The sequence below is a fragment of the Streptomyces sp. NPDC021115 genome, from assembly GCF_044333065.1.
In the GTDB taxonomy this organism is placed as follows: domain Bacteria; phylum Actinomycetota; class Actinomycetes; order Streptomycetales; family Streptomycetaceae; genus Streptomyces.
Genome location: NZ_JBIRQF010000001.1, coordinates 170,300 through 226,761, shown reverse-complemented (window position 1 = coordinate 226,761; position 56,462 = coordinate 170,300). Strand labels below are relative to the sequence as shown.

Sequence of the window (56,462 nt, the reverse complement as noted above, 5' to 3'; positions counted from 1 at the left end):
TCAACATCGACTCGCTCGCCGTGGGGGTCACCGAGCACCCCGACATCTCCCGCATCACTATCGTGGTGAACGTCGAGGAGCTGCCGCTGGAGCAGGTCACCAAGCAGCTCAACAAGCTCGTCAACGTCCTGAAGATCGTCGAGCTGGAGGACGGTTCGGCCATTCAGCGGGAACTCGTTCTCGTGAAGGTCCGCGCCGACAACGAGACCCGCTCCCAGATCGTCGAGATCGTCCAGCTGTTCCGCGCCAAGACCGTGGATGTCTCCCCGGAGGCCGTGACCATCGAGGCCACCGGCAGCAGCGACAAGCTCGAAGCCATGCTCAAGATGCTGGAACCGTACGGCATCAAGGAGCTGGTGCAGTCCGGCACGATCGCCATAGGGCGCGGCGCCCGCTCCATCACCGACCGGAGCCTGCGCGCACTCGACCGGTCCGCCTGACGAGACCCCCGAACCTTCACCCGCCCGCCCGTCATACGGTGGGACGCACAACCCACACGCTAGGAGAATCCCGAAGTGGCCGAGCTGTTCTACGACGACGACGCCGACCTGTCCATCATCCAGGGCCGCAAGGTCGCGATCCTTGGCTACGGCAGCCAGGGTCACGCCCACGCGCTGTCGCTGCGCGACTCCGGCGTCGACGTCCGCGTCGGCCTCCAGGAGGGCTCCAAGTCCAAGGCCAAGGCCGAGGAGCAGGGCCTGCGCGTGGTGAGCGCCGCCGAGGCGGCCGCCGAGGCCGACGTCATCATGATCCTGGTCCCGGACCCGATCCAGGCCAAGGTCTACGAGGAGTCCGTGAAGGACAACCTGAAGGACGGCGACGCGCTGTTCTTCGGCCACGGCCTCAACATCCGGTACGACTTCATCAAGCCGTCGGCCAACGTCGACGTCTGCATGGTCGCGCCCAAGGGCCCGGGCCACCTGGTCCGCCGCCAGTACGAGGAAGGGCGCGGCGTGCCGTGCATCGCGGCCGTCGAGCAGGACGCCACCGGCAACGCCTTCCCGCTGGCCCTCTCGTACGCCAAGGGCATCGGCGGCACCCGCGCCGGTGTCATCAAGACCACCTTCACCGAGGAGACCGAGACCGACCTCTTCGGTGAGCAGGCGGTGCTGTGCGGTGGCACCGCGGCGCTGGTCAAGGCCGGGTTCGAGACCCTGACCGAGGCCGGTTACCAGCCGGAGATCGCGTACTTCGAGTGCCTCCACGAGCTGAAGCTGATCGTGGACCTCATGTACGAGGGCGGCCTGGAGAAGATGCGCTGGTCGATCTCCGAGACCGCCGAGTGGGGCGACTACGTCTCCGGCCCGCGGATCATCAACGACTCCACCAAGGCCGAGATGAAGAAGATCCTCGGCGAGATCCAGGACGGCACCTTCGCCAAGAACTGGATGGCGGAGTACAACGCCGGTCTGCCGAAGTACAACGAGCTGAAGAAGGCGGACCAGGACCACCTCCTGGAGACCACGGGCAAGGAGCTGCGCAAGCTCATGAGCTGGGTCGACGACGAGGCCTGAGCGCCCTGACGGCGCGGCGGGCCGTGCCGCGGGTGTGGCGGGGGTTCCCAGGAACCCCCGCCACACCCGGTTCGCATTTGTCCGCCGCGCACCACCACGTGCGGGTGATCCTGCCGCATTGGCGCATTACACAGGCCCGATCGCTACTACACTTTCCTGCAACAAACGCGTCAGGCTCACAGCGTCGTGCGTCTTCCACGCGGCTGGAACCCTTCACCGCCTGCGGCCGTCGGGACGGCCGTCCGCTGAGGACTAGTGAGGACTGAAGACCACGTGAGCACTGCTTCCCCCGGTAAACCTGTCGTACTCATCGCCGAAGAGCTGTCGCCCGCCACGGTCGACGCCCTGGGCCCGGACTTCGAGATCCGGAGCTGCAACGGCGCGGACCGAGACGAACTGCTTCCCGCCCTTGCCGATGTGGACGCGATCCTCGTCCGCAGCGCGACCAAGGTCGACGCGGAAGCCATCGCCGCGGCGAAGAAGCTGAAGGTGGTCGCCCGCGCGGGCGTCGGCCTGGACAATGTGGACGTCTCCGCCGCCACCAAGGCGGGCGTCATGGTCGTCAACGCGCCGACGTCCAACATCGTCACCGCCGCCGAGCTGGCCTGCGGTCTGCTGGTCGCCACCGCCCGTAACATCCCGCAGGCGAACGCCGCGCTGAAGAACGGCGAGTGGAAGCGCAGCAAGTACACCGGTGTGGAGCTGAGCGAGAAGACCCTCGGCGTCGTCGGCCTCGGCCGCATCGGCGTGCTGGTGGCCCAGCGCATGTCCGCCTTCGGGATGAAGGTCGTCGCGTACGACCCGTATGTGCAGCCCGCGCGCGCCGCGCAGATGGGTGTGAAGCTGCTCTCCCTGGACGAGCTGCTCGAGGTCGCGGACTTCATCACCGTCCACCTGCCGAAGACCCCCGAGACGGTCGGCCTGATCGGCGACGAGGCGCTGCGCAAGGTCAAGCCCGAGGTGCGCATCGTCAACGCCGCCCGTGGCGGGATCGTGGACGAGGCGGCGCTCGCCGCGGCCCTCAAGGAGGGCCGGGTCGCCGGTGCCGGTCTGGACGTGTTCTCCAAGGAGCCGTGCACCGACTCCCCGCTGTTCGAGTTCGACAACGTGGTCGCCACCCCGCACCTGGGCGCCTCCACCGGCGAGGCCCAGGAGAAGGCGGGCATCGCGGTCGCGCGCTCGGTGCGGCTGGCCCTCGCGGGCGAGCTGGTCCCGGACGCGGTGAACGTGCAGGGCGGTGTGATCGCCGAGGACGTACGCCCGGGGCTGCCGCTGGCCGAGAAGCTGGGGCGGATCTTCACCGCGCTCGCGGGCGAGGTCGCCGTCCGGCTCGACGTCGAGGTGTACGGCGAGATCACCCAGCACGACGTCAAGGTGCTGGAGCTGTCCGCACTCAAGGGCGTCTTCGAGGACATCGTCGACGAGACCGTCTCGTATGTGAACGCCCCGCTGTTCGCGCAGGAGCGCGGCGTCGAGGTGCGGCTGACCACCAGCTCGGAGTCCTCGGAGCACCGCAACGTGGTGACCGTGCGCGGCACCCTGTCCGACGGCGCCGAGGTCTCGATCTCCGGCACGCTGGCCGGTCCGAAGAACCTCCAGAAGATCGTCGCGGTCGGGGAGTACGACGTCGACCTGGCGCTCGCCGACCACATGGCCTTCCTCCGCTACACCGACCGTCCCGGCGTCGTCGGCACGCTCGGCCGCATCCTGGGCGAGGCGGGCATCAACATCGCGGGCATGCAGGTCTCGCGTGCCACGGTGGGCGGTGCCGCGCTGGTCGCGCTGACCGTGGACGACACGATTCCGCAGACCGTGCTGAATGAGATCGCCGAGGAGATCGGCGCCACGTCGGCCCGTTCGGTCAACCTGGCCTGAGCCGCCCGGCGCCTCAGCGCTTCCAGGGGCCCGGCCTCCGCTTCCCGCGGGGGCCGGGCCCTTTTCCGTGTCCTGCCGGGCTCTTTTTCATCGTGCGTTGAATAAGCTGGCGGGGAGCGCTACGCTCTCAGATATGTGGAGAAAAACTCTCCACATAGCCCGTGTGTGACCCCCGTCAGGAGACCCGCCGTGTCCGATGACGCTCCCCGCATGCGCGCCGACGCGCGCCGCAACCGCGAGCAGATCCTGCGCGCGGCCCGCGAGGTCTTCGCCGACCAGGGCCCGGACGCCCCGCTCGACGAGATCGCCCGGCGCGCCGGGGTCGGCATCGCCACGCTCTACCGGCGCTTTCCCACCCGCCCCGACCTCTTCCGCGGCGTGGCCGTCGAGGTCTTCACCGCGGTGGACGCGGCCGCGCGGCACGCCACCGACGCCGAGGGCGATCCTGCCGACGCCCTGCGGCGCTTCATGCACGCCGCCCTCGACCTCAAGATCGGGTCGGTGATCCCGGCGCTGCTGGGCCACATCACCGCCGATGAACTCTTCGGCCGGGAGCGCGGCGACACCGCCGACCCCGTCGAGACCGTCGACCGCCTCCTCGCCCGCGCCCGCGCGGTCGGCGCGATCCGCCCCGATGTCGTCTTCGGCGACATCGTCCTGATGATCATCCGGCTGTCGCGGCCGCTGCCCGGCGGCGGCCGCATCCCCGACGACGAGGCGATCGCCCACCGCCAGCTCGATCTGTACGTGGACGGGCTGCGCCCCACCGGCTCCGCGCGGCCCACCACCGCACTCGGCGGCCCCGCCGTGGACGCCGCCGCCTTCACCCGCCTCCGGGAGCGCGTGATCGACGACGCCCGTGCCGACGTCGACTGATCACCGCTCGCCGTCCGTACCGCACCACCAGAAAGGCACCGTCATGTCCGACCCCTCAGCCATACCGCCCGAGGCCAACCCCCGGCGCTGGTTCGCCCTGCTCTTCATCGGCCTCGCCCAGCTGATGATCGTTCTCGACATCACGATCGTGAACATCGCCCTGCCCTCCGCCCAGCGCGACCTGGGCATCTCCGCCGGAGACCGGCAGTGGGTCATCACCGCGTACACCCTGGCCTTCGGCAGCCTGCTGCTGTTCGGCGGCCGGATCGCCGACTACACCGGCCGCAAGCGCGCCTTCCTGATCGGTCTGATCGGCTTCGCCGGGGCCTCCGCGCTCGGCGGCGCCGCCCAGGGGCTCGGGATGCTGCTCGGTGCCCGCGCCCTCCAGGGCGCCTTCGCCGCGCTGCTCGCGCCGTCGGCGCTGTCGCTGCTGGCCGTGAACTTCACCGAGGCGCGCGAGCGCGCCAAGGCGTTCGGGATCTTCGGCGCGATCGCGGCGGGCGGCGGCGCGATCGGCCTGGTCCTCGGCGGGCTGCTGACCGAGTACCTGGACTGGCGCTGGTGCCTGTACGTGAACGTGCCCATCGCCGTGGCCGCGGCGTTCAGCTGGTCCGTCCTGCCCGCCGACCGGCCAGCCGAGGAGCGGGCGCGCTTCGACATCCCCGGGGTGCTGCTGGCCGTCGCCGGGCTGGTGTCGGTGGTCTACGGATGCAGCGAGGCCGAGTCCGAGGGCTGGGACTCCCGGCTGGTGACCGGGCTGCTCATCCTGGGCGTGGTCCTGCTCACCGCCTTCGTCCTGGTGGAGCGCCGCGCCGCCCGGCCGCTGCTGCCGATCCGGGTGGTCGCGGACCGTACCCGGGGCAGTGCGTATCTGGCGGTCGGCATGTCGGTGGTCGGCATGTTCGCGATGTTCCTCTTCCTCACCTACTACATGCAGATCGTCAAGGGGTACTCGGCGCTGGTCACCGGCGTGGCCTTCCTGCCGATGACCGCGGCGGTGCTGGCCGGAGCGGGCGGCGTCGCCGCGCGCGTCATCCCCAAGGTGCCGCCGCGGGTGCTGGTGGTGCCCGGTCTGCTGATCGCGGCCACCGGGGTGGCGCTGCTGGTCCCGCTGGACGTCGACAGTTCGTACGCGGCGGGCGTGCTGCCCTCCGAACTCCTCGTCGGCTTCGGCATGGGCCTGGTGATGGCCCCCTCGATGAACTACGCGACCCACGGAGTGCAGCCGAGGGACGCGGGCATCGCCTCCGCGACGGTGAACACGGCCCAGCAGATCGGCGGTTCCATCGGCACGGCGACGCTCAACACCATCGCCACCAGCGCGACCGCCGACTATCTGCGCGACCACGCCCGCCGCATGACACCGGCCACCGCCAAGGACGGGCTGGTCGAGGGCTTCTCACACGCCTTCGTCTGGTCGTCGGTGATCCTCACGGCCGCGGCGGTGGTGGTGGGCGTCCTGATGAACACCCCACGCCCGGCCCGCGACAAGGCAGCCCACGGCGCCGCGTCGGCTCCCGTGCACCTGGCCTGACGCCGACCGTCAACGCCGGGGCCCACTCGTGTGAGGGGGCCCCGGCGTTCCCGCCCGCTAGGCTGGGCCGCGCGGCAAGAATCTCGTCCATGGGAGTAACCATGACTGCTGAACCGCTTCCGGCCTGGGTGTTTCCGCCCCCGGGTGGCTTCACCGCAGACGACCTTGACCGCATTCCGGATCTCCCGCCGCACACTGAGCTGATCGACGGGAGCCTCGTTTTCGTGAGCCCGCAGAGGCGTTTTCATTCGCTGGTCATGTACTTGCTGGAGACCGGCCTGCGGGCCTCGGTGCCAGAGTCGCTGAGCGTGTGCCGCGAGATGACCATCACCATCAACAAGGGCAACCGTCCCGAGCCCGATATCTCAGTTCTGCGTGCGGAGGCCGTCTCCGCCGAAGCTGACGAGACGGGCTACGACGCCACCGATGCCGTGCTCGCCGTGGAGGTGGTGTCGCCGGAGTCGGAAGACCGCGACCGTGAGCGCAAGCCCCAGCTGTACGCCAAGGCGGGAATCCCGCACTTCTGGCGGATCGAGAAGGGTGACGGTCGTCGTCCGGTGGTCTACGTCTACGAGCTGGACCCAGCGACCGGCTCCTACGTCCCGTCCGGCATCCACCACGACCGGCTGAAGCTCACCGTCCCCTTCGACATCGACATCGACCTCACCGAGATCGACCGGATGTGAGGGGCGGTCCCGGTCAGCCCGCCATCTCGTACGCGTAGTCCGGCGAGAACGAGCCCGCCGCCCCCGCGCAGCCGTCCAGCTCGCCCGGCGGCTTGATCCACAGGTAGGCGTCGATGGCCGGGTCGCCGGTGCCCGCGGTCGGGTTCTCGCCGACCTTGCGGCCGCGCGGGTCGCACCAGGTGTCGCCGGGCGCGGGGCCGTTGCCGTTGCGGCTGGTGTCGACGACGGCGGTGAGGCCCGAGGAGCTGCCGAGCTGGGCGAGCACGGCCTTGGCGAAGGTCACCTCGTCCGTGGTGCGGCGGTAGTTGGAGACATTGCTGTAGATGCCGTCGCCGCTGCTCAGCACGCCCGCCGAGCGCAGCCGGGACGCCTGGACGGCGGGGCTGTTCCACGCGGAGTGACCAGCGTCGAAGTACACCCGGGCCTGGGGCGCGGCGGCGTGGATGGCGGCGGAGGCGCGGGTGAGCGAGGCGTAGCGGCCGCTCAGCTCGGAGGGTGACAGACAGCTGATGAGGGCGATCGAGTCCGGTTCGAGGATGACGACCGAGGGCCCGCTGCCCAGCCCGGCGGCGAAGCCGCGCACCCAGGCGTCGTAGCTCGCCAGGTCGGGGGCGCCGCCCGCGGAGGCGCCGCCGCAGTCGCGGTTGGGGAGCTGGTACGCGACGAGCACCGGCACCTGGCCCTTGGCGGCGGCGGCCGAGGTGACCTTGCGGACGTCCTCGGTGACGGTGCCGGGGGTGTACCGCGAGAACCAGATGCCCTGGGGCTGGGACGCGATCCGCGAGGCGATGCGGGCCCGGCGGGAGTCGTTCGGGTTGGCGGCGACCCACTTGTTGACGAGCGAGTCGGGGTGGTTGAAGAAGGCGGTGGCCGAGGGGAGTTCGCCCGCGGCGGCGCGGGGCGCGTTGCCCGCGCCGACCAGGAAGGTGGTGGCGAGCGCGGCGGCCGCTAACGCTCTGACAATGCGCACGGTGCATCAGTCCTCTCGCGGACCGGGGGACGGGGAGACGGGGACTGTCCCCTGGTTGCCGCCGCGCGGCGGAAGGTTGCCGGCACCAGGCGAATGCGCCGCGTTCAGCCGGAGGCGCGTGGCGATGCGCCGCGTCCTCGGCGGGCCTACCGCAGCCGGGCGGCCTTGAGGGCCATGTGGAGCAGCAGGCGGTCGTCGCCCGCGTCGAGGTCCAGGCCGGTGAGCTGGCGGACCCGGGAGAGGCGGTAGTAGAGCGTCTGCCGGTGGATGCCGAGGAGCTGGGCGGTACGGCTCGCCTGGCCCGCGCAGTCCAGGAACGTCTCGGCGGTGCGGGCCAGTTCCGCGTGGGTGCGCTCCAGGAGGGGGCGTACGGCGGCGTCGGGGGCGGTCAGGGGGAGCGTGGCCAGCAGCCGGTACGGGCCGATGGCCGTCCACTGCGCGATCGGGTCGAGCCGGGCGTCCGCCCGCGCGGCCCGGGCGGCGGCCAGCGCCTCGCGCCAGGCGGCGGGCAGCTCATCGAGTCCGCGCCGCGCCTCGCTGACCCCGGCAGCGCTGTCCCGGCCGCCGCCGCACGGGAGGTCGGCGCCGTGCGGCTCGGCGGGCCTGGGCGCCTCCGCGGCGCCGGGCGTGTGGAGGGGATGGGCGGGCGGCGCGCTGTCGGCGGCCGCCGTGCGGGGGGAGCGCAGGAGCTGTTCGGCGGTGGCCCGGGCGGGGGCCAGGGAGGTGGGGGCGCGCAGCCGGACGAGGGCGGCCAGCGCCGTCTCGTCGGGGATCACACAGGCGGCGGCGATGCCCGGCAGATGGGGAAGGCCCGGGTGGTCCTCGTCCTCGCCGGTGTCCGGCACCCACGGCAGGACCGCGACCAGCGCCAGCGGCCCGTCGGCCGCGCCGCGCAACGCGGTGTGCAGGCCCGAGCAGGCCGCGTCGCGGGTGGCCGGGGGACCGGTGAGCAGTTCGCGCAGCAGCTCGCCCAGTTCCTCACCGGCCCGCGCCTCGGCGGCCAGCAGGGCGCCGATCCGGGCCGTGGTCTCCATCGCCCGGACCAGTCGCGGGTCGGTGGGCGGCCCGGCCGGCCCGCCCAGCTCCAGATCGGAGAGGTGGCCGTCGTCCAGCAGCCAGACATAGCCGTGGACGACGCCGCGGTGCCGCACCGGCAGACAGATGCGGCCCATGAAGACCCCGGCCCCCGGGTCCGGCGGAATCCGCAGCGGGGCCTGCGCCCGGGCGATCCCGAACGCCTCGAACCAGGCACGCACCGCCGCCGTGGAGCGACGCTGGAGAATGGATCGGGTACGGACCGGGTCCAGCGTCGGTTCCTCGGCGTCGTCGCTGTCCTGCGCGCCGAAGGCGATCAGCGCGAAGTCGCGGTTCTCCAGGGTGGCGGGCGCGCCGAGCGTCGCGGTGATCTCGTCCACCAGCTGCTGATAGTCCTCGCGCATGGCGCTCCGGCCTCCTTCCCCGAATGTGGCCTCAGCCTCTCATACAGGTGTCTGAGATCCCGGACACGGATGCGTGACAGCTGTCGATGGCCCCGATTCCGCGCGATCCTTAGGTTTCACGGTGAGTTGTTGGAGCCGTTCACCGGCCGTCATCGTGGAGGTGCCCTGTGCTGGGACCCGTGCTGCTCGCCGCTTCGCGCAGTGCCGCCATCCGTCGGATCGTCTCCGGCGCGCCGGTCACTCGCCCCATGGTGGATCGTTTCGTCGCCGGTGAGCGACTGGCCGAATCCATGGCGGCGGTGCGCGGTCTGACCTCCCGCGGGCTGGAGGTCACCCTGGACCACCTGGGGGAGGACGTTACCGACCGGTCCGAGGCGCTGCGCAGCCGGGACGCCTATCTGGCGCTCACCGAGGCGCTGGCCGGGGAGGGGCTCGGGGCCCGTGCGGAGATGTCGGTGAAACTGTCCGCCTTCGGCCAGGCGCTGCCCGGCGGTCACGACCTCGCGCTCGCCAATGTGACCCCGGTGGTCGAGGCCGCCGCGGAGGCCGGGACGACGGTCACCCTCGACATGGAGGACCACACCACCGTGGACTCCACCCTGGCGATCCTCGGCGAGCTGCGCACCCGGTTCCCGCAGACCGGCGCGGTCGTCCAGTCGTACCTCTTCCGTACCGAGGACGACTGCCGCGCGCTCGCCGGGGAAGGCTCGCGAGTACGGCTGGTGAAGGGCGCGTACAACGAGCCCGCCTCGGTCGCGTACCAGGACAAGCGCGAGGTGGACCGCGCCTTTGTGCGCTGTCTGAAGATCCTGATGTCCGGCGAGGGCTACCCCATGATCGGCTCGCACGATCCGCGCATGGTCGCCATCGCCCAGGACCTGGCGCACCGCCTGGGCCGCAAAAAGGACGAGTACGAGTTCCAGATGCTGTACGGCATCCGCCCGGCCGAGCAGGAGCGGCTGGTCGCGGAAGGTCACCGTATGCGGGTTTACGTCCCGTATGGAACAGACTGGTATGGGTACTTCATGCGGCGGCTCGCCGAGCGCCCCGCGAACCTCGCGTTCTTCCTGCGCTCGCTCGTCGGCCGCGGCTGACAGCCCTCGGCTCACGACCACCACGACGACCCTCACAACAAAGGAGACAACGGCCATCATGGACGCTGTGACCCAGGTCCCCGTGCCGGTGAACGAGCCGGTGCACACCTATGCCCCCGGCAGCGCCGAGCGCACCCGTCTGGAGGCCAAGCTCAAGGAGCTGGCCGACAACCCGATCGACCTGCCGATGACCATCGGCGGCGAGAAGCGCCTGGGTGGGGGGACGCGCTTCGACGTCGTACAGCCGCACAACCACGCGGCCCGCCTCGGCACCTACGGGAACGCCACCAAGGAAGACGCCCAGGACGCGGTCGACGCCGCGCTGGCCGCCGCCCCCGCGTGGCGCGCGCTGAGCTTCGACGACCGCGCCGCGATCATCCTCAAGGCCGCCGACCTGCTCTCCGGCCCGTGGCGCGAGACCATGGCCGCCTCCACCATGCTGGGCCAGTCGAAAACCGCGCAGCAGGCGGAGATCGACACGCCCTGTGAGCTGATCGACTTCTGGCGCTTCAACGTCCACTTCGCCTGCCAGATCCTGGCCGAGCAGCCGCCGGCTAACTCCCCGGGCGTCTGGAACCGCAGCGACCACCGGCCGCTGGAGGGCTTCGTCTACGCGATCACGCCCTTCAACTTCACGGCGATCGCGGGCAACCTCCCCACCGCCCCCGCCCTGATGGGCAACACGGTCGTCTGGAAGCCCTCCCCGACCCAGACCCACGCCGCCGTGCTGCTGATGCAGCTGCTGGAGGAGGCCGGGCTGCCCAAGGGCGTGATCAACCTGGTCACGGGCGACGGCAAGGACGTCTCCGAGGTGGCGCTGACCCACCCGGACCTCGCGGGCATCCACTTCACCGGTTCCACCCGCACCTTCCAGTACCTGTGGAAGACGGTCGGCAACAACATCGAGAACTACAAGACTTACCCGCGGCTGGTCGGCGAGACCGGCGGCAAGGACTTCATCGTCGCCCACCCGTCCGCCGACCCGGCGGTGCTGAAGACGGCGGTGACCCGCGGCGCCTTCGAGTTCCAGGGCCAGAAGTGTTCCGCCGCCTCGCGCGCCTACATCCCGCGCTCGCTGTGGGAGGGCGGCCTCAAGGAGGAGCTGGCCACGGAGGTCGACGGCCTGTCCATGGGTCCCGTCACCGACCTCGGCAACTTCATGGGCGCCGTGATCGACGACCGCTCCTTCGCCAAGAACAAGGCGGCGATCGACCGGGCCAAGTCCGACCCGACGATCGAGGTCGTCGCGGGCGGCACGTACGACGACAGCGAGGGCTACTTCGTCCGCCCGACCGTCCTGGTCTCCACCGACCCGGAGAACGAGATCTTCAAGGACGAGTACTTCGGCCCGATCATCGGGGTGTACGTCTACGAGGACGCCGAGTACGACGCGATGCTGGAGCAGATGGAGTCGGCGTCGGCGTACGGCCTGACCGGCTGCGTCATCGCCCAGGACCGCGCCGCGGCCGCCGCCACCTGCGAGGCGCTGCGCTTCGCGGCCGGCAACTTCTACATCAACGACAAGCCCACCGGTGCCGTGGTCGGCCAGCAGCCCTTCGGCGGCGGCCGCGCGTCCGGCACCAACGACAAGGCGGGCGCGAAGCAGAACCTGATGCGCTGGACCTCCACCCGCTCCATCAAGGAGACGATGGTCCCGCCGACGGACTACCGCTACCCGCACATGGGCTGACCCGCCCCGGCGCCTTCGCGCCTCCAGGGCCCCGCCCCCGACCTGGCTGTGAGCCGGTCGGGGGCGGCGTGCTGTACGGCGTCCTGAAAGGGGGCGCAACGGCGTAAACCTGTGGACGCCCGAGGCGTGCCGGTGCTAGCGTCTTGCATTCAAGTCAGCGTTATTTACCGCAGTTTACGTCGATAACAAGCCATGGTCGGGGTCGGACGGGGGTCGGCCTCGGCCATGTCTCGTCTCAGATAGTAGGACGTCCGACTAATTGTGCAGACACTGACGCTCTGCTCCCTTATTTTTGTGGAAGCCGAACCTCCCGCTCCATCGAGCGACGGCGGACGCGGCCCGGTGCATCCGCGCAGGTGATCCCTGCCGCACCCCGGCCCCCGCCCCCCTTTTGTCGGCAGCCACCTTCTCGGGGATTCCTCCCGGCCGCGCGCCGGGGTTCAGCAGAGGAGACGTGAACCATGGCCGAGCAGACTGTCCGCAGGGTCCGCCGCAAGAACGACGACACCGACCGGAGGAACGCCGCCGCCGCGCTCCAGCGCGCGCTCGACCGCCGCGACAACGGCGGCTCCACCGGTCACTGAGAACGTCGGCCGGTCACGCGGACGCGGGGCGGGTGACCTCGAACCGGTCCACCCGCTCACCGGACTCCGCCAGCGCCGTCACCTTCAGGCGCGGGTCCGTGCCCGGCTCCACCTCCACCGCGAGGAACGAGAAGCCGGTGTAGCGGACCCGTGACCACTCCACGGTGTCCTTGTTCTTCTCGCCGTCCTTCGTCCAGTGGTAGCTCTTCACCTCGTCGAGATCCTTCACATGCCCCTCGTAGCTGTCGGGCACCGGGAACTCGTACAGGTCAGCCCCGGCGCCGCCCGCCGTGACGTACACGATGCCGTCGCGCACGGCGTCCACGCTCCCGCCGACCGGCACCTTCCGGGCCACCTTGCCGCCGCGGATGGCGTCGGTGCGCTCGTAGACGTGGTTGTGGCCGTTGATGACCAGGTCCACCTGGTGCTTCTCGAAGAGCGGCACCCATGCGTCGCGCACCCCGCCGTCCGAGGCGTGCGAGCTGGTCGTGGAGTACGCGCAGTGGTGGAAGAAGACCACCAGGAAGTCGATGTCCTTCCGCTTGCGCAGCTCGCCCAGGCGCCGGTCCAGCCAGCGGGTCTGCTCGCCGCCCGTGTAGCCCTTGTTGGCCGGGATCTCGTAGGAGACGTCGTTGGCGTCCAGCGCGACGACGCCCACGCCCGCGTAGACGAAGGAGTAGACGCCGGGCGCCTTGCGGGGGTCGGGGCCGTTGTCCGGGAGCGACCAGCGGGCCAGCTGGCCGCCGTAGCCGTCGGGGGAGTACCACGCCTCCATGTCGTGGTTCCCGGTCGTCACCATCCACGGCACGCTCGCCGCGACCGAGTCGGTCTGGGCGAGGAAGGAGTCCCAGACCCGGGCGTCGTACAGGTCGGACTTCTTGCCGTGGCCGGTGGTGTCCGCGTAGCAGATGTCCCCGGCGTGCAGATGGAACGACGGGTTCTGACCCAGGATCAACCGGTCGTTGGCGAGCGCGTCATAGCTCACGCCCTGGTCACCGAAGGCCGTGAAGACGAACTTCTCCCGGCCCTTGGGCGCGGTGCGGAAGGTGCCCAGCGAGGAGAAGTGGCGCGGGTCGGCGGGGTCGTAGCCATCGTGGCCGACGCCGTAGTAGTAGGTGACGTCGGGGCTCAGCCCGTCCACCGCGGCGTGCAGGTAGTACTGGTCGACCGCGGGCAGCTTGTCGCCGAGCGACGGGGTGTGCAGATGGCGGACCTCGGCCTCGACCTTCCGGGTCAGCTCCGTCGGCCGGGTCCCGACCCGCAGATACGGCCGCTTCACCGCGAACGGTACCTGCCAGGAGACCCGCATCTGCGTCGTCGGGTCGGCGCCGAGGGCCAGATGGCGGCCGAAGGGGGCCACCAACGAGCCGTCCACCTTCGCCGCCGCGGGGCGGGCGTCCGCCGCGGGAGACGACTTGGCCCCGGTGGTGCCGGCGCACCCCGCGCCGCCCAGCGCCACCGCGGCCGCCCCGGCCGTCGCGGCGCCCCCGCGCAGCACCCGTCGGCGGGGGAAGGCGTCACGCAGGTACTCGTGCTGCTCCGCCATGGTCATCCGGCTCGCTAGCGGCTCCGGAATGCCGAACCGTGGTGTATGCATGATCCGGAATCTCCCCCGCGCGGGCGACACCACGCCGTACTCCGGGTGAACGCGGGCTGTCCGGTGGACGATCTGTCCGTATGGCGGACGACCGGTGTCATGGGATGGGACGAGGAGTAGGGTCCGGGTATGTCTCGCAGCATTCGCCTCGCAGTGATCCCCGGTGACGGTATCGGCCAGGAAGTCGTGGCCCAGGGCCTCAAGGTGCTCGGCGCCGCCCTTCCCCAGGACGTGAAGCTGGAGACCAAGAGTTACGACCTCGGCGCCAAGCGCTGGCACGCCACCGGCGAGACCCTGACCGACGCCGAACTGGAGTCGCTGAAGGAGCACGACGCGATCCTGCTCGGCGCGATCGGCGACCCGTCGGTCCCGTCCGGGGTGCTGGAGCGCGGGCTGCTGCTCAAGCTGCGCTTCGCCTTCGACCACTACGTCAACCTGCGCCCGTCGAAGCTCTTCCCGAACACCGCGACCCCGCTGGCCGGTCGCCCCGACATCGACTTCGTCGTCGTCCGCGAGGGCACCGAGGGCCCGTACGTGGGCAACGGCGGCTCGCTGCGGACCGGCACCCCGGCCGAGGTCGCCACCGAGGTCAGCCTGAACACCGCGTACGGCGTCGAGCGCGTCGTCCGGGACGCGTACGAGCGCGCCAACAGCCGCCCGCGCAAGAAGCTGACCCTCGTGCACAAGAACAACGTGCTGGTGCACGCCGGTCACCTGTGGAAGAACATCTTCGACAAGGTCGGTGCCGAGTACCCCGAGGTCACCACCGACTACCTGCACGTCGACGCCGCGACGATCTTCTTCGTCACCCAGCCCGAGCGGTTCGACGTGATCGTGACCGACAACCTCTTCGGTGACATCCTCACCGACCTCGCCGCCGCCGTCACCGGTGGCATCGGGCTCGCCGCGAGCGGCAACATCAACCCCTCCGGCGCCTTCCCGTCGATGTTCGAGCCGGTCCACGGCTCCGCGCCGGACATCGCGGGCACCGGCAAGGCCGACCCGACCGCGACCATCCTGTCGGTGGCCCTGCTCCTCCAGCACCTCGGCTACGCGGACGAGGCGGCCCGCATCGAGGCCGCCGTCGCCGAGGACCTCGCCGAGCGGGACGCGGCGCGCACCACCGACGAGATCGGCGACGCGCTCGCCGCCCGAGTATCCGGCTGACCCCAGCCTGTGCCAGTGCGCGGCTGGGTGCGACCATCGACCTCGGGCCGCGCACTTCGCACGCATTCTTAAGCTCCGGCCCCACGTCAGCGATAATCGCCCGTGGGGCCGCCGTGTGCAGCGGGAAGCTTGGACGTCCTAGTACCGATCACGGACAAGGACGGTGCGAGCGCGGTCCGCCACAACGGAAGTGAAGGACTACCACGAATGACGACGCCCTCGATCGAGCTCAAGCCCTCCTCACACCCGCTCTCCGACGCGGAGCGGGAGGAGATCCTGGCCAATCCCGGATTCGGCCGCCACTTCACCGACCACATGGTGACCATCAAGTGGACGGAGGGCCGCGGCTGGCACGAGGCCCAGCTCGTGCCGTATGCGCCGCTGTCGCTCGACCCGGCGAACATGACCCTGCACTACGCGCAGACGATCTTCGAAGGGCTCAAGGCGTACCGCCAGCCCGACGGGGGCGTGGCCACCTTCCGCCCCGAGCAGAACGCCGAGCGCTTCCAGGCGTCCGCCCGCCGCATGGCGATGCCCGAGCTGCCGGTCGACCTGTTCCTCGCGGCCTGCGACGCCCTGGTCACCCAGGACCGGGCGTGGGTGCCGGGCAGCGGTGAGGAGTCCCTGTACCTGCGGCCGTTCATGATCGCGACCGAGGTGGGCCTGGGCGTCCGGCCCGCCAACGAGTACATGTTCGTCCTGATCGCCTCCCCGGCCGGCGCCTACTTCCCGCGCGGCGTCCAGCCCGTTTCCGTCTGGCTGTCCGAGGAGTACGTGCGGGCCGCGCCCGGCGGCACCGGCACCGCCAAGGCGGGTGGCAACTACGCCGCCTCGCTGGTCGCCCAGGCGCAGGCCGCCGAGCAGGGCTGCGACCAGGTGGTCTGGCTGGACGCCATCGAGCGCCGCTGGATCGAGGAAATGGGCGGCATGAACCTGTACTTCGTGTACGGGAACCGCATCGTCACCCCGGAGCTGTCGGGGGCGCTGCTGCCCGGCATCACCCGCGCCTCGCTGCTGCGGATCGCGGCCGACCTCGGCTACGAGGTCGCCGAGGGCCGGATCTCGGTCGACGACTGGCGCGAGGGGAACGCGGACGGCAGCCTCACCGAGGTCTTCGCCTGCGGCACCGCGGCCGTGATCACCCCGGTCGGCTCGGTCAAGTCCGCCCGCGCGAGCTGGACCGTGGGCGACGGGCAGCCCGGCGAGGTCACGATGAAGCTGCGCAAGGCGCTGCTGGACATCCAGACCGGCACCGCCCCCGACCCCCACGGCTGGCTCCACCACATCGGCTGAGCCTTTTGAAGGGCGGCCGGCCCGCATTCTGAGACGGAAGGGAGCGCGGGGGCGGAATTGTGCTTGACTGCCCCCGTGCTCTCGTTCGCCAGCATTATTGGCAGCAGGCGCGCCGGTCCGCAGTGATCGCCCCGTACGACCCGGTACGGCGCGGCCACCGTGCCCCAGACCCGCGCGCAGACCTCTCGCACCCGCGAGGGGTCTTTTCGTTTTCCGGACCATCCCACCGGATGCGGAGCGTGCGGGACCATGGAGGGCGCGGAACCGGTTATTCCGGTAGCCCGAGATCCATCCGACAGGAGCCAGACCACCATGAAGGATCGGCCCGACGACAGTTTCCACGTCTTCGACACCACGCTGCGCGACGGCGCGCAGCGCGAGGGCATCAACCTGACGGTCGCGGACAAGCTCACCATCGCCCGTCACCTGGACGACTTCGGGGTGGGCTTCATCGAGGGCGGCTGGCCCGGCGCCAACCCGCGGGACACGGAGTTCTTCGCCCGCGCCCGAGCGGAGATCGACTTCAAGCACGCCCAGCTCGTCGCGTTCGGCGCCACCCGCAAGGCGGGGGTGAAGGCCGAGGACGACGCGCAGGTCAAGGCGCTGCTGGACTCGGGCGCCGAGGTGATCACCCTGGTGGCCAAGTCCCACGACCGCCATGTGGAGCTGGCCCTGCGCACCACGCTGGAGGAGAACCTGGAGATGGTCCGCGACACCGTCGCGTACCTGCGGTCCCAGGGCCGCCGGGTGTTCCTCGACTGCGAGCACTTCTTCGACGGCTACCGCGCCAACGCCGACTACGCCAAGCGGATCGTCTCCACCGCCCATGAGGCGGGAGCCGACGTGGTGATCCTCTGCGACACCAACGGCGGCATGCTCCCCGGCCAGATCGACGCCGTGGTCCGCACCGTCATCGCCGACACCGGCGCCCGCGTGGGCATCCACACCCAGGACGACACCGGCTGCGCCGTCGCCAACTCCCTGGCCGCGGTCGACGCGGGCGCCACCCACGTCCAGTGCACCGCCAACGGCTACGGCGAGCGGGTCGGCAACGCCAACCTGTTCCCGGTCGTCGCCGCCCTGGAGCTGAAGTACGGCCGCCGGGTGCTGCCGCCCGGCGCGCTGGGGGAGATGACCCGGATCTCGCACGCGATCGCCGAGGTCGTCAACCTGACGCCGTCGACCCACCAGCCCTATGTGGGCGTCTCCGCCTTCGCCCACAAGGCCGGGCTGCACGCCTCCGCGATCAAGGTCGACCCGGATCTGTACCAGCACATCGACCCCGAGCTGGTCGGCAACACGATGCGGATGCTGGTCTCCGACATGGCGGGCCGCGCCTCGATCGAGCTGAAGGGCAAGGAGCTGGGCATCGACCTCGGCGACGACCGGGCCCTGGTGGGCCGGGTGGTCGAGCGGGTCAAGGAGCGCGAGCTGGAGGGTTACACCTACGAGGCCGCCGACGCCTCGTTCGAGCTGCTGCTGCGCGCGGAGGCCGAGGGCCGGACCCGCCGCTACTTCCGGGTCGAGTCCTGGCGCGCGATCGTCGAGACCCGCCCGGACGGCACCCACGCCAACGAGGCGACGGTGAAGCTGTGGGCCAAGGGCGAGCGCATCGTCGCCACGGCGGAGGGCAACGGCCCGGTCAACGCGCTGGACAAGGCGCTGCGCGTGGGCCTGGAGCGGATCTACCCGCAGCTCGCCAAGATGGAGCTGGTCGACTACAAGGTCCGCATCCTGGAGGGCAAGCACGGCACGGAGTCCACGACCCGGGTGCTCGTCTCGACCACGGACGGCCAGGGGGAGTGGTCCACGGTCGGCGTCGCCGAGAACGTGATCGACGCCTCCTGGCAGGCGCTGGACGACGCGTACGCCTACGGGCTGCTGCGGGCGGGCGTCGAGCCGCAGGAGTAGCGGACAGCGGACCGGCGCCGGTGGTCCGCGGCTCCGGCAGAGCCCCTGGGGGAGGTTCTGCCGGGGCCGCGGGCGCCGCACGCCCAGCGGGCATACGGGGGCAGGCGTGCCGTATGGAAGCCGGGGATCCCGGGCATCATCCCGCTGCCCGGCCACCGCAGGAGGTCCGCCCACCGCTGGAGGTCCCATGCCCGCGCGCCCGCTCAGACCCTGGTCCCGGCGAGGCTTCCTGGCCGCGGCCGCCACCGGAGCGTTGTCCCCCGGCCTCGCCGCGCCGCCCGCCCATGCCGCCGGGCCGGACTTCGCCGCGCTGCGCCGCCGCTGGACCGACCTCGCGCTCGGCACCGGCTACGACCCCGCCGCCGAGCCGTACGCGGGCCGCCTGACCGAGACCGGCCGCCTGGCGACCCGGTTCCGGGCGAGCATGGCGCCCGCCGCCGCCTCGCTCTGGCCCGACCAGCCCTTCGACCCGCCGGCGGGCATCACCCAGAGCTACACCCGGCTGAACACCATGGCCCAGGCGTACGCCCAGCCCGGCACCGGCCTCACCGGCGACCCCGGGCTCGCCGACGACATCGCCCGCGGCCTCGACCACCTCGACGCCACCGTCTACCACCCCGGCACCACCCGCTACGGCAACTGGTGGGAGTGGCAGATCGGCAGCCCCCGGCTGCTGCTGGACACCCTCGCGATCCTCTACGACCGGCTCGGCGACGAGCGGCGGGCCCGCGCCCTGGCCGCCGTCGACCACTTCGTCCCCGACACCATGCTCGGCGACTACACCGGCACCAGCACCGGCGCCAACCGCGTCGACCTGTGCCGGGTGGTGGCCCTGCGCGGCATCCTCGGCGCGGCGCCCGCCAAGGTCGCGCTCGCCCGGGACGCGCTCTCGCCCGTCTTCCCGTACGTCACGAAGGGCGACGGGCTCTACGCCGACGGATCGTTCATCCAGCACACCTGGGTCGCCTACTCGGGTACCTACGGCTACGTCCTGCTCGACGGCCTCGGCAGGCTCTTCACCCTGCTGGCCGGGTCGGAGTGGGAGGTCACCGACCCGAACCGGAAGATCATCTTCGATAGCGTGGAGCACGCGTACGCCCCGCTGCTGCACGACGGGCTGATGATGGACGGCGTCTCCGGCCGGGCCGTCAGCCGCGGCGTCCTGGTGAACGATCCGCGCGGCATCGTCCAGAGCGATCATCAGCGCGGCCATCTGCTCCTCGCCGCCATCGCCCTGCTCGGCACGGGCGCGGACGAGGCCGCCAGGGAGCGCTGGAACGGGATGGTCAGGGGCTGGATGGCCCGCGACACCGGCAACCCCGTGCTGACCGACCCGCAGTTCGGCGTCGCGGACCTGGCCCGGCTGGCGGCCGTGGCCAAGGGCCCGGGACCGGCGCTGCCCGAGCCCGTGGGCCACCGGCTGTTCCCGGCCATGGACCGGGCCGTGCACCGGCGCCCCGGCTGGACCGCCGCGCTGGCCATGGCCTCGAACCGGATCGCCTACTACGAGAACGGCAACGGCGAGCACCCGCGCGGCTGGCACACCGGCGCCGGAATGCTCACCTGGTGGGCCGGGGGCGACACCGCGAACCAGTACACGGACGCCTTCTGGCCCACCGTCGATCCCTACCGGATGCCCGGAACCACCGCCTCCGCCCGGCCGCTCGCCGACAACGAGGGCGGCGGCTGGGGCGAGCCCAAACCCGCCGCGGCCTGGGTCGGCGGCACCACCGACGGCGAGTTCGCCGCCATCGGCCAGGACCTGCGCGGGCTCGGCTCCACGCTGCGCGCCAAGAAGTCCTGGTTCTGCCTGGCCGACGCCGTCCTCTGCCTCGGCGCGGACATCACCGCCCGCGACGGCGCGCCCGTCGTCACCGTCGTCGACAACCGCAACCTCGGCGCCGACGGCACCCCCACCCTCACCGTCGACGGGCTCCCGCAGCCCGCCGCGCCCGGCCGGACCCGCACCTTCCGCCGGGCGCGCTGGGCCCATCTCGCCGGGCACGGCGGCTATGTCTTCCCCGGCGGCGCCGACCTGCGCACCCGGCGCGAGGCCCGCACCGGCTCCTGGCACGACATCAACACCGGCAGCTCCCCGGACCCCCTCACCCGCCGCTACCTCACCCTCTGGCACGACCACGGCACCGACCCCGACGGCGCGGGATACGCCTACCTCCTGATGCCGGGCGCGACCCCGGCCACCCTCGCCGCCCGCGCCGCTGACCGCCGCTGGCTGACCGTGCTCGCCAACTCACCGGCCCGGCAGGCCGTCGCGATCCCCTCGCTCGGCGTCACGGCGGCGAACTTCTGGGCCCCGGGCACGGCCGGTCCGCTCACGTCGAGCTCCCCGGTCAGCGTGCTGCTGCGCCGTACCGGCCCGCACACCGCGCGCCTCGCGGTCGCCGAGCCGCCCCGCACCGGGGAGCCGTTCGAGCTGCGCTGGGCGCGTCCGGTGCGCGCCGTGACGGCCCACGACAGCACGGTCGAGGTGCTGGCCACCGGCCGCGCCCTGCGGCTGCGCATCACCCCCGGCACGGCCTGCGCCACCCACACGTGCGAGATCGCGCTCTAGTGCGTGACCCCGGTGGCTGCGGGCCATCCGGGTGATCGGACCCCGCCGGTCACGGTGTGTCGCCCACAAGATTGTGGGGTGCCGACAGCACCCCTCACCCTTGCCCGTTCCGGGTAAGGGGAAATCCGCTGTCCAGTTCTGTTCCGCCTGCCCACGAAAACGGGCCCGACGTTGTATGGAATTGACATGCGTTTCCGGGGGTCGGGGAACGTACCGTCGTTCCATGACCAATCTCGAAGGTGCGCCCGAAGCGGCGAGTGACGTTCGCGGGCGCGTCGCCGAGCTGCACGCGATCCGCGAGCAGGCTCGGCGCGGCCCGAGCGAGCGGGCGACCGAGGCCCAGAAGGCCAAGGGCAAGCTGACGGCTCGCGAGCGGATCGATCTCCTGCTGGACGAGGGGTCCTTCAACGAGGTGGAGCCGCTGCGGCGGCACCGCGCGACCGGATTCGGGCTCGAGGCGAAGAAGCCCTACACCGACGGGGTCGTCACCGGCTGGGGGACCGTCCACGGGCGGACGGTGTTCGTTTACGCACACGACTTCCGGATCTTCGGCGGAGCGCTGGGCGAGGCCCACGCCACCAAGATCCACAAAATCATGGACATGGCCATCTCGGCCGGGGCGCCGCTGGTGTCCCTCAACGACGGCGCCGGGGCCCGCATCCAGGAGGGCGTCTCGGCGCTCGCGGGCTACGGCGGCATCTTCCAGCGCAACACCAAGGCGTCCGGCGTCATCCCGCAGATCAGCGTGATGCTCGGCCCGTGCGCCGGTGGCGCCGCCTACTCCCCGGCGCTCACGGACTTCGTGTTCATGGTCCGCGAGACGTCCCAGATGTTCATCACCGGACCCGATGTGGTCCAGGCGGTGACCGGCGAGAAGGTCTCCCAGAACGGCCTGGGCGGCGCGGACGTGCACGCCGAGACCTCCGGCGTGTGCCACTTCGCGTACGACGACGAGGAGACCTGCCTGGAGGAGGTGCGCTACCTCCTCTCGCTGCTGCCGCAGAACAACCGGGAGAACCCGCCGACCGTCGAGTCCGACGACCCGGCCGCCCGGCGCGGCGATTCGCTGCTCGACCTCGTCCCGGCCGACGGCAACCGCCCGTACGACATGCGCAAGGTCATCGAGGAGATCGTCGACGACGGCGAGTACCTGGAGGTCCACGAGCGCTGGGCGACCAACATCATCTGCGCGCTGACCCGGCTCGACGGCCAGGTGGTGGGCATCATCGCCAACCAGCCGCAGTCGCTGGCGGGCGTGCTGGACATCGAGGCCTCGGAAAAGTCCGCGCGCTTCATCCAGATGTGCGACGCGTTCAACATCCCGCTGATCACCTTCCTCGACGTGCCCGGCTTCCTGCCCGGCGTCGACCAGGAGCACGGCGGGATCATCCGGCACGGCGCCAAGATGCTGTACGCGTACTGCAACGCGACCGTGCCGCGGATCTCGGTCATCCTGCGCAAGGCGTACGGCGGCGCGTACATCGTCATGGACTCCCAGTCCATCGGCGCCGACCTGACCTACGCCTGGCCGACCAACGAGATCGCGGTGATGGGCGCCGAGGGCGCCGCCAACGTGATCTTCCGCCGTCAGATCGCCGACGCCGACGACCCCGAGGCCATGCGCGCGCGCATGGTCAAGGAGTACAAGTCCGAGCTGATGCACCCCTACTACGCGGCCGAGCGGGGCCTGGTGGACGACGTCATCGACCCGTCCGAAACCCGTGAGGTCCTGATCCGGTCCCTGGCGATGCTGCGCGACAAGCACGCCGACCTGCCGTCCCGCAAGCACGGCAACCCGCCGCAGTAACGCCCACGAGGGAGACGAAGACACCGTGAGCACGCCCACCGACATCGCCGACACCGCCTCCGCGGCGGCCACCCTGGTCCGGGTCGAGAAGGGCCACGCCGACGCCGAGGAGCTGGCCGCGGTCACCGCCGTGCTGCTGGCCCGCGCGGCCGCCACCGCCGGTCACGCCCGCGACGGCGGCGCCGCCCGCCCGCGCCGCAGCGCCGCCCGCTGGCGGCGGCTGGAGCGCCGCCCGGCGTTCAGCGCCCCGCACAGCTGGCAGGGCTGACGCGCAGCGCCTGGCGCGCAGACGGAAAATCCCCCGCTCTCCGATGGAGGGCGGGGGATTTTCCGCGTCTGATACCGGCTGTTTCCGGCCGTCTCCGGCCGTCTCCGGTCGGTTCCGGCGGGTTGGGGCCCGCCGGAACCGTACGCGGCTAACGCAGCCGGGCCATCAGCGCGTGCTCGACCAGTGTGATCAGCGCGCTCTTGGCCTCGCTGCGGTGGCGCGCGTCGGTGATGATGATCGGCGCGTCGGGGCCGATCTGAAGGGCCTCGCGAACCTCTTCGGGAGTGTAGGGCTGGTGTCCGTCGAAACCGTTCAGGGCGATGACGAAGGGCAGTCCGGAGTTCTCGAAGTAGTCGACGGCGGGGAAGCAGTCGGCGAGTCGTCGGGTGTCGACGAGGACGACGGCGCCGATGGCACCGCGGACCAGGTCGTCCCACATGAACCAGAACCGGTCCTGTCCGGGGGTACCGAACAGGTACAGGATCAGGTCCTGGTCGAGCGTGATGCGGCCGAAGTCCATGGCCACCGTGGTGGTGGTCTTGTCCGGCGCGTGGGTGAGATCGTCGATCCCCGCCGAGGCGGAGGTCATCACGGCTTCGGTACGCAGCGGGTTGATCTCCGAGACCGCGCCGACGAACGTGGTCTTGCCCACGCCGAAGCCGCCCGCCACCACGATTTTCGCGGAGGTGGTGGAGCGGGCTGCACCGCTAGAGCTTGCGAAGTCCACTGAGCACCCTTTCGAGCAGTGTCACGTCAGGCTGGCCGCCGGCGGACTCGTCGCCGCCGGGCTGGTGAATGGCGACGAGCCCGGCCTCGGCCAGGTCGGCTACGAGGATCCGGGCGACGCCGAGGGGGATGGTGAGCAGTGCGGAGATCTCGGCGACCGACTTGATCTCGCGGCACAGTTGGCAGATCCGCTGGTGTTCGGGCAGCTGGCCCTGGAGCTGGGTGGGATCGGCCGTGGTGTGTACCAGTGCCTCGATGGCGAGCTGGTACCGGGGCCGGGTACGGCCCCCGGTCATGGCGTACGGGCGCACCAGAGGGTTATGCGCGCCGCCCGTGGGGGAAGGTTCCGGGGCGAGGCGCTGTGGCGGCTGTACGGGCTGGATGCGGGGTGGCTGCGGTGGTTCGTACATCGGGCTCTCGGGAGGCGCGTAGGAGGGCGCGTAGAGGTCCTGCTGGCCCTGTGGGGTCCAGGGCTGCGGGGGCACCGGCTCCTGGGGCGGCTCGCCGGGGTAGTCCCGGGGCTGTTCGCCCGGGTGGGCGGAGCGGGCCGGGCGGCTGGGCGCGGAGGGGAAGTTGAAGCGCTTCATCGGGGCTTCTCCGCGCGGTTCGGACGGCTGCCCATGGCCGTACGGATATCCGCTAGGGGGCGTTGCCACGTTTCCTCCTCCAACTCCAACGTGCCTGTCGGCCGGTCGCGCCACCGCACCCTATGGCGCGGTGGCGCGAAACGCACTCCATGTTTGCTAGTTGAGAAGACTGCCTTGCAATTCGGCGCGCAGGTCGGGGGTGAGGACGTTGCCCGCGCGATCGACGAGCAGGGCCATCTCGTAGCCGACGAGGCCGATGTCGCACTCCGGGTGGGCGAGTACGGCGAGGGAGGAGCCGTCGGAGATGGACATGATGAAGAGGAAGCCTCGTTCCATTTCGACGACGGTCTGGTTGACCGCGCCGCCTTCGAAGATGCGGGAGGCTCCGGCGGTGAGCGAGGTCAGGCCGGAGGCGACCGCCGCCAGTTGATCGGCTCGGTCACGGGGGAAGCCTTCGGACATCGCCAGAAGGAGTCCGTCGGCGGAGACCACCACGGTGTGGGACACCCCGGGGGTGTTGTCCACGAAGTTGGTGATCAACCAGTTCAGGTTCTGCGCCGCCTGGCTCATCGGGCTCACACTAACGCTCCTGATCGTAGGTGCTGCCGGGGCCGAAGCCCTGTTGGTCATGCTGGTCACGCGGGGTGATCCCGGCTCCCGCGTCGCGTCCCCGCTGGACGCCGCGGCGCAGGTTGCTCAGCCTGCCACGGATGTCCTCCGGGGCCCGGGAGACCTGGGAGCCGCCCTGTCCGGTGGGCTCCGCGGCGCCCTCGACCAGGTTGGCCTTGGGCACCCTACGGGGCAGACCGGAGGAGGTGACCCCGCCGGCCTTCGGCTCGCGGAGCTGTTCGGCGCGGTGCCAGCGCTGGTCGTTCTCCGACTGCCACCGGTTACCGTCCTCCTGCGGGGCCTGCGGCGGCCCTTCCGGCGCCGCGGGCGCCGCCGGCTCCCCGACTGCCGCCTGTGCCCCTGTCTCCTCGGACGGCTGCCACTGCTTGTCGCGCCGCGGGAGCCCCGCGTCGGTCATGGAGTGGACGCCGCTCGGAGAGGGGCCCGGACGGTGGAACTCTACGCGGTCCCGGGAAACTTCGGGACCGCCGGGTCCCGATTCCGTTTGCGTACCGAACTGCGACGCGAAGGGGTTTTCAAAAGATCCGGAATCGCCCCACTCTCCCTGCTGGGAAGGTGAGTTATAGCCCACGTAGGGCTGCTGTTCCGGCTCTGTCCGGGCGGTGAAGTCCGCTTCCGGTTCGGAAAACGCCGAATCCTGGTACACGGGACCGGGCGGCGTCGGACCGGGCTGGGCCAGCAGATCGGGCTCGGCGGCGTCGTGCCGCGGCTCCTGCTCGTGCTGCATGGCCTGGAGCCCGCCGTACTGCCGTCGCAGCTGCTCCTGCCGCTGGAGCTCCTGCTGCTGCCGCAGCTGCTCCTGTCGCTGGAGCTCCTCCTGCTGCCGCAGCTGCTCCTGTCGCTGGAGCTGCTCCTGGGCGTACGACGAGTCGTCGAAGCCCAGCTCGGCGGCGGTACGCGAGGACAGCGCCGCGTCCTCGGCGGTGTACGTGGGCTGCGGCTCCGGCTCCGGGACGATCCGGGAGACCGTGAAGTCGTCCTGGGGCAGCTCCTCGCCGCCACCGCCGTGGGTGATCGGCTCGGGCAGCATCACCAGCGAGGTGGTGCCCGCCTGCTCACCTGCCGGGCGCAGCTGCACCCGGATGCCGTGCCGGTCGGCGAGGCGGCCGACCACGAACAGGCCCATGCGCTGGGAGACCGCGGCGTCCACGGTCGGCGGCTTGGCCAGCTTGTGGTTGATGTCGGCGAAGTCCTCGGCGGTCAGGCCGATGCCCTTGTCGTGGATCTCGACCACGACCCGGCCGTCCGGCAGCCGGGTCGCGGTGACCCGCACCTTGGTGTGCGGCGAGGAGAACGTGGTGGCGTTCTCCAGCAGCTCGGCGAGGAGATGGACGAGGTCGGTGACCGCGGTGCCGTGGATCTCGCTCTCGGATATCCCGGCCAGCTCGATGCGTTCGTACGACTCCACCTCGGACGAGGCGGCGCGCAGCACGTCGATCAGCGGCACCGGCTGGTTCCAGCGCCGGCCCGGTTCCTCGCCCGCGAGGATCAGCAGGTTCTCGCCGTTGCGGCGCATGCGGGTGGCCAGGTGGTCCAGCCGGAACAGATGCTCCAGCTGGTCCGGATCGGCCTCCCGGCTCTCCAGTTCGGAGATCAGGGTGAGCTGTCGCTCGATCAGGCCCTGATTGCGACTGGAAAGGTTCGTGAAGATCGCGTTGACGTTGCCCCGCAGCATCGCCTGCTCGGCCGCGAGACGTATCGCCTCGCGGTGCACCTGGTCGAACGCGCGAGCGACCTCGCCCAGTTCGTCCCGGCTGTTGATCGGGATCGGGGTCACCCGGGTGTTCACCCGGCCCGGGTCCGTGCGGGAGAGCTGGTCGACCACCATGGGCAGTCGCTGCTCGGCGACGTCGAAGGCGGCGTTGCGCAGCTGGAGCATGCTGTGGCTCATCGAGCGGGCCATCCGGCCGGCCACGATGAACGCCACGAGCAGCGCGACGAGCACGATCGCGGCGTTCACGATCGTGTCCTGCTTTGCGTTCGCGGAGATTTGCGATGCCTCGTTCACGGCCTTGTCGACGAGGTTCTGCTCGGCGTCGCGGTAGGCGTCGAACTTGACCGTGGACGCGGCGAACCAGGCGTCAGGGGTGATGCCCTGGTCCGCCAGATCCTCAGGGGCCGACCCACCGGCAATGGCCTGGACCATCCGGTCCATGGAGGGCGGTTCGGTGTACGTCTTCCCCGCGGCCTCGGCCTTCCGCTTGGCCTCGTCGCCCTGCTCCTTCGCCCGCTTCTTGGCCGCGGTGAGGGTGTCCTCCAGGCGGGTCACGTCCTCCGGGGTACCGGCGGCGTTGAACTCGCCGAGGGCGATGCCCTCCAGATAGACATAGCTGCCGAAAGCGGTCAGCTGGGTCTTGCGGTCGGCGGCCGAAGGACCGGGCTTGACCAGCAGATGTGTGCCGATGGAACGCTGAAGCGACTCGGCGCCCTTGGCCAGCGAGACCGCGTAGACGGTGCGGCCGTAGGAGGTGATGTTGCCGGTGCCCAGGCCCAGTTCGTTGGCGAACTCGATCAGCGAGTGCTCGACGCCGACGTAGCCCTCTTCGGTCTTCACCGCGCCCAGCCGGTCGGTGTAGGCGTTCCGCCGCAGCGCCGCCAGCTGGGGTTCGGACGCCTGGAACGCCTTGAGTCGGCGCTTGAGGGTGGCGGTCTGCGGCATGTCGGCGGCCGCCACATCGAATTCCTTCGCCGCGGCGTCGGTCGTCGCGCGGACCTTGCGCACCACGTCCTCGTTGGTGCCGGTCAGCAGCGGTCCCGCGGTGCGGTCGCGCTCGTCGACCAGGGCGTGGGCGTAGGTCTCGGCGGCCCGGACCAGCTTGGCGGTGCGCTCCGCGTCCTGCGCCGCGTTCCAGGTGGCGACCGACGACGACACCTGGAAGCCACCGAAGACCAGTGCCACCAGCACGGGGATGAGCAAAATGGCGTAGAGCCGCGTGCGCACCCCCCAGTTCCGCGGGGTGATCCGGCCACCGGTGGGGGCGGGCGGATCCGACGCATCTGCGGGCGGAGCCGCTGTGCGTGTACGCGGCGGCGGGGTGAAGTTCCCTCGCGCTTCTTGCGCGGGGTCCGACGTGCTTCGCCTCACTCGACCAACAACCTCTCGGCATCGGCACCGATCTCGTGCCGTTCCCAGTTGAGCCAACTACTGCCCAGTTCAGCGAATTCCAGCACGCCCCGCTGGTGCTTTCCAAACACTGAGCAGACCGGTCAGTCTGTTGTCTAGACCAGAGATAAAACGGGCGTTACGGATGAGCCATGTCAAATACCGAACTAATTGAGTGCGCAACGGAGTCGATCACGTGCGCTCCGTATCGACGAGCCACCTTTTTCTCTGTCGAAACGTTATGAAGGCACGAGCGGACCGTGTCATCCGACACAGCCCGCTCGTACCTTTGCCGCCGCACAACCTCCGGCGTTCTGCCCCTACTTGAGCCGAGCCATCAACGCGTGCTCGACCAGTGTGATAAGAGCGCTCTTCGTCTCGCTGCGGTGGCGCGCGTCCGTCGTGATGATCGGGGTGTCCGGGCCGATCTGAAGGGCCTCGCGGACTTCCTCCGGGTTGTAGGGCTGGTGTCCTTCGAAGCCGTTGAGGGCGATGACGAAGGGCAGTCCGGAGTTCTCGAAGTAGTCGACGGCGGGGAAGCAGTCGGCGAGTCGCCGGGTGTCGACGAGGACGATGGCGCCGATGGCGCCGCGGACCAGGTCGTCCCACATGAACCAGAACCGGTCCTGTCCGGGGGTGCCGAACAGGTACAGGATCAGATCGTCGTCGAGTGTGATGCGGCCGAAGTCCATCGCCACGGTCGTCGTGGTCTTGTCCTGCACATGGCTCAGGTCGTCGATCCCCGCCGAGGCGGAGGTCATCACGGCCTCGGTGCGCAGCGGGTCGATCTCCGAGACCGCGCCGACGAACGTGGTCTTGCCCACGCCGAAGCCGCCCGCCACCACGATCTTCGCCGAGGTGGTCGCGCGGGCCGGCGGGGCGTCGCCGCTAGAGCTTGCGAAGTCCACTGAGCACCCTTTCGAGCAATGTCACATCCGGCGTACCGCCCGTTTCCGAGCTGCCCCCCGGCTGGTGGATGGCCACCATGCCGGCCTCCGCCAGGTCGGCCACCAGAATCCGCGCCACCCCGAGGGGTATGTTCAGCAGCGCCGACACCTCCGCGACCGACTTGACCTCCCCGCAGAGATGGCAGATGCGCTGATGCTCGGGGAGCAGGCCCGCCAGATGCGCGGGGTCGGCCGTGGTGCTGACCAGTGCCTCGATGGCGAGCTGGTAGCGCGGCCGGGTCCGGCCTCCGGTCATGGCGTAGGGACGCACCAATGGCTGGTCGCCTTCACCCCCGTACGGCGTGTGGTGATGGCCGCCGTACGGGCCGGTCGAGGCAGGGGGCGGGGTCATGAGTCCTCCGGTCGGACAACAAGGTGACGACATGTGCCGTCGGTCGGTGCCGGTGGGGGGCGCCCGGCCGTACGGCCGGGCTGGCGGGCGGTCGGATGGGTCAGTTCAACAAGCTGCCTTGCAATTCGGCGCGCAGGTCGGGGGTGAGGACGTTGCCCGCGCGATCGACGAGCAGGGCCATCTCGTAGCCGACGAGGCCGATGTCGCACTCCGGGTGGGCGAGTACGGCGAGGGAGGAGCCGTCGGAGATGGACATGATGAAGAGGAAGCCTCGTTCCATTTCGACGACGGTCTGGTTGACCGCGCCGCCTTCGAAGATGCGGGAGGCCCCGGTGGTGAGCGAGGTCAGGCCGGAGGCGACCGCCGCCAGTTGATCGGCTCGGTCACGGGGGAAGCCTTCGGACATCGCCAGAAGGAGTCCGTCGGCGGAGACCACCACGGTGTGGGACACCCCGGGGGTGTTGTCCACGAAGTTGGTGATCAACCAGTTCAGATTCTGCGCCGCCTGGCTCATCGGGCTCAACTAACGCTCCTGCTGGTAAGTCGGGCCTACGCCGCGATCGTGATCGTCGTCGAAGCCGGTTCCGGCCCGACGACCCTGCTGAATCCCCCGGCGGAGGTTGGTCAGCCTCCCGCGCACATCGTCGGGCGCGCGAGACACCTGTGGCCCCACCTGCTCGGGCTGCTGCGACGGCTGCGCGGCACCCTCCACGAGATTGGCGCGGGGTACGCGCCGTGGCAAGCCGGACGCCGTGATACCGCCGGCGGCGGGTTCGCGGATCTGTCCGGCGCGGCGCCAGCGCTCGTCGTTGGCCGACGACTGCCACGCGGATCCGTCACCGCCCAGCCCCTGGAAACCGGCGCCGTTGGTGCCGCCGTTGTGCCGGCTTCCGTTGGTGTCACCGAGGCCGCCCGTGTCGGCGGTCCCGGTTCCGTTGTACTCACCGGTGTTCCAGGACGGCTGCCGCGGCTCGCGGCCGCGGGCGGGCGGAACGGCCGAGGCGGGCTGCCCGGACGCGGGCGGCTCGTTGGCCGGGGCGGGCGGTTCGGCGGGGTATCGCCCGCCGTCGCCCTGGTTGCCCGGGGCCTCGGTCTGCGGGTGCAGCCAGCTGGATTCGATGGTGTCGAATATCGGCGTCCGGCCGTCGCCGGGACCGGCGGGCGGCAGGGCGTCGTCCGGCCGGCGGCCACCGCGGTCGTCCCGCACCTGCGGGAACTCTCCGGTGTCGCCGGGCCCCTGGCCCAGCTCAGGACGGGCGAACTCGCCGGTGTCGCCGGGCCCGCGGCCGAAGTCGGGGCGCTGGAACTGCTGGGTGTCGCCCGGACCGCGGCCCTCCTGGCCGGGTACGGCGAACTCGCCGGTGTCGCCGGGCCCGCGGCCGAAGTCGGGGCGCTGGAACTCGCTGGTGTCACCGGGGCCACGGCCGAAGTCCGGACGCGGGAACTCGCCCGTGTCGCCCGGGCCGCGGCGCGGCTCGAACAGGTTGGGGCCGTCGCTCAGCTGGGGCAGCTCGCCGGTGTCGCCGGGGCCGCGGTTGCCGAACGGATCGCGCCGCTCGCCCGGCGCCGAGAGGAGGTCCGGGCGGGCGAACTGGCCCGTGGTCTCGGGCTCCTCGTGCCCGCGCGGCTGGTCGCCCGCGTCCCGCCGTCCCGCCGTCCAGTCGTCCTGGGGACGCGCGCCCCAGCTGGTGCCGGGCTCCTGCGGCCCGGGCAGCTCACGGGCCGGGTCGCGCGAGGGCAGCTGCGGACGGTTGTCCAGACCGCCGGAGTCGGATCGGCTGGGCGCACCGGTCGGCGGGGCGACCGTCGGACCCTGGTCACTACCGCGCGTGGGCAGCGGGGGACGGCCGGAGGCGTCATCGCCACCGGCACCGCCGCCGGACCCGGCCGGGGGCTCGCTGCGCTGCGGGGTGGCCGACCGCCCGGGCGCTTCAAAGAGGTTCGGGCCGGAGGGGGCGCCACCCGACGGAGCGGCACCCGCACCCGCACCGGCCGGGCGGGTCGGCAGACCGCCACCGTTGCCGGGCAGCGCGGTGCGCGGACCCGAGCCGGGGACCTGGCGCCGCGAGGGCGCCGAACCGAGCAGTCCCGTCGAGCCGTTGCCCTGCCCGCCGGAACCCTGGCCGCCCTGGCCACCGGGCCCACCGGCCTTGCCGCCGGGGCCCTGCGGCGCCGGCTTGCGGCCGCCCTGGGCGACGTCCACCGGCAGCATGACCAGCGCGGTCGTACCGCCCGAGTCGGACGGCCGGAGCTGGATACGGATGCCGTGCCGCAGCGACAGGCGGCCGACCACGAACAGGCCCATGCGCCGGGACACCGACACATCGACCGTGGGCGGCGAGGCCAGCCGCTCGTTGATCGCGGCCAGGTCCTCGGGCGAGAGCCCGATGCCGGTGTCGTGGATCTCGACCAGCACCCGCCCGTCGGGCAGTGCGTGACCGGTGACCTTGACCTTCGTCTGCGGGGAGGAGAAGGAGGTGGCGTTCTCCAGCAGCTCGGCGAGCAGGTGCACGAGGTCGTTGACGACCCGGCCGGCGACCTCGGTCGCCGGGACCGAGCTGAGTTCGATGCGCTCGTACTGCTCCACCTCGGAGGCGGCCGCGCGGAGCACGTCCACCAGCGGGACCGGCCTGGTCCAGCGGCGGCCCGGCTCCTCGCCCGCGAGGACCAGCAGGTTCTCACCGTTACGGCGCATGCGGGTCGCGAGGTGGTCGAGCTTGAACAGCGAGGACAGCTGGTCCGGGTCGGCCTCGCGGCTCTCCAGCTCGGAGATGAGCGAGAGCTGACGCTGGATGAGGCCCTGGCTGCGGCGCGAGAGGTTGGTGAACATCGCGTTGACGTTGCCCCGCAGCAGCGCCTGCTCGGCGGCCAGCCGGACCGCCTCGCGGTGCACGTCGTCGAAGGCCGCGGCCACCCTGCCGATCTCGTCCCGGCTGTGCACACCGACGGACTCGACGGAGGTGTCCACGTCCTGCGGGTCGGACTCGGACAGCTGCTTGACCAGCTCGGGCAGCCGCTTCTCGGCGACGTCCTGCGCGGTGTCCTGGAGGCGGCGCAGCGAGCGGACCATGGAGCGGGCGACGACGAACGCGCCGACCAGCGAGACACCGAGGACGAGCAGGATGAGCGCACCGTTGAGGATCGCGTCCTGCTGGGCGGAGTCGCGCAGCTCACGAGACTTCTGCGTCATCTCGCTGAGCAGCGTCTGCTCGATCTTGCCCATCTCGTCGATCTTGATACTGTCCTGGTCGTACCAGTCCAGATACGTGCGCTTCTCGGCCTTGAGACCGTCCGGGTCGCGCACCGCCCGGTCGGCGTACATGGTCGCCGCCTTGATGTCCGGGCGGCTGTCCAGCGGCTCCAGCAGGTCCTCGGAGTTGCCCTGGCGGATCTGCTTGAAGCTGCCCAGGGCCTCGTTCTCCTTGTCGACCGCGGTCCTGGCGAACCGGCTGTCGTTGGCGGAGAACTCGGCGCCCTTGGGGTCGGCGAGCGCGGCGCTGATGAGCGCGCGCTGGATGGAGGCGTACTCCTTGGCGGAGGAGAAGGTGGCGAGCGCGCGGGTGTTGTTGATCATCGCGCGGTTGCTGGTCGCCTGCGCCATGTCCTGCGACAGCGACAGCAGCGAGTTGATCAGCTCGTTGTAGTCCTGGACCGTCAGCGAGTAGTACTGGCTGTTGTCGTACGCCGAGTCGCGGATGTCGTTGATCTTGCCGAGCTGGCGGTCGATGTTGACCAGCGTCGACTGCACACCGGCCATCGACTGGTCGCCGGGCTCGACGTTGTCAGTCGCCTTGCGGAAGGCCGCGATCGCGCGGTTGGTGTCCTCTCGCGTGGAGACGACGCCGTCGTCCTTCTCGTTGCCCTTGCTCGCCAGCGGCCCCGCCGACTTGTCGCGCTCCGCCTGGAGGGCGTTCGACAACTGGGTGGCCTGCTGCGTCATCTCGGTGAGCAGCTTCATCTGGTCGAGCTGCTGGATGTTGTCCAGCGAGGTGTCGATACGGAGCGCTCCCAGCGTGGTCGCCGCGACCACGGGGAGCGCCAGCAGGGACACCAGCCTGGTACTGATCCGCCAGTTCTTGAGGGCCATCCGGGCGCCGGGCCCGCTGGGCCCGGCGGGCGTCGCCGACGTGGTGGACTCGGCAGCGCCGCCGCCACCGCTGGGCGCACTGGTCTTCGTAGCGCTCTGGGCGCCGGCCTCGTGGCCCTGGTCGGCCGGGGGCCGCCCGCCGCCCTGGGCACGCTGGGGCGAGGAACCGCGGTCGGTCCCACCGCGCGGCTCCGGGTCCGCCGAAGTTTCCCCGCGGCCCTGGCGGGCCTGGGGAGACCCCATACCATCCCTCTTGAAACGTCCCTGCACTAGCGTCGCAACCTCTGGACCAGGCGCTCCACCGGGTCAGCAGTGGAGCGGTGTCGAGTCGAGGGGGACCGCGGCCCCCCAATTCGGTCGTGAGTGACCGGCGCGCTTCCTTTCGTATATCGACAAGAGGAGCCCCCGCCGCTCGGCGCCTCTCCGTCCTGCGCCCCCATGCGCGCCGGTTGATTCCCACGGCGGTCCCGGGAATTCCAGCACAGTGCCGGATGCTGCAACAAGGGCAAGCGGTAAGGCTGTGACGCGCGTGACGCTCAGTGCGGGGCTTATCACCGGACGTAGAAAGTCATGTCTGCGATAACGGACTTTTGTGAACGAGTCGATCGTGGCCACGGCGTGTCCGGCTAGCGATGATCAAGAGCGGAACGTCTGGTTCGGGGGTGCAATGTCCGTTTCGGGGTGCGGATTGCATGTCGCGAATGCGGCATTTGCCGGATCACTCGTGAGCAAAATCACATGCCGGTCAAGACTTTTTCCGCGATTCGATGGGCAAGGCCGCCCCTAGCCTGACGCTTTACACAACCGGTCAAAACGACAACAACGCGAGGCATGAACCCAGTGAAGACGACGATGATGTTCCGCACCATAGCCAACCCCCGGCGCACCACCCTGGCCCATCTCGGGGACGCCGAGGAGCTGCGGACCGAGACCGGCGAGCAGCCGGAGCACCCCGTCGAACTGCCCACCCAGACCGCCAACCCCCGGCGCACCGTCCTGATGGACGCCCCCGGCCACTGAGCCGCACACGCGCCCGGCCCCCGCGCGGGGACGGGCGAGCCGACCCGGCGGCGCGCGGGAGGCGGGGCGATAGCCTGGAGCGTCAGTCTCCAGCGAGTCCAGTTAAGGGGCACCAGCTTCCCGTGCGCATCGCCAGATTCTCCATCGATGGCAACGTCGCCTTCGGAGTGGTCGAGGGCGAGCCGTCCGATCAGGGCGGCCCCGTCGTCGACATCATCAAGGGACACCCCTTCGCCGAATTCGAGCGCTCGGGGCAGAAGGTCCCCCTCAGCAAGGTCCGGCTGTTGCCGCCCGTCCTGCCCAACAAGGTCATCGGGATCGGCCGCAACTACGCCGAGCACGCCGCCGAACTCGGCAACGAGGTCCCCGACGTCCCGGTGGTCTTCTTCAAGCCGTCGACCTCGGTGATCGGCCCCGGCGACCCCATCGCCTACCCCTCCTTCTCCTCCGAGGTGCACCACGAGGCCGAGCTGGCCGTGGTCATCGGGCGGATGTGCCGGGAGGTCCCGCGCGAGCGTGTGGCCGACGTCATCCTCGGCTACACCTGCGGCAACGACATCACCGCGCGCGACGCGCAGCGGCGCGAGAAGCAGTGGGCGCGGGCGAAGGGCTTCGACGCCTCCTGCCCCCTGGGCCCCTGGGTGGAGACCGGCATCGACCTGGAGCGGGCGGGTGACCTCGGGGTCATGTGCACCGTCAACGGCGAACAGCGGCAGCTGGGCCGCACCAGCGAGATGATCCGCTCGATCGAGGACCTGATCGTGCACATCACCGAGGCGATGACGCTGCTCCCCGGCGACGTCGTGCTCACCGGCACCCCGGCGGGCGTCGGCCCGCTCAGCGTCGGCGACGAGGTCGCCGTCACCATCGAAGGCATCGGCACTCTCACCAACAAGGTGATCAAGCGTGGCTAGCGCAACCTCCCCCGCCCCCGTGCGGGTTCGTTTCTGTCCCTCGCCGACCGGCAACCCCCATGTGGGTCTGGTCCGCACCGCCCTCTTCAACTGGGCGTTCGCCCGCCACCACGGCGGCACCCTGGTCTTCCGCATCGAGGACACCGACGCCGCGCGCGACTCCGAGGAGTCGTACGAGCAGCTGCTGGAGGCCATGCGCTGGCTGGGCTTCGACTGGGACGAGGGCCCCGAGGTCGGCGGCCCGCACGCGCCCTACCGCCAGTCGCAGCGCATGGACCTCTACGCCGACGTCGCGGCCAAGCTGCTGGACGCCGGTCACGCCTACCGCTGCTACTGCACGGCCGAGGAGCTGGAGGAGCGCCGCGACGCCGCCCGCAAGGCCGGGCGCCCCTCCGGCTACGACGGCACCTGCCGCACCCTCACCGCCGAGCAGATCGCGGCGCATGAGGCCGAGGGCCGCGCCTCGATCGTCCGCTTCCGGATGCCGGACGAGCCGATCACCTTCACCGACCTGGTGCGCGGCGAGCTGACCTTCACCCCGGACAACGTTCCGGACTACGGCATCGTGCGCGCCAACGGCGCCCCCCTCTACACGCTCGTCAACCCCGTCGACGACGCGCTGATGGAGATCACGCACGTGCTGCGCGGCGAGGACCTGCTGTCCTCCACCCCGCGCCAGATCGCGCTGTACCGGGCGCTCGCCGAGATCGGCGTGGGGGCCGGCCTGGTGCCCGCCTTCGGTCATCTCCCGTACGTCATGGGCGAGGGCAACAAGAAGCTGTCCAAGCGCGACCCCCAGGCGTCGCTGAACCTCTACCGGGAGCGCGGCTTCCTCCCCGAGGGGCTGCTCAACTACCTCTCCCTGCTGGGCTGGTCGCTCTCGGCCGACCGGGACGTCTTCTCGCCGGCGGAGATGGTCGCCGCGTTCGACATCTCCGGTGTCAACGCCAATCCGGCGCGCTTCGACCTCAAGAAGGCCGAGGCGATCAACGCGGACCACATCCGGCAGCTGGACGTCAAGACCTTCATCGAGGCGTGCGCCCCCTGGCTCCAGGCCCCGCACGCGCCCTGGTCCCCGGACCGCTTCGACGCGGCCGCCTTCGAGGAGCTGGCCCCGCTGGCCCAGACCCGGCTGACGGTGCTGTCCGACATCACCGCCAACGTCGACTTCCTCTTCCTGGCGGAGCCGGTGGAGGACGAGGCGTCGTGGGCGAAGGCCATGAAGCCGGGGGCGGACGCCCTGCTCGCCACCGCCCGCACGAAGATCGCCGAGGCGGACTGGAAGGCCGAGCCCCTCAAGGAAGCCGTCCTCGCCGCCGGTGAGGAGCACGGTCTCAAGCTGGGCAAGGCGCAGGCCCCGGTCCGCGTCGCCGTGACCGGCCGCACGGTCGGCCTGCCGCTGTTCGAGTCCCTGGAGGTCCTGGGGCGCGAGTGCACGCTGGCCCGCATCGACGCGGCGCTGGCCAAGCTGTCGGCCTGACGGGCCGAGGGGGCGCCGCGTGCCCGGCACGCGGCGCCACCACCCCGGCAATCCGTTTTGGTGGCCCGTCCACCATCGGGTAATGTTCTTCCTGCGCCGCCCGGGCGGGCCGAAAGGCCGGACCGGGGCGTAACCCGGACAACACCCCGACAGGGGTGGAGTTTTGGTGGGGTATGGTGTAATTGGCAGCACGAGTGATTCTGGTTCACTTAGTCTAGGTTCGAGTCCTGGTACCCCAGCAAGAGATCTTCTCGATTTCTTCGTGAATCTCTTGATCGAGCAAAACCAAGCCCCCGTTGTGTAGCGGCCTAGCACGCCGCCCTCTCAAGGCGGTAGCGCCGGTTCGAATCCGGTCGGGGGTACGGGATCTCCAGCAGTTGGGGAGATTGCTAGGGCCCCCGTTGTGTAGCGGCCTAGCACGCCGCCCTCTCAAGGCGGTAGCGCCGGTTCGAATCCGGTCGGGGGTACTGGTCTATACCATGGGCTATGGTGTAATTGGCAGCACGAGTGATTCTGGTTCATTTAGTCTAGGTTCGAGTCCTGGTAGCCCAGCGCAGTACAGGATGTGCTGATTCAGGCCCCCGTTGTGTAGCGGCCTAGCACGCCGCCCTCTCAAGGCGGTAGCGCCGGTTCGAATCCGGTCGGGGGTACGTACAGAGAAGGCCCTCCGTGGTGACACGGAGGGCCTTCTCACGTCATGTCCCGTCGAAGCGGCGGCCGGACTCCTCGGCCTGGGCGAGCCGCCGCAGGCTCAGCAGCACCGGCTCGTACAGCACCGTCAGCGCGACGGACGCCTCGATCTGCTCGCCGGGCGTGTCGTACGTCTCCACCACATCCAGTTCGTGGACGGCCAGTTCGGACACCAGCCGGGCGTACGGCAGCAAGTGCTCGGTGTCATGCGGATATCCGAGGCGGGCCAGCGAGGCGATGGCCTCCACCAGCATCCCGTACGCGGGGGAGGGGTCCCCGGCCTTCGGGCCGTGGTCCCAGCCCAGCCGCTCCAGCAGTGCGTCCGCCTGCTCCCGGGCGTGAGCCGTCTCCGGGGCGCCCTCCTCAGGACCCGGTCCGTGCGGCAGCGCCCAGACCGCGGCCCCCAGCCGCAGGTGCTGGCTCAGCGACTCGTCCTCGGCGGCCCTCAGCACTTCGCGCGCGGTGGCCACCGGCATCCGGCCGACCTGGAGCAGCGCCCGCACCAGCCGCAGCCTCCGCAGATGCTCCTCGCCGTACTCGGCCTTGGTGGCAGTGACGCGCTCGCCGGGTGGCAGTAGCCCTTCGCGCAGGTAGTACTTGATCGTCGCGGTGGACACCCCGCTGCGCTCGCTCAGCTCCGCCAGTCGCATGCCGTGTGCAGCCTTCCCTTGCGTTCGTAGTTGGAGAGTGTCACTATCCAAGTGTTGGATAGCTCCACTATCCAATCTTATCGCGACGTCGGAACGAGGGGATCACCATGGGTGCCGATGTGATCGAGGGCCGTATGACCGCCGATGCCGAGGGGGAGGTGACCGTCTTCCTCATCGGGATGAGGATCAACCGCTTCCGCGCGCTGCGCAGCTGGTGGCCGGTGTTCACGGCCATGCCGCGGATGCTGCGCGAGCTGTCCCGGGACAAGGAGAGCGGGCTGCTGGGCTACCAGCTGCTGGCCGGCTCGCCGCGGGTGCTGTACGTCGTGCAGTACTGGGACTCGCACGAGAAGCTGCTGGCGTACGCCTCGTCGCAGGACAAGGAGCACCGCCCGGCCTGGACCGCGTTCAACCGGCGGGCGCGGGAGGGCCGGGGGAAGGTCGGACTCTGGCACGAGACCTACGCCGTACCGGCCGGTGCGCACGAGGCGATCTACTACGACATGCCGCCGTTCGGCCTGGGCAAGGCCATGGGGGTCGTCCCGGTCGGCCGCCGCGGCGAGCGCGCGGCCGACCGGCTGTCGCTGAAGGGCGCGTAGGAACCGGGCGCCGGGAGGATCGGGCGTCGTAACGCCGCCATCAGTTGCCCCGGCGCAGCGCGTCCGAGAGGCGGGCGGCCGCGTCGATGACGGCCTGGGCGTGCATGCGGCCCGGGTGGCGGGTAAGCCGCTCGATCGGTCCGGAGACCGATACGGCGGCGACCACGCGGTTGGACGGGCCGCGCACCGGGGCGGAGACGGACGCGACGCCCGGCTCCCGCTCGCCGATCGACTGGGCCCAGCCCCGCCGCCGTACGCCGGACAGGGCCGTCGCCGTGAAGCGGGCGCCCTGGAGGCCCCGGTGCAGCCGCTCCGGCTCCTCCCAGGCCATCAGGATCTGGGCCGCCGAGCCCGCCTTCATGGGGAGGGTCGAGCCGACCGGCACGGTGTCCCGCAATCCGGACAGCCGCTCGGCCGCCGCGACGCAGATGCGCATGTCGCCCTGGCGCCGGTAGAGCTGCGCGCTCTCCCCGGTCACGTCCCTGAGGTGGGTGAGGACCGGCCCGGCCGTGGCCAGCAGCCGGTCCTCGCCAGCCGCCGCGGCCAGCTCGGCCAGGCGCGGGCCCAGAATGAAGCGGCCTTGCATGTCACGCGCCACCATCCGGTGGTGCTCGAGTGCGACCGCGAGTCGGTGCGCCGTGGGGCGCGCGAGACCGGTGGCCCCGACCAGCCCCGCGAGGGTGGCCGGACCGGACTCCAGAGCGCTCAATACCAGAGCCGCCTTGTCGAGAACGCCGACGCCGCTAGAGTTGTCCATGAAACGATACTCGCGTCTCACAGTGTGAAACGCAAGTTCAATTTTTCGGGATACCCGCCACTCTGGAACTGGCGGGCCCGCAGGCCAGGGCACGCACTCGACACGAGTTGGGCCGGCGAAGAGGCCGGTCGGAGGGAAAGCGATGGGACGGACACTCGCGGAGAAGGTCTGGGACGACCATGTCGTCCGGCACGCCGATGGCGAGCCGGACCTCCTCTTCATTGATCTGCACCTGCTGCACGAGGTGACCAGCCCGCAGGCGTTCGACGGCCTCCGCAAGGCCGGACGCCAGGTGCGCCGTACCGATCTCACCATCGCGACCGAGGATCACAACACCCCGACCCTCGACATCGACAAGCCGATCGCGGACCCCGTCTCCCGCACCCAGTTGGAGACGCTGCGCAAGAACTGCGCGGAGTTCGGCGTGCGTCTGCACCCGCTGGGTGACGTCGAGCAGGGCGTCGTCCACGTAGTGGGACCGCAGCTGGGACTGACCCAGCCCGGCACCACCGTCGTCTGCGGTGACAGCCACACCTCCACCCACGGCGCCTTCGGCGCGCTCGCGTTCGGCATCGGCACCAGCCAGGTCGAGCACGTGCTCGCCACCCAGACGCTGCCGCTCGCGCCGTTCAAGACCATGGCCGTCACCGTCGAGGGCGAGCTGCCCGACGGCGTCACCGCCAAGGACCTGATCCTGGCGATCATCGCCCGCATCGGCACCGGCGGCGGCCAGGGCTTCGTCATCGAGTACCGCGGCTCCGCCATCGAGAAGCTCTCGATGGAGTCCCGGATGACCGTGTGCAACATGTCCATCGAGGCGGGCGCCCGGGCGGGCATGATCGCCCCGGACGACACCACCTTCGACTACCTCAAGGGCCGCCCGCACGCCCCGGAGGGCGCGGAGTGGGACGAGGCCGTCGCGTATTGGCGCACGCTGCGCAGCGACGACGACGCCACCTTCGACCGCGAGGTGGTCATCGACGCCTCCGAGCTGGCCCCGTTCGTCACCTGGGGCACCAACCCCGGTCAGGGCGCGCCGCTGTCGGAGTCGGTACCGGACCCGGCCACCTTCGAGGACGCCAGCGAGAGTTACGCCGCCGAGAAGGCCCTGGAGTACATGGGTCTGACGGCCGGTCAGCCGCTGCGCGACATCAAGGTCGACACCGTCTTCGTCGGCTCCTGCACCAACGGCCGCATCGAGGACCTGCGCTCCGCCGCCTCGGTCCTGTCCGGCCGTTCGGTGGCCGACGGCGTACGGATGCTGGTGGTCCCGGGCTCGGTGCGGGTGGCGCTCCAGGCCGTGGAGGAGGGGCTGGACAAGGTGTTCACCCAGGCCGGCGCCGAGTGGCGGCACGCGGGCTGCTCGATGTGTCTGGGCATGAACCCCGACCAGCTCGCGCCCGGTGAGCGCTCGGCGTCCACCTCCAACCGCAACTTCGAGGGCAGGCAGGGCAAGGGCGGCCGGACCCACCTGGTCTCGCCGCAGGTCGCCGCCGCCACCGCGGTGCTGGGCCACCTGGCCTCGCCCGCCGACCTGTCCGACGCCGACGTCACCGTTCCCGTGGGGGTCTGAGCAGCCATGGAAGCATTCACCACGCACACCGGCCGGGCCGTTCCGCTGCGCCGCAGCAACGTCGACACGGACCAGATCATCCCGGCGCACTGGCTCAAGAAGGTCACCCGCGACGGTTTCGAGGACGGGCTGTTCGAGGCCTGGCGCAAGGACCCGGAGTTCGTGCTCAACCGGGCCGAGCACAAGGGCGGGACGGTCCTGGTGGCCGGTCCCGACTTCGGCACCGGCTCCTCGCGCGAGCACGCGGTGTGGGCGCTCCAGAACTACGGCTTCAAGGCCGTGATCTCCTCGCGCTTCGCCGACATCTTCCGCGGCAACTCCCTCAAGAACGGGCTGCTGACCGTCGTCCTCCCGCAGGAGACCGTGGACCGGCTGTGGAAGCTGGTCGAGGCGGACCCCGCCGCGGAGGTCACCGTGGACCTCGTCGACCGTCAGGTTCGAGCCGAGGGAATCACGGCTGATTTTGAGCTTGACGAGAACGCCCGATGGCGACTCCTGGAGGGGCTGGACGACATCAGCCTCACCCTCAGGGAGGAGGCCGACATCGTCGCGTACGAGGCCGGTCGTCCCTCCTTCAAGCCCAGCACGACGGTGGTCTGACCCCCCGGTTTTCCCTGCACAGAGCGGGTTTGGCATGATGCGCCGCCAGTCCTCGGACTGGCGGCGCATCGTCATGTTGAGGCCCCGTGAAGCGACAACTCGCCTCAGATGGCACAATCAGTGCATGGAACGCGACGGCCAACTCGAGCTCTACGGTCTCGTCGCCGACCGGCTCAAGGAAGCGCACACAAGGGTGCGCACACTGCAAGTCCCGGAGGGCGTACGGATGGCGCTGTCCCGGAAGCTGCTGGTGATCACGGCAGCGGCGAAACACGATCTCGCAGACGCGGCAAGGCGTCTGGAGCGGTTGATGAACGACCTCGACGAGGGTCGTTTCCCCGAAGATCCCGACTCCGGCAGAAGCCCATGACGACCGAGTGCGTTGCGGCACAAGGGTGATTAGCCCGTTTCGTGTTTGATTTGCGGTATATATCTGCCTAACGTGCGAAAAAGCTTGAACACATTCGTTCCAGCAATGTCTCCGAAGGGGAAGACGTGAACAAGGCGCAGCTCGTAGAAGCGATTGCAGACAAGGTCGGCGGACGACAGCAGGCCGCCGACGCGGTCGACGCGGTTCTGGACGCCATCGTCCGCGCCGTGGTCGGCGGGGATCGAGTTTCGGTCACCGGTTTTGGTTCGTTCGAGAAGGTGGAGCGGCCCGCTCGGTACGCCCGTAACCCGCAGACCGGAGAGCGGGTCCGGGTCAAGAAGACCTCGGTGCCCCGTTTCCGCGCGGGTCAGGGATTCAAGGACCTGGTGAGCGGTTCGAAGAAGCTGCCGCGGGGCGGCGAGGTGGCCGTGAAGAAGGCCCCCAAGGGCAGCCTCCAGGTCGCCGCGAAGAAGGCCGCGGCCAAGAAGGCCACGGCCAAGAAGGCGGCTCCGGCGAAGAAGGCCGCCGCCAAGAAGGCCACGGCCAAGAAGACGGCCGCCAAGAAGGCGCCTGCGAAGAAGGCCACGGCCAAGAAGGCGGCTCCGGCGAAGAAGGCCACGGCCAAGAAGGCCGCCGCGAAGAAGGCCCCGGCGCGCAAGACGACCGCGCGCAAGGCCCCCGCCAAGAAGGCCGCCACCGCCAGGAAGCGCTAGTCGTCGCCGCGCAGCGGCACCGTTCACGCGCCGGGCCGGGCTCCGAAGAGGGAGCCCGGCCCGCGGTGCGTCAGAACGTCTGCAGGGTGATGAAGACGACGCGCCGGTCGTCCCCCTCGCCCGTCACCTCGATCCGCACCCGCTGCCCCGGCCGCAGCATCCGCAGCCCCCCGGCGTCGAAGGCCGCCGCGTCGAAGGGCACGGGCGTGCCGTCGTCGAGCAGCACACTGCCCGTACGGGCGTCGGGGTCGTAGGTGTAGGCCGTTCCCTGCATACCCGCCACCCTAGTGCGCACCCCGACACCACCTCCCCGCCGGGCACCCCTGAAGGATCCCCGCAAAGTCGCGTTGGATCAGCCCGCGGCTTTCAGGGAGCACCTCCCGGACGGAGTCCGGGGGTGGGCGGGCCTGCTCGGGCGGGCCCGGCAACGCGTCGAGAAGGGGGCACCTCCCGGCAGTAGCTGGGGCGCGTGCCAGGCGTCGCGGGCCTGATGGGACTTCGCGGGCACCCCCTACGTCCCCGGCAGCGCGGCCCGCCGGCCGGGTGGGCAGGGCGTGCCGCACAGGCGGGCCGTGTGGGGGCCCACGCCCAGGGCCAGCGCCGCGCGCAGATCCTCGCCGGTGTCCACGTCGCGCCGCACCGAATCGACCCCCGGCAGCTCGATCTCGTGGGCGCCCGACGCCCGGTGCCGGGCCCGGGAGGTGCCCCCGAAGGCGGGGGCGAGGTCGGTGCCGGGGGCCGCCGCGAGGAGCGTCGTGCCGACCCCCGCCGCATCCGCCAGAAAGGCGCGTGGGAAGCCCGCGGCGACTTCGAGCACCTGGTCGAGGTCGGCCGTGCGCAGGGCCGGGAGATCGGCGTTCAGGGCCGCTACGGGGGCCATGGGGCGGCCCTCCCGCACCGTACGGGCGCCGTGCGCGAGCGCCGCGTTCAGCCCGCGGCCCGGTACGTCGGGCAGGATCCGGGCGCCCAGGGCCGCCAGCTCGCGCCCGGCGAGCGGATCGTCCGTGACCACGCTCACCCCGCCGACGTGCCGCCCGGCCAGCGCCGCGCCCACCGTGTCCTTGGCGAACGCCAGCGCGAGACCCGGCCGCAGGGCGTCACCGGCGGCCTCGGAAAGCCTGCTCTTCGCGCGTGACAGGGGCTTCAGCGGCACCACCAGCGTCCACGTCACGAGGTTTGCGTCTCTTCCCACGGATCCCATTCTCGCCTGCTGCCCGGCTCGTCCCGGACGGTGCGGGGTTACGGTGTCCTCGACAGACCGAGTACCTGGAGCGACACTTGTGCGGCTGCCCGGACGGCAGCAAGCCAGCAGGTCAGCAGGGTCCAAGAGGAGGATGTTCCGAGTGTCCGGCCGCAGAATCGGCTTCTGGTACCGCATGGCGGCGGTCATGGTGAAACCGCCACTGGTGGTTCTGTTCAAGCGGGACTGGCACGGAATGGAGCACATTCCCGCCGACGGCGGTTTTATCACCGCGATCAACCACAACTCGTATCTCGACCCGCTCTCCTACGCGCACTTCCAGTACAACACCGGACGCGTGCCCCGCTTCCTCGCCAAGGCCGCCCTCTTCAAGGGCGGCTTCGTCGGCACGATGCTGCGCGGCACCGGGCAGATCCCGGTCTTCCGCGAGTCGACCGACGCGGCCAACGCCTTCCGGGCCGCCGTCGACGCCATCAACAAGGGCGAGTGCGTGGCGTTCTACCCCGAGGGCACGCTGACCCGCGACCCCGACCTGTGGCCGATGCGCGGCAAGACCGGCGCCGCCCGGGTCGCTCTGCTCACCAAGGCCCCCGTCATCCCGGTCGCCCAGTGGGGCGCCAACGAGGCCGTACCGCCGTACGCCAAGGACAAGAAGGTCCGGCTCTTCCCGCGCAAGACCCTCAAGGTGCACGCGGGCCCGCCGGTGGACCTGTCCGCGTACTACGGCCAGGAGCCCACCGCCGACGTGCTGCGGGCCGCCACCGACACCATCATGGCCGCGGTCACCGAACTCCTCGCCGAGGTCCGCGGCGAGCCGGTGCCCGCCCGGGCACACGAGGCCACCGCCGACCAGCCGCGCCTCGGGGAAGAACGCCCCGTGGCCGAGGAGGAGAGCAAGTGACGCGCTGCGCCGTCTACGGCACCGGCTCCTGGGGCACCGCCTTCGCGATGGTGCTCGCCGACGCCGGATGCGAGGTGACGCTGTGGGGCCGCCGTCCCGATGTCGTCGAGGCCATCAACACCGGCCGCACCAATCCCGACTACTTCCCCGGCATCCGTCTCCCCGACGGGGTGCGGGCCACCACCGACCCGGCCGAGGCCGCGCGCGGCGCCGAATTCACCGTCTTCTCCGTGCCCTCCCAGACGCTGCGCGGCAACCTCGCCGCATGGGCCCCGCTGCTGCCCTCCGACACCGTGCTGGTCTCCCTGATGAAGGGCGTCGAACTCGGCACCGCCAAGCGGATGAGCGAGGTCATCGCGGAGGTCGCCGGCGCGCCCGCGGAGCGCGTCGCGGTGCTCACAGGACCCAACCTCGCCAAGGAGATCGCCGCCCGGCAGCCCGCGGCCTCCGTGGTGGCCTGCCGGGACGAGGACGTGGCGCGCCGCCTCCAGACCGCGTGCCACACCCCCTACTTCCGCCCGTACACCAACACCGACGTGGTCGGCTGCGAACTCGGCGGCGCGGTGAAGAACGTCATCGCGCTGGCCGTCGGCATCGCGGACGGCATGGGCCTCGGCGACAACGCCAAGGCGTCCCTCATCACCCGCGGGCTCGCCGAAACGACCCGTCTTGGCCTCGCGATGGGCGCCGACGCCCACACCTTCGCGGGCCTGGCGGGCATGGGCGACCTGGTCGCCACCTGCTCCTCACCGCTGTCCCGCAACCACACCTTCGGCACCAACCTGGGCCGCGGCATGACCCTTGAGGAGACGATCGCGGTCACCCGGCAGACGGCGGAGGGCGTCAAGTCGTGCGAGTCCGTAGCGGATCTCGCCCGGCGCCACGACGTCGACATGCCGATCACGGAGACCGTGGTGGGCATCGTCCACGACGGCAAACAGCCGCTCGTCGCGCTCAAAGAGCTGATGTCGCGCAGCGCGAAGGCGGAGCGGCACTGACGCCGTCCGAACCGCAAGGTAACCTCAACGCGATATGAGCAGCCAGACTCCTTCCTCAAGCCCTGTCCCGGCTTCCTCCTCCGGCGAGCCGAGGAAGCCGCGCGTCGCCGTCGTCTTCGGCGGACGCAGCTCCGAGCACGCCATTTCCGTGGTCACCGCGGGGGCCGTGCTGCGCGCCATCGACCGCGAGAAGTACGACGTGCTGCCGATCGGCATCACCGCGGACGGCCGTTGGGCGCTCACCGCCGACGCGCCCGAGCGGATGGCCATCGCGGACCGGCAGCTGCCGAGCGTCGAACGGCTCGCCGAGTCCGAGGAGGGGTCGGTCGTGCTGCCGGTCGACCCGGGCAGCCGCGAGGTCGTCTACAGCGAGCCTGGCGCGGTGCCCAAGGCGCTCGGCGACGTCGACGTCGTCTTCCCCATGCTGCACGGCCCGTACGGCGAGGACGGCACCCTCCAGGGGCTGCTGGAGCTGTCCGGGGTGCCCTACGTGGGCGCCGGGGTGCTGGCCTCTGCGGTCGGCATGGACAAGGAGTACATGAAGCGGGTGTTCCTCTCGTTCGGGCTGCCCGTCGGCCCGTACGAGGTGATCCGCCCCCGCGACTGGGAGCGCGACCCCGCCGCCGCCCGCGCCCGGATCACCGACTTCGCCGCCGAGCACGGCTGGCCGCTCTTCGTGAAGCCCTCGCGGGCCGGTTCCTCCATCGGCATCACCAAGGTCGAAGGCCCTGAGCAGCTGGACGAGGCCGTCGAGGCGGCCCGGCAGCACGACCCGAAGGTCATCGTGGAGGCGCTGCTGCGCGGCCGCGAGATCGAGTGCGGCGTGCTGGAGTTCGAGGACGGGCCCCGGGCCAGCGTGCCCGCCGAGATCCCCCCGGTCTCCACCCATGACTTCTACGACTTCGAGGCCAAATACATCGACGCGGCCCCCGGTGTCGTCCCGGCGCCGCTCACCGAGGAGCAGACCGAGCGGGTCCAGGAGCTGGCGGTGCGCGCGTTCGACTCCGTGTCCTGCGAGGGCCTGGTGCGCGCGGACTTCTTCCTGCTGGACAGCGGCGAGTTCGTGATCAACGAGATCAACACGATGCCCGGCTTCACACCGATCTCCATGTACCCGCGCATGTGGCAGGAGAGCGGCGTGAGCTATCCGGAGCTGGTGGACCGGCTGATCCAGGCCGCGCTGCGCCGCTCCACGGGGCTGCGCTAGAGGCATTCCGGCCGCCTCCGGGCGGCCGCGTCCGTCACACCCCCGCCGGAGACGACCGGCGGGGGCGGGTATGCGCGCGGACCTCACCGGCCGAGCACGCGGGGGAGCTAGATATGGACCACCGGGCAGGTGAGCGTGCGCGTGATCCCCTCCACTTTCTGGACTTTCGCGACCACCATGCGGCCGAGTTCGTCGACCGTCTCGGCCTGGGCGCGCACGATCACGTCGTACGGCCCGGTGACGTCCTCGGCCTGTATCACCCCCGGGAGCTTGGCGATGACGTCGGCGACGGTCGACGCCTTGCCGACCTCGGTCTGGATCAGGATGTACGCCTGTACCACGGAACCTCCAGGGCGGCTACGAGGATCATGTGGGGAGAAGGGACGCCACGGTACCGCGTCGCCATGCGGCGCGGGGAGACCCGCGCGGCGTGCGCGGCGCGGTGGGCACAGGGCCACGAGCACGAAGGGGCAATGCGATGAAGGGCACCGTGGGCGAGTTGGGGGAGTTCGGGCTCATCAGGGAGCTCACCTCCCGGCTCACCACCACCTCGGCGGTGAGGCTGGGGCCCGGGGACGACGCGGCGGTCGTGGCCGCGCCGGACCGCAGGGTGGTGGCCAGTACGGACGTCCTGCTGGAGGGCAGGCACTTCCGCCGGGACTGGTCCACCGCCTATGACGTCGGCCGCAAGGCGGCCGCGCAGAACCTCGCGGACATCGCGGCCATGGGCGCGGTGCCGACCGCGCTGCTGCTGGGCCTGGTCGTGCCCGCGGATCTGCCGGTGACCTGGCCGGCCGAGATGATGGACGGCATCCGCGACGAATGCCAGGTGGCGGGCGCGGCGGTGGTCGGCGGCGACGTGGTGCGCGGCGACGCCATCACCATCGCCATCACCGCCCTGGGCGATCTGCGCAACCACGAGCCGGTCACCCGATCCGGTGCCCAGCCGGGCGACGTCGTCGCCGTCACCGGCTGGCTCGGCTGGTCGGCCGCCGGGCACGCGGTGCTCTCGCGCGGCTTCCGCTCCCCGCGCGCCTTCGTCGAGGCGCACCGCCGCCCGGAGCCGCCGTACCACGCGGGACCGGCCGCCGCCGGGCTCGGCGCGACCGCCATGACCGACGTCAGCGACGGTCTGGTGGCCGACCTCGGGCACATCGCCGAGGCCAGCCAGGTCCGTATCGATCTGCGCTCGGGGGACATCGACATCCCCTCGCAGATGTCGGACATCGGGCAGGCGGTGGGCGTCGATCCGATCCAGTGGGTGCTCAGCGGGGGAGAGGACCACGCGATCGTGGCCACCTTCCCGTCCGATGTGAAGCTGCCCGCCCGCTGGAAGGTGATCGGCCGGGTGCTCAACCCGTCGGCGCTGCCGCAGGTGACGGTGGACGGGGCGCCCTGGGTGCACGCGGGCTGGGACCATTTCGGGGATGACCAGGGCGCCGAGTAGATTCGGCCGTATGGCCATGTCCAGCGATGTTCCCCGCGTCCCCCGTGACCGTCACGCGCCCGTCCGCGTCCTCACCGTCGCCGGATCGGACTCCGGCGGCGGTGCGGGTATCCAGGCCGACCTGAAGACGATGCTGGCGCTGGGCGCGCACGGGATGAGCGTGCTCACCGCGGTGACGGCGCAGAACTCCCAGGGCGTACAGGGCGCCTGGGAGCTGCCCGCTGAGGCGGTCCGCGCCCAGTTCCGCAGCGTGGTGGACGACATCGGCGTGCAGGCGGTCAAGACCGGCATGCTGGCCACCACCGAGCTGGTCGAGACCGTCGCCGGGCTGCTCGCGGGGCTGCCCGCCCCGGTGGTCGTCGACCCGGTCGGGGTCTCCAAGCACGGCGATCCGCTGCTGGCCGCCGAGGCGCTGGACGCGGTCCGCACCAAGCTGCTGCCGACCGCCACCGTCGCCACCCCCAACCTGGACGAGGTAGCCCAGCTGACCGGCATCCGGGCCGCTTCGGAGGGCGATCTGCGGCGGGCGGCGCGCGCGGTGCTGGACTTCGGCCCGCGCTGGGCGCTGATCAAGGGCGGCCATCTGCCGGGGGACGCGGTGGACCTGCTCACCGACGGCACCGAGGAGCACTGGCTGCGGGCGCCCCGTTACGACAACCGCCACACCCACGGCACCGGCTGCACCCTCGCCTCGGCGGTCGCCACCTACCTGGCGGGCGGCATGCCGGTCCCGGAGGCCGTCGGGGCGGCCAAGCGGTACGTCACGGGCGCGATCGCCGCGGGCTTCCCCCTGGGCACCGGCATCGGCCCGGTCGACCACGGCTGGCTGACCGCCGAGCCCCGTTCTTCCGGCGAGTGAGGGCATGCGTAAAGGCCGGTCCACACCATCGGTGGACCGGCCTCGGCAACCGGAATCCCGCTTGCGCGGGGAAGTCGTGCGCCTAGCGCGAGACCTTGCCGGCCTTGATGCACGAGGTGCAGACGTTGAGCCGCTTCGGGGTCCGACCGACCACAGCGCGCACCGTCTGGATGTTGGGGTTCCAACGACGGCGGGTGCGGCGGTGCGAGTGCGAGATGTTGTTGCCGAAGCCCGGCCCCTTGCCGCAGACGTCGCAGTTGGCAGCCACGGGTTACTCCAAAGACGGGTCAGCCTCGCTTCCCGCGAGGAGACAGAAACTTAACGGGAACCCCGGCGTAGCCAAGATCGTGAAAGACCGGCGGCGCCAGGGGAATAGCCCGACTCTCATCGGGCAACCGGAGCAGCATACAACGACCACTCCCGTACAACGAAACTATCATGGCTGCCCCAGCACCCGCGGAGGGCGGCGACTAGCCTGCGATGACGCCAAGCCCGTCCCCTGAGACACCCCTCACCGTCCCGAGGAGAACGTACGTGCCGCACACGCTCGACGCCGATGCGGTACGGATCTGGTGCGGGCTCGCGCTGGACGCGCTGGGCCGGGCCCGCGAGGACATCGACGCGATCAACGTCTATCCGGTCGCGGACGGTGACACCGGCACCAATCTGTATCTGACCGTCGAGTCCGCCGCCCAGGCCGTCGACGCGGCCTTCGACGGCCACCCCAGCCTCGCCGACGTGGTGCGTGCCATGGCGCACGGTGCGCTGATCGGCGCGCGCGGCAACTCCGGCACCATCCTGGCGCAGCTGCTGCGCGGCATGGCGGACGTCCTGGCCGACGGCGGGGGTACGGGAAGTGACGCTACGGGGAACGACGACGCGGCGGACGGGCTGCGACGGGCCCTGCGGCGCGCGGTCGAGCTGGCGTACCTCGCCGTCGCGCACCCCGTCGAGGGCACCGTGCTGACCGTGGCCGTGGCCGCAGCCGAGGGCGCGGAGCGGGCCACCGGGGACGTGGGCGCGGTGGCGCACGCGGCGTACGAAGGGGCGCGCGCGGCGCTCCAGGCGACCCCGGGGCAGCTCGACGTGCTGGCCCGCGCGGGCGTCGTGGACGCGGGCGGCTACGGCCTGGTCACCGTGCTGGGCGGGCTCGCCGAGGCCCTGTCAGGCGAGCCCCCGGCGGCGCCGCCCGCCGCCCCCGCCATCCCCGCGCCCGCCCGCGGCGGAGAGACGGAGGCCGGGCCGGTGGAGTGCTCCGCCGACGGGCCCGCGTTCGAGGTGATCTACCTCCTGGAGGCCGGCGACGACGCCGTCACCGGTCTGCGCGGGCGGCTGGACGCGCTCGGCGACTCCCTGGTGATCGTCGGCGGCGACGGACTGTGGAACGTCCACGTCCATGTGGACGACGCGGGCGCCGCGGTCGAGGCGGGCATCGAGGCGGGGCGCCCGTACCGCATCCGCATCACCCACTTCGGCGCCCCCGCGGAGCGCCGTCCCGCCGCCCCGGAGCCGGGCCGCCCCGAGCGGCGGCCGGACGCGCCGTCCGGCGAGCGCGCGAGCCGCGCGGTGGTCGCCGTCGTCCCCGGCGACGGCCTCGCGGCGCTGTGCGCCGAGGCGGGCGCCACCGTGGTCGCCACCGATCCCGGGAAGCCGCCCGGCGGCGGCGAGCTGGCCGATGCGATCCGGCGGGCCCACGCCCACGAGGTGGTGCTGCTGCCCAACGACGCCGAGCTGCGCCACCCGGCCGCGGCCGCCGCCGCGCAGGCCCGCGCCGAGGGCGTACGGGTCGCCGTCATCCCCACCCGCTCCCCGGTCCAGGGCATCGCCGCGCTCGCCGTGCACGAGCCCGCCCGCAGCTTCGACGAGGACGTCGTCGCGATGACCTCCGCCGCGGGCGCCACCCGCTGGGCCGAACTGGCCGTCGCCGAGCACCGGTCCTGGACCATGGCCGGGGTCTGCCAGGCCGGGGACGTGCTGGGCCTGATCGACGGCGATGTCGCGGTGATCGGCGGCGAGCTGGCCCCGACCGCCGAGACCGTTCTGGACCGGATGCTGGCCGCGGGCGGGGAGATGGTCACGCTGGTGCTCGGCGCCGACCTCCCGGACGAGATCGCCGAGCGGCTGGAGCGGCACGTACGGGAGGGCCACTTCGCCGTGGACACGGTCGTCTACCGGGGCGGCCAGCCCTCCGCGCCGCTGATCATAGGCATCGAATGATCCCGTGATCCCGGGCATGCCCCCGTGAATGGCCCCGCTTGTCGGTGGCGTGGTGTGCAATGGACTGCGTGCCCGTGCTGGATGAACCCCTGAAGAAGGTCCTCGGCGGCAACACCGCGAAGGTGATGGCCGAGCACCTCGGCCTGAACACGGTCGGCGACCTGCTGCACCACTACCCGCGGCGGTACGCGGAGCGCGGTGAGCTGACGCGCCTGGCCGATCTGCCGCTGGACGAGCATGTGACCGTCGTCGCGCAGGTCGCCGACGCCCGGGTGCACAAGTTCAACAGCGGCCGTGGCCAGCGTCTTGAGGTCACCATCACCGACGGCAGCGGCCGCCTCCAGCTGGTCTTCTTCGGCAAGGGCGTCCACAAGCCGCGGGGGGAGCTGCTGCCCGGCAGCCGCGCGATGTTCGCCGGGAAGGTCTCGGTCTTCAACCACAAGCGGCAGCTGGCGCACCCCGAGTTCAAGCTGCTGCGCGCGGACAGCGGCTCGGACGCCGTGGAGGCGTTCGCCAACCAGCTGCTGCCGCTGTACCCGGCCTGCAAGCAGATGGAGTCCTGGCAGATCCAGCAGGCGGTCGACACCGTCCTCGGCCCGGCGGGCCAGGAGGACAGCACGCTGGCCGGGCTGATCGACCCGCTGCCCGAGAGCCTGCGCGAGGGCCGCGGGCTCGCCACCCTGCCCGAGGCGCTGCGCCTGATCCACCGCCCGCGCACCAAGGCCGACATCGCCGGGGCGCGCGACCGGCTCAAGTGGGACGAGGCGTTCGTCCTCCAGGTCGCCCTCGCCCGCCGCCGCCAGGCCGACGCGACGGCGCCCGCCGCGCCCCGCAGGCCGGTGGAGGGCGGTCTGCTGGACGCCTTCGACGCCCGCCTGCCGTTCACCCTCACCGACGGACAGCAGCGGGTCAGCGCCGAGATCTTCGCCGACCTGGCCACCGACCACCCCATGCACCGGCTGCTCCAGGGCGAGGTCGGTTCGGGCAAGACCATGGTCGCGCTGCGCGCGATGCTCGGCGTCGTGGACGCCGGGGGACAGGCGGCGATGCTCGCGCCGACCGAGGTCCTGGCCCAGCAGCACCACCGTTCGATCACCGAGATGATGGGCGAGCTGGCCGAGGGAGGGATGCTCGGCGGCGCGGAGCAGGGCACCAAGGTGGTGCTGCTCACCGGGTCCATGGGGGCCGCCGCCCGCCGTCAGGCGCTGCTGGACCTGGTCACCGGCGAGGCCGGGATCGTGATCGGCACCCATGCGCTGATCGAGGACAAGGTCCAGTTCCACGATCTGGGCCTGGTGGTCGTCGACGAGCAGCACCGCTTCGGCGTCGAGCAGCGCGACGCGCTGCGCTCCAAGGGCAAGCAGCCCCCGCATCTGCTGGTGATGACGGCCACCCCGATCCCGCGGACCGTCGCGATGACCGTCTTCGGCGACCTGGAAACCTCCGTCTTGGACCAGCTGCCGTCCGGCCGCTCCCCGATCGCCTCCCATGTGGTGCCCGCCAAGGACAAGCCGCACTTCCTGGCCCGGACCTGGGAGCGGGTGCGGGAGGAGGTGGCGGGCGGCCACCAGGCGTATGTGGTGTGCCCGCGCATCGGCGACGAGGAGGACGAGTCCAAGGCGGTGAAGGAGAAGTCGGCCGAGGACGAGGCGGAGAAGCGTCCGCCGCTCGCGGTCCTCGACATCGCCGACAAGCTCGCCACCGGCCCGCTGCGCGATCTGCGGGTGGAGGTGCTGCACGGCCGGATGGCGCCGGAGGCCAAGGACGAGGTGATGCGCCGCTTCGCCGCGGGCGGGGTGGACGTGCTGGTGGCCACGACCGTCATCGAGGTGGGCGTCAACGTCCCCAATGCCACCGCCATGGTGATCATGGACGCCGACCGGTTCGGCGTCTCCCAGCTCCACCAGCTGCGCGGCCGGGTCGGCCGGGGTTCGGCGCCGGGGCTGTGCCTGCTGGTGACCGAGATGCCCGAGGCGAGCCCCGCCCGGGTGCGGCTCGGCGCGGTCGCGGCCACGCTCGACGGCTTCGAGCTGTCCCGGATCGACCTGGAGCAGCGCCGCGAGGGCGATGTCCTCGGCCAGGCCCAGTCCGGCGTCCGCTCCTCGCTGCGGGTGCTCGCCGTCATCGACGACGAGGAGGTCATCGCCGCCGCCCGGGAGGAAGCCACCGCGATCGTCGCTGCAGACCCCGAGCTGACCGGCTACCCGGAGCTGCGCACCGCGCTGGACGCCCTGCTGGACGAGGAGCGGGAGGAATTCCTCGACAAGGGATGAGCCGCGGGCGGGCCGCGGGGGTCCGGTGCGGCGCCGGACGCCATATCGTGGAGGGGCGGCGGCCCGGCGCGTCATGGCGCACCGCCCGCCGCTGCCCCGAGCACCGCGACGACCACCGCGAAGGACTGCCACACCCATGACCCGCGTGATCGCCGGAGCGGCCGGCGGACGCCGCCTGGCCGTGCCGCCGGGAAACGGCACCCGACCCACCTCGGACCGGGCGCGCGAGGGCCTGTTCTCCACCTGGGAGTCGCTGCTCGGCTCGCTGAGCGGTGCCCGGGTCCTCGATCTGTACGGCGGCTCGGGCGCGGTCGGCCTGGAGGCGCTGTCCCGGGGCGCGGCCCATGTGCTGCTGGTCGAGTCGGACCAGCGCGCCGCCCGCACCATCCGGGAGAACGTCCGGGCGCTGGGGCTGCCCGGCGCCGAACTGCGCACGGCGAAGGCCGAGGCAGCGATCGGCGGCCCGCCCCCGGCCTCCGGCCCGTACGACGTCGTCTTCCTGGACCCGCCGTACGCCGTCACCGACGACGATCTCCGCGAGATCCTGCTCACACTCCGTGGCAAAGGCTGGCTCGCGCCCGAAGCGCTGGCCACCGTGGAGCGCAGCACCAGAGGCGGGGAGTTCGGGTGGCCGGCCGGTTTCGAGGGGCTGCGGTCCCGTCGCTACGGCGAGGGCACGCTTTGGTACGGTCGCGCCGCCTCGACGTGCGACAACGCGTCATGACCGGACCCGAGAGCGAGGAACTTCCGTTGCGCCGCGCAGTCTGTCCGGGGTCCTTCGACCCCGTCACCAATGGGCACCTCGACATCATCGCCCGAGCGTCCAAGCTGTACGACGTCGTCCACGTCGCCGTGATGATCAACAAGTCCAAGCAGGGGCTGTTCACGGTGGAGGAGCGGATGGACTTCCTCCGCCAGACGACCGCCGAGTACGGCAATGTGCAGGTCGAGTCCTTCCACGGGCTGCTCGTGGACTTCTGCAAGCAGCGCGACATCCCCGCCATCGTCAAGGGGCTGCGGGCCGTCAGCGACTTCGACTACGAGCTCCAGATGGCCCAGATGAACAACGGCCTGTCGGGCGTGGAAACGCTCTTCGTGCCCACCAACCCCACCTACAGCTTCCTCTCCTCCAGCCTGGTCAAGGAGGTCGCGGCCTGGGGCGGCGACATCTCCCACCTGGTGCCGCCGCTCGTCCTGGAGGCCCTGGGCGAACGGCTGCGGCGGAAGTGACCGCGGACTGAGAACTGACGGCGCGTCAGCGGGTGTCGGGCAGGCGCCCGCTGGCCGTACAGTCGGTCCCGTCTCATCCCCTCCGACTCAGACTGCGAGCACCCAAGGTGGACGTGCAGAAGAAGCTCGACGAGATCGTGAGCGCCGTCGGCAGCGCCCGGGCCATGCCCATGTCGGCCTCGTGCGTGGTCAACCGCGCCGAACTGCTCGCCATGCTCGAAGAGGTGCGCGCCGCCCTCCCCGACTCCCTCGCCCACGCCGAGGAGCTGATCGGCGGGCGGGACCGGATGGTGGACGACGCCCGTCAGGAGGCGACGCGGATCATCGAGTCCGCGCACGCCGAGCGCGCCCGGCTGGCCTCGGAGACCGAGGTGGCCCGGACGTCCCAGGAGGAGGCCGACCGGATCCTCGGGGAGGCCCGCCGGGAGGCCGAGGAGATCCGCGCCGAGGCCGACGACTACGTCGACAGCAAACTCGCCAACTTCGAGGTCGTGCTGACCAAGACCATCGGCTCGGTGGACCGCGGCCGCGACAAGCTGCTCGGCCGCGCGCCCGGCGGCGACGGCATGGACGACGAGCCGGAGCGCAGCGCCGATCCGCACACCCTGCGGCAGCGCGCCGACGACTACGTGGACACCAAGCTGGGGGCCGTCTCGGCGGTGCTCGGCAAGACCCTGGAGGCGGTCGGCCGGGGGCGGCAGAAGCTGCTCGGCTCCCGCCCGGCCGATGAGCTGGGCGCCCACATGGCCGCTCAGGACGCGACCGCCCAGGCGCTGCACACCAGCGACGACGACTACTACGCGGAACTGGCCCAGGCGCAGGGCATCGCCGCGCAGCCCGCTGCCGTGCCGCAGCCGCCCGTCGTCCAGCCCGCGGCCGTGCAGCCCGCCGCGATGGACCCCGCCGCGATGGACCCGGCGGCGGCCGACCCCGGGTACTTCGCCGCCGCGGGCTACCCGCAGCAGGACGCGTACGGCTACCAGCAGCAGGGCTACGTCCAGCAGCCGGACCCGTACGGTCAGCAGATGCAGCAGCCGGGCTATCAGCAGCAGGACGCGTACGGCTGGCCGCAGCAGCCCCAGGGCTACGACCCCAACGGCTACGCGCAGCAGCAGCCGCAGCAGCCCCCGTACCCCCCGCAGCCGCCCGCCGCGGCGCTCGACGAGACCAGCCTGTTCGACACGAGCATGATCGACCTCGATCAGCTGCGCCAGTACGAGCAGGGGCGCTAGAGGCTGTCCGGAGCCGTCCTGGACCCGATTGGGCCTGGGGCGGCCCGTCCAGTATCCTGGCTCTTCGGTCGCGTGTACGTCCGCGATCTCGGCTGCCCGCTTCAAGTCCGTAACGGGCGGCCCGCCGCAGCGTAGAAAGCAGGAAGCCCTGAACGCCCGCCTCGACCACCGTGCCCCCCTCGTGTTCGACACACGTGAGCTGGGGCGGCGTCCTGGTGCGCT

The 56,462-nt window shown here is 71.1% G+C and carries 51 protein-coding genes and 5 tRNA genes (2 of these 56 running past the window's edge); 39 read left to right on the top strand and 17 right to left on the bottom strand.

Annotation, left to right across the window (positions count from 1 at the left end; translation table 11 throughout):
- From ilvN to ACH4TL_RS01000, 6 genes are all read left to right on the top strand, one after another.
- Window positions 1-440, top strand: the 3' portion of a protein-coding gene (gene ilvN, locus ACH4TL_RS01025; protein WP_044569623.1) for an acetolactate synthase small subunit. 85 nt of this gene lie to the left of the window's left edge; 440 of the gene's 525 nt are visible here — the last part of the coding sequence; its start codon lies beyond the left edge, outside the window; it ends in the stop codon at window positions 438-440.
- Between the two features lie 75 nt (window positions 441-515).
- Window positions 516-1,514 (top strand): ketol-acid reductoisomerase, encoded by a 999-nt coding sequence (gene ilvC, locus ACH4TL_RS01020; RefSeq protein ID WP_398322335.1) that lies wholly within the window; start codon window positions 516-518, stop codon window positions 1,512-1,514.
- A 273-nt stretch (window positions 1,515-1,787) separates the two neighbouring features.
- Entirely contained in the window at window positions 1,788-3,389 is a 1,602-nt protein-coding gene (gene serA, locus ACH4TL_RS01015) for a phosphoglycerate dehydrogenase (protein WP_398322338.1), read from the top strand.
- Window positions 3,390-3,578: 189 nt separating this feature from the next.
- A complete protein-coding gene (locus ACH4TL_RS01010; RefSeq protein WP_398322342.1) occupies window positions 3,579-4,265 on the top strand; it encodes a TetR/AcrR family transcriptional regulator in 687 nt (228 codons plus the stop codon).
- A 43-nt stretch (window positions 4,266-4,308) separates the two neighbouring features.
- Window positions 4,309-5,799 carry an MFS transporter gene (locus ACH4TL_RS01005; RefSeq protein ID WP_398322347.1) on the top strand — a complete coding sequence of 497 codons (1,491 nt, stop codon included), beginning with the start codon at window positions 4,309-4,311 and terminating at the stop codon, window positions 5,797-5,799.
- A 101-nt stretch (window positions 5,800-5,900) separates the two neighbouring features.
- Window positions 5,901-6,485: a Uma2 family endonuclease gene (locus ACH4TL_RS01000; protein WP_398322349.1), complete on the top strand. Its 585-nt coding sequence runs from the start codon at window positions 5,901-5,903 to the stop codon at window positions 6,483-6,485.
- A gap of 13 nt (window positions 6,486-6,498) precedes the next feature.
- Here the strand turns inward: ACH4TL_RS01000 and ACH4TL_RS00995 are convergent, their stop codons facing one another.
- Together ACH4TL_RS00995 and ACH4TL_RS00990 are read right to left on the bottom strand one after the other, a co-directional pair.
- Complete coding sequence (locus tag ACH4TL_RS00995; protein WP_398322352.1) at window positions 6,499-7,455, bottom strand: glycoside hydrolase family 6 protein; 957 nt, start codon at window positions 7,453-7,455, stop codon at window positions 6,499-6,501.
- Between the two features lie 146 nt (window positions 7,456-7,601).
- Window positions 7,602-8,894, bottom strand: a complete 1,293-nt coding sequence (locus ACH4TL_RS00990; protein ID WP_398322354.1) for a PucR family transcriptional regulator — start codon at window positions 8,892-8,894, stop codon at window positions 7,602-7,604.
- A 167-nt stretch (window positions 8,895-9,061) separates the two neighbouring features.
- On the opposite strand from ACH4TL_RS00990, the gene ACH4TL_RS00985 reads away from it, so the two are divergent.
- From ACH4TL_RS00985 to ACH4TL_RS00975, 3 genes are all read left to right on the top strand, one after another.
- Window positions 9,062-9,988, top strand: a complete 927-nt coding sequence (locus ACH4TL_RS00985; protein WP_398322358.1) for a proline dehydrogenase family protein — start codon at window positions 9,062-9,064, stop codon at window positions 9,986-9,988.
- Between the two features lie 58 nt (window positions 9,989-10,046).
- Complete coding sequence (pruA, locus tag ACH4TL_RS00980; protein WP_398322362.1) at window positions 10,047-11,678, top strand: L-glutamate gamma-semialdehyde dehydrogenase; 1,632 nt, start codon at window positions 10,047-10,049, stop codon at window positions 11,676-11,678.
- Between the two features lie 461 nt (window positions 11,679-12,139).
- Window positions 12,140-12,262, top strand: coding sequence for a hypothetical protein (locus ACH4TL_RS00975; RefSeq protein WP_267892778.1), 123 nt, complete (start codon window positions 12,140-12,142; stop codon window positions 12,260-12,262).
- Between the two features lie 13 nt (window positions 12,263-12,275).
- Here the strand turns inward: ACH4TL_RS00975 and ACH4TL_RS00970 are convergent, their stop codons facing one another.
- The gene (locus tag ACH4TL_RS00970; protein ID WP_398322368.1) at window positions 12,276-13,859 is read right to left on the bottom strand and encodes a purple acid phosphatase family protein; all 1,584 of its coding nucleotides are present in this window, start codon (window positions 13,857-13,859) and stop codon (window positions 12,276-12,278) included.
- A 129-nt stretch (window positions 13,860-13,988) separates the two neighbouring features.
- Between ACH4TL_RS00970 and ACH4TL_RS00965 the strand changes: the two genes are divergently transcribed.
- The 6 genes from ACH4TL_RS00965 (at window position 13,989) to ACH4TL_RS00940 (ending at window position 22,877) form a co-directional block, all read left to right on the top strand.
- Window positions 13,989-15,026, top strand: a complete 1,038-nt coding sequence (locus ACH4TL_RS00965) for a 3-isopropylmalate dehydrogenase (protein ID WP_398322371.1) — start codon at window positions 13,989-13,991, stop codon at window positions 15,024-15,026.
- A 207-nt stretch (window positions 15,027-15,233) separates the two neighbouring features.
- Window positions 15,234-16,319 (top strand): branched-chain amino acid aminotransferase, encoded by a 1,086-nt coding sequence (locus tag ACH4TL_RS00960; protein ID WP_398322376.1) that lies wholly within the window; start codon window positions 15,234-15,236, stop codon window positions 16,317-16,319.
- Between the two features lie 312 nt (window positions 16,320-16,631).
- Entirely contained in the window at window positions 16,632-18,230 is a 1,599-nt protein-coding gene (gene cimA / locus ACH4TL_RS00955) for a citramalate synthase (RefSeq protein ID WP_398322379.1), read from the top strand.
- A 187-nt stretch (window positions 18,231-18,417) separates the two neighbouring features.
- Window positions 18,418-20,802, top strand: a complete 2,385-nt coding sequence (locus ACH4TL_RS00950; protein WP_398322382.1) for a polysaccharide lyase 8 family protein — start codon at window positions 18,418-18,420, stop codon at window positions 20,800-20,802.
- 223 nt (window positions 20,803-21,025) lie between these two features.
- Window positions 21,026-22,609 (top strand): acyl-CoA carboxylase subunit beta, encoded by a 1,584-nt coding sequence (locus tag ACH4TL_RS00945; protein WP_398322385.1) that lies wholly within the window; start codon window positions 21,026-21,028, stop codon window positions 22,607-22,609.
- Window positions 22,610-22,634: 25 nt separating this feature from the next.
- The gene (locus ACH4TL_RS00940) at window positions 22,635-22,877 is read left to right on the top strand and encodes an acyl-CoA carboxylase subunit epsilon (protein WP_398322388.1); all 243 of its coding nucleotides are present in this window, start codon (window positions 22,635-22,637) and stop codon (window positions 22,875-22,877) included.
- A 148-nt stretch (window positions 22,878-23,025) separates the two neighbouring features.
- Here ACH4TL_RS00940 and ACH4TL_RS00935 read toward each other — a convergent pair whose 3' ends face one another.
- The 8 genes from ACH4TL_RS00935 to ACH4TL_RS00900 form a co-directional block, all read right to left on the bottom strand.
- The gene (locus tag ACH4TL_RS00935) at window positions 23,026-23,604 is read right to left on the bottom strand and encodes an ATP/GTP-binding protein (protein ID WP_078610434.1); all 579 of its coding nucleotides are present in this window, start codon (window positions 23,602-23,604) and stop codon (window positions 23,026-23,028) included.
- On the bottom strand, window positions 23,585-24,259 hold the full coding sequence (locus ACH4TL_RS00930; RefSeq protein ID WP_398322391.1) for a DUF742 domain-containing protein: 675 nt from the start codon (window positions 24,257-24,259) through the stop codon (window positions 23,585-23,587). Before ACH4TL_RS00930 ends, ACH4TL_RS00935 begins: the two co-directional genes overlap by 20 nt.
- An 87-nt stretch (window positions 24,260-24,346) precedes the next feature.
- The gene (locus tag ACH4TL_RS00925) at window positions 24,347-24,760 is read right to left on the bottom strand and encodes a roadblock/LC7 domain-containing protein (protein WP_009714795.1); all 414 of its coding nucleotides are present in this window, start codon (window positions 24,758-24,760) and stop codon (window positions 24,347-24,349) included.
- Window positions 24,761-24,770: 10 nt separating this feature from the next.
- Window positions 24,771-27,761, bottom strand: a complete 2,991-nt coding sequence (locus tag ACH4TL_RS00920; protein WP_398322394.1) for a nitrate- and nitrite sensing domain-containing protein — start codon at window positions 27,759-27,761, stop codon at window positions 24,771-24,773.
- Window positions 27,762-28,243: 482 nt separating this feature from the next.
- Window positions 28,244-28,831, bottom strand: a complete 588-nt coding sequence (locus ACH4TL_RS00915) for a GTP-binding protein (protein WP_398322397.1) — start codon at window positions 28,829-28,831, stop codon at window positions 28,244-28,246.
- Window positions 28,812-29,222: a DUF742 domain-containing protein gene (locus ACH4TL_RS00910; RefSeq protein WP_055547352.1), complete on the bottom strand. Its 411-nt coding sequence runs from the start codon at window positions 29,220-29,222 to the stop codon at window positions 28,812-28,814. Before ACH4TL_RS00910 ends, ACH4TL_RS00915 begins: the two co-directional genes overlap by 20 nt.
- Window positions 29,223-29,322: 100 nt before the next feature.
- Window positions 29,323-29,736 carry a roadblock/LC7 domain-containing protein gene (locus ACH4TL_RS00905; RefSeq protein WP_064273595.1) on the bottom strand — a complete coding sequence of 138 codons (414 nt, stop codon included), beginning with the start codon at window positions 29,734-29,736 and terminating at the stop codon, window positions 29,323-29,325.
- Window positions 29,737-29,745: 9 nt separating this feature from the next.
- Window positions 29,746-33,552 carry a nitrate- and nitrite sensing domain-containing protein gene (locus ACH4TL_RS00900; RefSeq protein WP_398322400.1) on the bottom strand — a complete coding sequence of 1,269 codons (3,807 nt, stop codon included), beginning with the start codon at window positions 33,550-33,552 and terminating at the stop codon, window positions 29,746-29,748.
- A 597-nt stretch (window positions 33,553-34,149) separates the two neighbouring features.
- On the opposite strand from ACH4TL_RS00900, the gene ACH4TL_RS00895 reads away from it, so the two are divergent.
- From ACH4TL_RS00895 to ACH4TL_RS00860, 8 genes are all read left to right on the top strand, one after another.
- The gene (locus ACH4TL_RS00895; protein WP_398322890.1) at window positions 34,150-34,329 is read left to right on the top strand and encodes a hypothetical protein; all 180 of its coding nucleotides are present in this window, start codon (window positions 34,150-34,152) and stop codon (window positions 34,327-34,329) included.
- A 122-nt stretch (window positions 34,330-34,451) separates the two neighbouring features.
- Window positions 34,452-35,243, top strand: a complete 792-nt coding sequence (locus ACH4TL_RS00890; RefSeq protein WP_398322403.1) for a fumarylacetoacetate hydrolase family protein — start codon at window positions 34,452-34,454, stop codon at window positions 35,241-35,243.
- On the top strand, window positions 35,236-36,723 hold the full coding sequence (gene gltX / locus ACH4TL_RS00885; RefSeq protein WP_398322406.1) for a glutamate--tRNA ligase: 1,488 nt from the start codon (window positions 35,236-35,238) through the stop codon (window positions 36,721-36,723). The genes ACH4TL_RS00890 and gltX overlap by 8 nt, the downstream gene beginning before the upstream one ends.
- Window positions 36,724-36,890: 167 nt before the next feature.
- Window positions 36,891-36,962: transfer RNA gene (locus ACH4TL_RS00880), tRNA-Gln, on the top strand.
- A gap of 50 nt (window positions 36,963-37,012) precedes the next feature.
- Window positions 37,013-37,085: transfer RNA gene (locus tag ACH4TL_RS00875), tRNA-Glu, on the top strand.
- 32 nt (window positions 37,086-37,117) lie between these two features.
- Window positions 37,118-37,190, top strand: a tRNA-Glu gene (locus ACH4TL_RS00870).
- 13 nt (window positions 37,191-37,203) lie between these two features.
- Window positions 37,204-37,275 (top strand) — tRNA-Gln (locus ACH4TL_RS00865).
- Window positions 37,276-37,300: 25 nt separating this feature from the next.
- Window positions 37,301-37,373: transfer RNA gene (locus ACH4TL_RS00860), tRNA-Glu, on the top strand.
- Between the two features lie 45 nt (window positions 37,374-37,418).
- Here ACH4TL_RS00860 and ACH4TL_RS00855 read toward each other — a convergent pair.
- A complete protein-coding gene (locus ACH4TL_RS00855; protein ID WP_398322409.1) occupies window positions 37,419-38,063 on the bottom strand; it encodes a MerR family transcriptional regulator in 645 nt (214 codons plus the stop codon).
- A gap of 107 nt (window positions 38,064-38,170) precedes the next feature.
- Here ACH4TL_RS00855 and ACH4TL_RS00850 point away from each other — a divergent pair, with 107 nt between their 5' ends.
- The gene (locus ACH4TL_RS00850; protein ID WP_398322412.1) at window positions 38,171-38,662 is read left to right on the top strand and encodes a DUF4188 domain-containing protein; all 492 of its coding nucleotides are present in this window, start codon (window positions 38,171-38,173) and stop codon (window positions 38,660-38,662) included.
- Window positions 38,663-38,702: 40 nt separating this feature from the next.
- On the opposite strand, the gene ndgR is transcribed toward ACH4TL_RS00850, so the two are convergent.
- On the bottom strand, window positions 38,703-39,419 hold the full coding sequence (gene ndgR / locus ACH4TL_RS00845) for an IclR family transcriptional regulator NdgR (RefSeq protein ID WP_055547339.1): 717 nt from the start codon (window positions 39,417-39,419) through the stop codon (window positions 38,703-38,705).
- 142 nt (window positions 39,420-39,561) lie between these two features.
- Between ndgR and leuC the strand changes: the two genes are divergently transcribed.
- The 4 genes from leuC to ACH4TL_RS00825 all read left to right on the top strand — a co-directional run bounded on the left by leuC (window position 39,562) and on the right by ACH4TL_RS00825 (window position 42,675).
- Window positions 39,562-40,992, top strand: coding sequence for a 3-isopropylmalate dehydratase large subunit (gene leuC, locus ACH4TL_RS00840; RefSeq protein ID WP_398322415.1), 1,431 nt, complete (start codon window positions 39,562-39,564; stop codon window positions 40,990-40,992).
- 6 nt (window positions 40,993-40,998) lie between these two features.
- Window positions 40,999-41,592 (top strand): 3-isopropylmalate dehydratase small subunit, encoded by a 594-nt coding sequence (gene leuD / locus ACH4TL_RS00835; RefSeq protein WP_398322418.1) that lies wholly within the window; start codon window positions 40,999-41,001, stop codon window positions 41,590-41,592.
- A gap of 124 nt (window positions 41,593-41,716) precedes the next feature.
- Entirely contained in the window at window positions 41,717-41,962 is a 246-nt protein-coding gene (locus ACH4TL_RS00830) for a hypothetical protein (protein WP_398322421.1), read from the top strand.
- 125 nt (window positions 41,963-42,087) lie between these two features.
- On the top strand, window positions 42,088-42,675 hold the full coding sequence (locus ACH4TL_RS00825; RefSeq protein ID WP_398322424.1) for an HU family DNA-binding protein: 588 nt from the start codon (window positions 42,088-42,090) through the stop codon (window positions 42,673-42,675).
- A 70-nt stretch (window positions 42,676-42,745) separates the two neighbouring features.
- Here the strand turns inward: ACH4TL_RS00825 and ACH4TL_RS00820 are convergent, their stop codons facing one another.
- Window positions 42,746-42,949: a hypothetical protein gene (locus tag ACH4TL_RS00820; RefSeq protein ID WP_398322427.1), complete on the bottom strand. Its 204-nt coding sequence runs from the start codon at window positions 42,947-42,949 to the stop codon at window positions 42,746-42,748.
- A 237-nt stretch (window positions 42,950-43,186) separates the two neighbouring features.
- Window positions 43,187-43,846 (bottom strand): 2-phospho-L-lactate guanylyltransferase, encoded by a 660-nt coding sequence (cofC, locus tag ACH4TL_RS00815; protein WP_398322892.1) that lies wholly within the window; start codon window positions 43,844-43,846, stop codon window positions 43,187-43,189.
- A gap of 172 nt (window positions 43,847-44,018) precedes the next feature.
- Between cofC and ACH4TL_RS00810 the strand changes: the two genes are divergently transcribed.
- The 3 genes from ACH4TL_RS00810 to ACH4TL_RS00800 are packed head-to-tail and all read left to right on the top strand — an operon-like array spanning window position 44,019 to window position 46,982.
- Window positions 44,019-44,777, top strand: coding sequence for a lysophospholipid acyltransferase family protein (locus ACH4TL_RS00810; RefSeq protein WP_398322431.1), 759 nt, complete (start codon window positions 44,019-44,021; stop codon window positions 44,775-44,777).
- Window positions 44,774-45,775 (top strand): NAD(P)H-dependent glycerol-3-phosphate dehydrogenase, encoded by a 1,002-nt coding sequence (locus ACH4TL_RS00805; protein ID WP_398322434.1) that lies wholly within the window; start codon window positions 44,774-44,776, stop codon window positions 45,773-45,775. Before ACH4TL_RS00810 ends, ACH4TL_RS00805 begins: the two co-directional genes overlap by 4 nt.
- A 34-nt stretch (window positions 45,776-45,809) precedes the next feature.
- Window positions 45,810-46,982, top strand: a complete 1,173-nt coding sequence (locus tag ACH4TL_RS00800; RefSeq protein WP_398322439.1) for a D-alanine--D-alanine ligase family protein — start codon at window positions 45,810-45,812, stop codon at window positions 46,980-46,982.
- Between the two features lie 107 nt (window positions 46,983-47,089).
- Here ACH4TL_RS00800 and ACH4TL_RS00795 read toward each other — a convergent pair whose 3' ends face one another.
- Window positions 47,090-47,323: an Lrp/AsnC family transcriptional regulator gene (locus ACH4TL_RS00795; RefSeq protein ID WP_398301697.1), complete on the bottom strand. Its 234-nt coding sequence runs from the start codon at window positions 47,321-47,323 to the stop codon at window positions 47,090-47,092.
- A gap of 137 nt (window positions 47,324-47,460) precedes the next feature.
- Between ACH4TL_RS00795 and ACH4TL_RS00790 the strand changes: the two genes are divergently transcribed.
- On the top strand, window positions 47,461-48,429 hold the full coding sequence (locus ACH4TL_RS00790) for a thiamine-phosphate kinase (protein WP_398322442.1): 969 nt from the start codon (window positions 47,461-47,463) through the stop codon (window positions 48,427-48,429).
- A 16-nt stretch (window positions 48,430-48,445) separates the two neighbouring features.
- Window positions 48,446-49,288 (top strand): bifunctional hydroxymethylpyrimidine kinase/phosphomethylpyrimidine kinase, encoded by an 843-nt coding sequence (gene thiD / locus ACH4TL_RS00785; protein WP_398322894.1) that lies wholly within the window; start codon window positions 48,446-48,448, stop codon window positions 49,286-49,288.
- Between the two features lie 82 nt (window positions 49,289-49,370).
- On the opposite strand, the gene rpmB is transcribed toward thiD, so the two are convergent.
- Window positions 49,371-49,556, bottom strand: coding sequence for a 50S ribosomal protein L28 (gene rpmB / locus ACH4TL_RS00780; RefSeq protein ID WP_009714771.1), 186 nt, complete (start codon window positions 49,554-49,556; stop codon window positions 49,371-49,373).
- 212 nt (window positions 49,557-49,768) lie between these two features.
- Here rpmB and ACH4TL_RS00775 point away from each other — a divergent pair, with 212 nt between their 5' ends.
- From ACH4TL_RS00775 to ACH4TL_RS00750, 6 genes are all read left to right on the top strand, one after another.
- Window positions 49,769-51,505: a DAK2 domain-containing protein gene (locus ACH4TL_RS00775; RefSeq protein WP_398322445.1), complete on the top strand. Its 1,737-nt coding sequence runs from the start codon at window positions 49,769-49,771 to the stop codon at window positions 51,503-51,505.
- A gap of 59 nt (window positions 51,506-51,564) precedes the next feature.
- Complete coding sequence (gene recG, locus ACH4TL_RS00770) at window positions 51,565-53,778, top strand: ATP-dependent DNA helicase RecG (protein ID WP_398322448.1); 2,214 nt, start codon at window positions 51,565-51,567, stop codon at window positions 53,776-53,778.
- A gap of 136 nt (window positions 53,779-53,914) precedes the next feature.
- The gene (rsmD, locus tag ACH4TL_RS00765; protein ID WP_398322451.1) at window positions 53,915-54,502 is read left to right on the top strand and encodes a 16S rRNA (guanine(966)-N(2))-methyltransferase RsmD; all 588 of its coding nucleotides are present in this window, start codon (window positions 53,915-53,917) and stop codon (window positions 54,500-54,502) included.
- Complete coding sequence (gene coaD, locus ACH4TL_RS00760; protein WP_398322456.1) at window positions 54,499-55,008, top strand: pantetheine-phosphate adenylyltransferase; 510 nt, start codon at window positions 54,499-54,501, stop codon at window positions 55,006-55,008. Before rsmD ends, coaD begins: the two co-directional genes overlap by 4 nt.
- Before the next feature lie 107 nt (window positions 55,009-55,115).
- On the top strand, window positions 55,116-56,240 hold the full coding sequence (locus tag ACH4TL_RS00755; RefSeq protein ID WP_398322459.1) for a cell division initiation protein: 1,125 nt from the start codon (window positions 55,116-55,118) through the stop codon (window positions 56,238-56,240).
- A gap of 181 nt (window positions 56,241-56,421) precedes the next feature.
- Window positions 56,422-56,462, top strand: the start of a protein-coding gene (locus ACH4TL_RS00750; RefSeq protein WP_398322462.1) for a YceD family protein. Its footprint extends 550 nt past the window's final position; the window shows 41 of its 591 coding nt (coding positions 1-41); the start codon lies at window positions 56,422-56,424; its stop codon lies off the right edge, out of view.

Coding starts and splice junctions, on each gene's coding strand:
- ACH4TL_RS00960 (WP_398322376.1), top strand. CDS start 15,234: ATGACGACGCCCTCGATCGAGCTCAAGCCCTCCTCACACCCGCTCTCC.
- ACH4TL_RS00975 (WP_267892778.1), top strand. CDS start 12,140: ATGGCCGAGCAGACTGTCCGCAGGGTCCGCCGCAAGAACGACGACACC.
- leuC (WP_398322415.1), top strand. CDS start 39,562: ATGGGACGGACACTCGCGGAGAAGGTCTGGGACGACCATGTCGTCCGG.
- ACH4TL_RS00790 (WP_398322442.1), top strand. CDS start 47,461: ATGAAGGGCACCGTGGGCGAGTTGGGGGAGTTCGGGCTCATCAGGGAG.
- ACH4TL_RS00800 (WP_398322439.1), top strand. CDS start 45,810: ATGAGCAGCCAGACTCCTTCCTCAAGCCCTGTCCCGGCTTCCTCCTCC.
- coaD (WP_398322456.1), top strand. CDS start 54,499: ATGACCGGACCCGAGAGCGAGGAACTTCCGTTGCGCCGCGCAGTCTGT.
- ACH4TL_RS00945 (WP_398322385.1), top strand. CDS start 21,026: ATGACCAATCTCGAAGGTGCGCCCGAAGCGGCGAGTGACGTTCGCGGG.
- ACH4TL_RS00910 (WP_055547352.1), bottom strand. CDS start 29,222: ATGACCCCGCCCCCTGCCTCGACCGGCCCGTACGGCGGCCATCACCAC.
- pruA (WP_398322362.1), top strand. CDS start 10,047: ATGGACGCTGTGACCCAGGTCCCCGTGCCGGTGAACGAGCCGGTGCAC.
- thiD (WP_398322894.1), top strand. CDS start 48,446: ATGTCCAGCGATGTTCCCCGCGTCCCCCGTGACCGTCACGCGCCCGTC.
- ACH4TL_RS00970 (WP_398322368.1), bottom strand. CDS start 13,859: ATGCATACACCACGGTTCGGCATTCCGGAGCCGCTAGCGAGCCGGATG.
- ACH4TL_RS00990 (WP_398322354.1), bottom strand. CDS start 8,894: ATGCGCGAGGACTATCAGCAGCTGGTGGACGAGATCACCGCGACGCTC.
- ACH4TL_RS00965 (WP_398322371.1), top strand. CDS start 13,989: ATGTCTCGCAGCATTCGCCTCGCAGTGATCCCCGGTGACGGTATCGGC.
- ACH4TL_RS01000 (WP_398322349.1), top strand. CDS start 5,901: ATGACTGCTGAACCGCTTCCGGCCTGGGTGTTTCCGCCCCCGGGTGGC.
- ACH4TL_RS00900 (WP_398322400.1), bottom strand. CDS start 33,552: ATGGGGTCTCCCCAGGCCCGCCAGGGCCGCGGGGAAACTTCGGCGGAC.
- ACH4TL_RS00850 (WP_398322412.1), top strand. CDS start 38,171: ATGGGTGCCGATGTGATCGAGGGCCGTATGACCGCCGATGCCGAGGGG.
- cimA (WP_398322379.1), top strand. CDS start 16,632: ATGAAGGATCGGCCCGACGACAGTTTCCACGTCTTCGACACCACGCTG.
- rsmD (WP_398322451.1), top strand. CDS start 53,915: ATGACCCGCGTGATCGCCGGAGCGGCCGGCGGACGCCGCCTGGCCGTG.
- leuD (WP_398322418.1), top strand. CDS start 40,999: ATGGAAGCATTCACCACGCACACCGGCCGGGCCGTTCCGCTGCGCCGC.
- ACH4TL_RS00775 (WP_398322445.1), top strand. CDS start 49,769: ATGACGCCAAGCCCGTCCCCTGAGACACCCCTCACCGTCCCGAGGAGA.
- ACH4TL_RS00830 (WP_398322421.1), top strand. CDS start 41,717: ATGGAACGCGACGGCCAACTCGAGCTCTACGGTCTCGTCGCCGACCGG.
- ACH4TL_RS00925 (WP_009714795.1), bottom strand. CDS start 24,760: ATGAGCCAGGCGGCGCAGAACCTGAACTGGTTGATCACCAACTTCGTG.
- ACH4TL_RS00950 (WP_398322382.1), top strand. CDS start 18,418: ATGCCCGCGCGCCCGCTCAGACCCTGGTCCCGGCGAGGCTTCCTGGCC.
- ACH4TL_RS00855 (WP_398322409.1), bottom strand. CDS start 38,063: ATGCGACTGGCGGAGCTGAGCGAGCGCAGCGGGGTGTCCACCGCGACG.
- ACH4TL_RS01005 (WP_398322347.1), top strand. CDS start 4,309: ATGTCCGACCCCTCAGCCATACCGCCCGAGGCCAACCCCCGGCGCTGG.
- ndgR (WP_055547339.1), bottom strand. CDS start 39,419: ATGGACAACTCTAGCGGCGTCGGCGTTCTCGACAAGGCGGCTCTGGTA.
- ACH4TL_RS00820 (WP_398322427.1), bottom strand. CDS start 42,949: ATGCAGGGAACGGCCTACACCTACGACCCCGACGCCCGTACGGGCAGT.
- recG (WP_398322448.1), top strand. CDS start 51,565: ATGGACTGCGTGCCCGTGCTGGATGAACCCCTGAAGAAGGTCCTCGGC.
- ACH4TL_RS00905 (WP_064273595.1), bottom strand. CDS start 29,736: ATGAGCCAGGCGGCGCAGAATCTGAACTGGTTGATCACCAACTTCGTG.